Annotated in this window: 52 protein-coding genes and 3 pseudogenes (2 of these 55 running past the window's edge); 19 read left to right on the top strand and 36 right to left on the bottom strand. The window is 34.9% G+C overall.

The genetic code is table 11. From position 1 onward, the window contains the following. Both plsY and B5P37_RS10970 read left to right on the top strand, forming a co-directional pair. Positions 1-106, top strand: the end of a protein-coding gene (plsY, locus tag B5P37_RS10975; RefSeq protein WP_085238246.1) for a glycerol-3-phosphate 1-O-acyltransferase PlsY. The gene continues 476 nt to the left of window position 1, outside the view; 106 of the gene's 582 nt are visible here — the last part of the coding sequence; its start codon lies beyond the left edge, outside the window; it ends in the stop codon at positions 104-106. A gap of 81 nt (positions 107-187) precedes the next feature. Beyond that, positions 188-493, top strand: a complete 306-nt coding sequence (locus tag B5P37_RS10970) for a HesB/YadR/YfhF family protein (protein ID WP_085238245.1) — start codon at positions 188-190, stop codon at positions 491-493. A 309-nt stretch (positions 494-802) separates the two neighbouring features. Here the strand turns inward: B5P37_RS10970 and menI are convergent, their stop codons facing one another. From menI to B5P37_RS10955, 3 genes are all read right to left on the bottom strand, one after another. Beyond that, positions 803-1,252 carry a 1,4-dihydroxy-2-naphthoyl-CoA hydrolase MenI gene (menI, locus tag B5P37_RS10965; RefSeq protein ID WP_085238244.1) on the bottom strand — a complete coding sequence of 150 codons (450 nt, stop codon included), beginning with the start codon at positions 1,250-1,252 and terminating at the stop codon, positions 803-805. 377 nt (positions 1,253-1,629) lie between these two features. Continuing rightward, on the bottom strand, positions 1,630-4,335 hold the full coding sequence (gene acnA, locus B5P37_RS10960; RefSeq protein ID WP_085238243.1) for an aconitate hydratase AcnA: 2,706 nt from the start codon (positions 4,333-4,335) through the stop codon (positions 1,630-1,632). A 519-nt stretch (positions 4,336-4,854) separates the two neighbouring features. Beyond that, on the bottom strand, positions 4,855-6,489 hold the full coding sequence (locus B5P37_RS10955; protein WP_085238242.1) for a BCCT family transporter: 1,635 nt from the start codon (positions 6,487-6,489) through the stop codon (positions 4,855-4,857). A 237-nt stretch (positions 6,490-6,726) separates the two neighbouring features. On the opposite strand from B5P37_RS10955, the gene mscL reads away from it, so the two are divergent. Next, positions 6,727-7,086 (top strand): large conductance mechanosensitive channel protein MscL, encoded by a 360-nt coding sequence (gene mscL, locus B5P37_RS10950; protein WP_085238241.1) that lies wholly within the window; start codon positions 6,727-6,729, stop codon positions 7,084-7,086. 325 nt (positions 7,087-7,411) lie between these two features. On the opposite strand, the gene B5P37_RS10945 is transcribed toward mscL, so the two are convergent. The 4 genes from B5P37_RS10945 to B5P37_RS10930 form a co-directional block, all read right to left on the bottom strand. After that, positions 7,412-8,650 (bottom strand): IS256 family transposase, encoded by a 1,239-nt coding sequence (locus tag B5P37_RS10945; protein WP_420852987.1) that lies wholly within the window; start codon positions 8,648-8,650, stop codon positions 7,412-7,414. A 229-nt stretch (positions 8,651-8,879) separates the two neighbouring features. Further along, positions 8,880-11,912 (bottom strand): exonuclease subunit SbcC, encoded by a 3,033-nt coding sequence (gene sbcC, locus B5P37_RS10940; RefSeq protein ID WP_085238240.1) that lies wholly within the window; start codon positions 11,910-11,912, stop codon positions 8,880-8,882. Beyond that, complete coding sequence (gene sbcD, locus B5P37_RS10935) at positions 11,912-13,036, bottom strand: exonuclease subunit SbcD (protein ID WP_085238239.1); 1,125 nt, start codon at positions 13,034-13,036, stop codon at positions 11,912-11,914. Before sbcD ends, sbcC begins: the two co-directional genes overlap by 1 nt. Before the next feature lie 184 nt (positions 13,037-13,220). Then, positions 13,221-13,682: a CcdC family protein gene (locus tag B5P37_RS10930; RefSeq protein ID WP_085238238.1), complete on the bottom strand. Its 462-nt coding sequence runs from the start codon at positions 13,680-13,682 to the stop codon at positions 13,221-13,223. Positions 13,683-13,766: 84 nt separating this feature from the next. Here B5P37_RS10930 and B5P37_RS12005 point away from each other — a divergent pair, with 84 nt between their 5' ends. Beyond that, positions 13,767-13,955 carry a hypothetical protein gene (locus B5P37_RS12005; protein WP_085238237.1) on the top strand — a complete coding sequence of 63 codons (189 nt, stop codon included), beginning with the start codon at positions 13,767-13,769 and terminating at the stop codon, positions 13,953-13,955. A gap of 30 nt (positions 13,956-13,985) precedes the next feature. Here B5P37_RS12005 and B5P37_RS10920 read toward each other — a convergent pair whose 3' ends face one another. The 4 genes from B5P37_RS10920 to sosA form a co-directional block, all read right to left on the bottom strand. Continuing rightward, the gene (locus B5P37_RS10920; RefSeq protein WP_206168714.1) at positions 13,986-14,213 is read right to left on the bottom strand and encodes a YneF family protein; all 228 of its coding nucleotides are present in this window, start codon (positions 14,211-14,213) and stop codon (positions 13,986-13,988) included. A gap of 156 nt (positions 14,214-14,369) precedes the next feature. After that, positions 14,370-16,355 (bottom strand): transketolase, encoded by a 1,986-nt coding sequence (gene tkt / locus B5P37_RS10915; RefSeq protein WP_085238235.1) that lies wholly within the window; start codon positions 16,353-16,355, stop codon positions 14,370-14,372. Positions 16,356-16,457: 102 nt separating this feature from the next. Further along, positions 16,458-16,691: a DUF896 domain-containing protein gene (locus B5P37_RS10910; RefSeq protein WP_206168715.1), complete on the bottom strand. Its 234-nt coding sequence runs from the start codon at positions 16,689-16,691 to the stop codon at positions 16,458-16,460. A 420-nt stretch (positions 16,692-17,111) separates the two neighbouring features. Beyond that, the gene (gene sosA / locus B5P37_RS10905) at positions 17,112-17,345 is read right to left on the bottom strand and encodes a DNA damage-induced cell division inhibitor SosA (protein ID WP_085238233.1); all 234 of its coding nucleotides are present in this window, start codon (positions 17,343-17,345) and stop codon (positions 17,112-17,114) included. A gap of 144 nt (positions 17,346-17,489) precedes the next feature. Between sosA and lexA the strand changes: the two genes are divergently transcribed. Then, a complete protein-coding gene (gene lexA / locus B5P37_RS10900; protein ID WP_085238232.1) occupies positions 17,490-18,113 on the top strand; it encodes a transcriptional repressor LexA in 624 nt (207 codons plus the stop codon). A gap of 152 nt (positions 18,114-18,265) precedes the next feature. On the opposite strand, the gene B5P37_RS10895 is transcribed toward lexA, so the two are convergent. The 3 genes from B5P37_RS10895 to rpsN form a co-directional block, all read right to left on the bottom strand. Continuing rightward, the gene (locus tag B5P37_RS10895; RefSeq protein WP_240622395.1) at positions 18,266-19,240 is read right to left on the bottom strand and encodes a CAP domain-containing protein; all 975 of its coding nucleotides are present in this window, start codon (positions 19,238-19,240) and stop codon (positions 18,266-18,268) included. Between the two features lie 49 nt (positions 19,241-19,289). Beyond that, entirely contained in the window at positions 19,290-20,267 is a 978-nt protein-coding gene (gene guaC / locus B5P37_RS10890; RefSeq protein WP_085238231.1) for a GMP reductase, read from the bottom strand. A gap of 81 nt (positions 20,268-20,348) precedes the next feature. Then, positions 20,349-20,618 (bottom strand): 30S ribosomal protein S14, encoded by a 270-nt coding sequence (gene rpsN / locus B5P37_RS10885; protein ID WP_085238230.1) that lies wholly within the window; start codon positions 20,616-20,618, stop codon positions 20,349-20,351. A gap of 172 nt (positions 20,619-20,790) precedes the next feature. Between rpsN and rpmG the strand changes: the two genes are divergently transcribed. From rpmG to B5P37_RS10870, 3 genes are all read left to right on the top strand, one after another. Continuing rightward, on the top strand, positions 20,791-20,940 hold the full coding sequence (gene rpmG, locus B5P37_RS10880; protein WP_014613994.1) for a 50S ribosomal protein L33: 150 nt from the start codon (positions 20,791-20,793) through the stop codon (positions 20,938-20,940). 260 nt (positions 20,941-21,200) lie between these two features. Further along, positions 21,201-22,655, top strand: coding sequence for an amino acid permease (locus B5P37_RS10875; RefSeq protein WP_085238229.1), 1,455 nt, complete (start codon positions 21,201-21,203; stop codon positions 22,653-22,655). 171 nt (positions 22,656-22,826) lie between these two features. Beyond that, the gene (locus tag B5P37_RS10870; protein WP_085238228.1) at positions 22,827-23,141 is read left to right on the top strand and encodes a hypothetical protein; all 315 of its coding nucleotides are present in this window, start codon (positions 22,827-22,829) and stop codon (positions 23,139-23,141) included. 140 nt (positions 23,142-23,281) lie between these two features. Here the strand turns inward: B5P37_RS10870 and B5P37_RS10865 are convergent, their stop codons facing one another. The 4 genes from B5P37_RS10865 to B5P37_RS10850 form a co-directional block, all read right to left on the bottom strand. Continuing rightward, positions 23,282-24,085, bottom strand: coding sequence for a Cof-type HAD-IIB family hydrolase (locus B5P37_RS10865; RefSeq protein ID WP_085238227.1), 804 nt, complete (start codon positions 24,083-24,085; stop codon positions 23,282-23,284). A 125-nt stretch (positions 24,086-24,210) separates the two neighbouring features. Beyond that, positions 24,211-25,131: a homoserine kinase gene (gene thrB, locus B5P37_RS10860; RefSeq protein WP_085238473.1), complete on the bottom strand. Its 921-nt coding sequence runs from the start codon at positions 25,129-25,131 to the stop codon at positions 24,211-24,213. Then, a complete protein-coding gene (thrC, locus tag B5P37_RS10855) occupies positions 25,131-26,195 on the bottom strand; it encodes a threonine synthase (protein WP_085238226.1) in 1,065 nt (354 codons plus the stop codon). The genes thrB and thrC overlap by 1 nt, the downstream gene beginning before the upstream one ends. A gap of 2 nt (positions 26,196-26,197) precedes the next feature. After that, on the bottom strand, positions 26,198-27,484 hold the full coding sequence (locus tag B5P37_RS10850; protein ID WP_085238225.1) for a homoserine dehydrogenase: 1,287 nt from the start codon (positions 27,482-27,484) through the stop codon (positions 26,198-26,200). A gap of 192 nt (positions 27,485-27,676) precedes the next feature. Between B5P37_RS10850 and B5P37_RS10845 the strand changes: the two are divergent. Next, positions 27,677-29,028, top strand: a pseudogene (locus B5P37_RS10845) (aspartate kinase). 52 nt (positions 29,029-29,080) lie between these two features. Here B5P37_RS10845 and B5P37_RS10840 read toward each other — a convergent pair. Continuing rightward, positions 29,081-29,668: a hypothetical protein gene (locus B5P37_RS10840; RefSeq protein WP_085238224.1), complete on the bottom strand. Its 588-nt coding sequence runs from the start codon at positions 29,666-29,668 to the stop codon at positions 29,081-29,083. A 516-nt stretch (positions 29,669-30,184) separates the two neighbouring features. Here B5P37_RS10840 and B5P37_RS10835 point away from each other — a divergent pair. Both B5P37_RS10835 and B5P37_RS10830 read left to right on the top strand, forming a co-directional pair. Then, a complete protein-coding gene (locus tag B5P37_RS10835; protein ID WP_085238223.1) occupies positions 30,185-30,547 on the top strand; it encodes a transcriptional regulator, SarA/Rot family in 363 nt (120 codons plus the stop codon). Positions 30,548-30,991: 444 nt separating this feature from the next. Beyond that, positions 30,992-31,876 carry a hypothetical protein gene (locus tag B5P37_RS10830; protein WP_085238222.1) on the top strand — a complete coding sequence of 295 codons (885 nt, stop codon included), beginning with the start codon at positions 30,992-30,994 and terminating at the stop codon, positions 31,874-31,876. 71 nt (positions 31,877-31,947) lie between these two features. On the opposite strand, the gene nucI is transcribed toward B5P37_RS10830, so the two are convergent. Next, positions 31,948-32,454, bottom strand: a complete 507-nt coding sequence (gene nucI / locus B5P37_RS10825; protein ID WP_085238221.1) for a thermonuclease NucI — start codon at positions 32,452-32,454, stop codon at positions 31,948-31,950. A 130-nt stretch (positions 32,455-32,584) separates the two neighbouring features. Between nucI and B5P37_RS10820 the strand changes: the two genes are divergently transcribed. The 3 genes from B5P37_RS10820 to B5P37_RS10810 all read left to right on the top strand — a co-directional run bounded on the left by B5P37_RS10820 (position 32,585) and on the right by B5P37_RS10810 (position 34,490). After that, positions 32,585-32,785, top strand: coding sequence for a hypothetical protein (locus B5P37_RS10820; protein WP_085238220.1), 201 nt, complete (start codon positions 32,585-32,587; stop codon positions 32,783-32,785). Between the two features lie 318 nt (positions 32,786-33,103). Beyond that, positions 33,104-33,661 carry an organomercurial lyase gene (merB, locus tag B5P37_RS10815; RefSeq protein WP_085238219.1) on the top strand — a complete coding sequence of 186 codons (558 nt, stop codon included), beginning with the start codon at positions 33,104-33,106 and terminating at the stop codon, positions 33,659-33,661. A gap of 172 nt (positions 33,662-33,833) precedes the next feature. After that, on the top strand, positions 33,834-34,490 hold the full coding sequence (locus tag B5P37_RS10810; protein ID WP_085238218.1) for a CPBP family intramembrane glutamic endopeptidase: 657 nt from the start codon (positions 33,834-33,836) through the stop codon (positions 34,488-34,490). Between the two features lie 160 nt (positions 34,491-34,650). Here B5P37_RS10810 and B5P37_RS10805 read toward each other — a convergent pair whose 3' ends face one another. The 7 genes and pseudogenes from B5P37_RS10805 to B5P37_RS10770 all read right to left on the bottom strand — a co-directional run bounded on the left by B5P37_RS10805 (position 34,651) and on the right by B5P37_RS10770 (position 43,226). Further along, positions 34,651-35,967, bottom strand: a complete 1,317-nt coding sequence (locus B5P37_RS10805) for a hypothetical protein (RefSeq protein ID WP_085238217.1) — start codon at positions 35,965-35,967, stop codon at positions 34,651-34,653. Between the two features lie 501 nt (positions 35,968-36,468). Continuing rightward, the gene (locus B5P37_RS10800) at positions 36,469-37,755 is read right to left on the bottom strand and encodes an MFS transporter (protein ID WP_085238216.1); all 1,287 of its coding nucleotides are present in this window, start codon (positions 37,753-37,755) and stop codon (positions 36,469-36,471) included. Further along, the gene (locus tag B5P37_RS10795; RefSeq protein WP_085238472.1) at positions 37,743-38,531 is read right to left on the bottom strand and encodes a glycerophosphodiester phosphodiesterase family protein; all 789 of its coding nucleotides are present in this window, start codon (positions 38,529-38,531) and stop codon (positions 37,743-37,745) included. Before B5P37_RS10795 ends, B5P37_RS10800 begins: the two co-directional genes overlap by 13 nt. 620 nt (positions 38,532-39,151) lie before the next feature. Then, on the bottom strand, positions 39,152-39,691 hold the full coding sequence (locus B5P37_RS10790) for an ATP-binding cassette domain-containing protein (RefSeq protein ID WP_085238215.1): 540 nt from the start codon (positions 39,689-39,691) through the stop codon (positions 39,152-39,154). 166 nt (positions 39,692-39,857) lie between these two features. Further along, positions 39,858-40,999: pseudogene (locus B5P37_RS10785) on the bottom strand (IS3 family transposase). 79 nt (positions 41,000-41,078) lie between these two features. Further along, entirely contained in the window at positions 41,079-41,951 is an 873-nt protein-coding gene (locus B5P37_RS10775) for an ATP-binding cassette domain-containing protein (RefSeq protein WP_085238214.1), read from the bottom strand. 12 nt (positions 41,952-41,963) lie between these two features. Continuing rightward, positions 41,964-43,226, bottom strand: coding sequence for an MFS transporter (locus B5P37_RS10770; protein ID WP_085238213.1), 1,263 nt, complete (start codon positions 43,224-43,226; stop codon positions 41,964-41,966). A gap of 367 nt (positions 43,227-43,593) precedes the next feature. On the opposite strand from B5P37_RS10770, the gene B5P37_RS10765 reads away from it, so the two are divergent. Beyond that, complete coding sequence (locus B5P37_RS10765; RefSeq protein ID WP_085238212.1) at positions 43,594-44,826, top strand: MDR family MFS transporter; 1,233 nt, start codon at positions 43,594-43,596, stop codon at positions 44,824-44,826. Positions 44,827-45,418: 592 nt separating this feature from the next. Here the strand turns inward: B5P37_RS10765 and B5P37_RS10760 are convergent. Continuing rightward, complete coding sequence (locus tag B5P37_RS10760; protein WP_085238211.1) at positions 45,419-46,237, bottom strand: exotoxin; 819 nt, start codon at positions 46,235-46,237, stop codon at positions 45,419-45,421. A gap of 401 nt (positions 46,238-46,638) precedes the next feature. Between B5P37_RS10760 and B5P37_RS10755 the strand changes: the two genes are divergently transcribed. From B5P37_RS10755 to B5P37_RS10745, 3 genes are all read left to right on the top strand, one after another. Next, positions 46,639-47,430: an exotoxin beta-grasp domain-containing protein gene (locus B5P37_RS10755; protein WP_085238210.1), complete on the top strand. Its 792-nt coding sequence runs from the start codon at positions 46,639-46,641 to the stop codon at positions 47,428-47,430. Between the two features lie 23 nt (positions 47,431-47,453). Then, the gene (locus B5P37_RS10750) at positions 47,454-47,597 is read left to right on the top strand and encodes a hypothetical protein (RefSeq protein ID WP_085238209.1); all 144 of its coding nucleotides are present in this window, start codon (positions 47,454-47,456) and stop codon (positions 47,595-47,597) included. Between the two features lie 858 nt (positions 47,598-48,455). After that, complete coding sequence (locus B5P37_RS10745) at positions 48,456-48,938, top strand: hypothetical protein (protein WP_085238208.1); 483 nt, start codon at positions 48,456-48,458, stop codon at positions 48,936-48,938. Positions 48,939-49,250: 312 nt separating this feature from the next. On the opposite strand, the gene glnA is transcribed toward B5P37_RS10745, so the two are convergent. The 4 genes from glnA to hflX form a co-directional block, all read right to left on the bottom strand. After that, positions 49,251-50,591: a type I glutamate--ammonia ligase gene (glnA, locus tag B5P37_RS10740; RefSeq protein WP_085238207.1), complete on the bottom strand. Its 1,341-nt coding sequence runs from the start codon at positions 50,589-50,591 to the stop codon at positions 49,251-49,253. A 23-nt stretch (positions 50,592-50,614) separates the two neighbouring features. Beyond that, positions 50,615-50,983 (bottom strand): MerR family transcriptional regulator, encoded by a 369-nt coding sequence (locus tag B5P37_RS10735; RefSeq protein WP_085238206.1) that lies wholly within the window; start codon positions 50,981-50,983, stop codon positions 50,615-50,617. A gap of 175 nt (positions 50,984-51,158) precedes the next feature. Continuing rightward, complete coding sequence (locus B5P37_RS10730; RefSeq protein WP_085238205.1) at positions 51,159-52,406, bottom strand: methionine gamma-lyase family protein; 1,248 nt, start codon at positions 52,404-52,406, stop codon at positions 51,159-51,161. Between the two features lie 14 nt (positions 52,407-52,420). After that, positions 52,421-53,653, bottom strand: coding sequence for a GTPase HflX (hflX, locus tag B5P37_RS10725; RefSeq protein ID WP_085238471.1), 1,233 nt, complete (start codon positions 53,651-53,653; stop codon positions 52,421-52,423). Between the two features lie 104 nt (positions 53,654-53,757). Here hflX and B5P37_RS10720 point away from each other — a divergent pair, with 104 nt between their 5' ends. After that, positions 53,758-54,231 carry a glutathione peroxidase gene (locus tag B5P37_RS10720; protein WP_085238204.1) on the top strand — a complete coding sequence of 158 codons (474 nt, stop codon included), beginning with the start codon at positions 53,758-53,760 and terminating at the stop codon, positions 54,229-54,231. A gap of 320 nt (positions 54,232-54,551) precedes the next feature. On the opposite strand, the gene hfq is transcribed toward B5P37_RS10720, so the two are convergent. From hfq to B5P37_RS10700, 4 genes and pseudogenes are all read right to left on the bottom strand, one after another. Beyond that, positions 54,552-54,758, bottom strand: coding sequence for an RNA chaperone Hfq (gene hfq, locus B5P37_RS10715; protein WP_085238203.1), 207 nt, complete (start codon positions 54,756-54,758; stop codon positions 54,552-54,554). After that, positions 54,751-55,707, bottom strand: coding sequence for a tRNA (adenosine(37)-N6)-dimethylallyltransferase MiaA (miaA, locus tag B5P37_RS10710; RefSeq protein WP_085238202.1), 957 nt, complete (start codon positions 55,705-55,707; stop codon positions 54,751-54,753). The genes hfq and miaA overlap by 8 nt, the downstream gene beginning before the upstream one ends. Before the next feature lie 9 nt (positions 55,708-55,716). Next, positions 55,717-56,646, bottom strand: a pseudogene (locus B5P37_RS10705) (lysophospholipase). A 307-nt stretch (positions 56,647-56,953) separates the two neighbouring features. Continuing rightward, on the bottom strand, positions 56,954-57,671 hold the 3' end of the coding sequence (locus B5P37_RS10700; protein WP_085238201.1) for a glycerol-3-phosphate dehydrogenase/oxidase. It continues 953 nt past the right edge of the window; the window shows 718 of its 1,671 coding nt (coding positions 954-1,671); its start codon lies beyond the right edge, outside the window; it ends in the stop codon at positions 56,954-56,956.

The following is a 57,671-nucleotide window of genomic DNA, read 5'->3' as shown; positions in this document are numbered from 1 at the left end:
CATGTTATTCACGAGCTTGGTTGTTGCCATATTACTCATCTATCGTCATATCGGTAATATTAAACGTATTATCAAAGGAACTGAACCTAAAATTAAATGGATGTAATCAAAAAATTTTAAAATTTTTTTAAAACCCTTTACAATATAGACAAAAGATAAAGTTCTATTATTGGAAGGGGTTTTTATTATGAAAATCGAATTGACAAACAATGCTGTTCAATGGATTAAAGATGAGCTTGATCTTCCAGAAGACGGCAAAGTATTACAATTTTTTGTTCGCTATGGCGGAGAAATTCAATTAAAGCCAGGTTTTAGTCCTGCTTTCAATGTTGAGCCCGAGAGCGATATTGATGAAGTAGGATTTGAAGAAACATATGATGCTATTCGTATCGTTATTGCTGAAAAAGATCTTTGGTACTATGAAGATCATAACATTCAAATCGATGTCAATGATGATGAAATTATTTATCACGCTGATGCAATCAATCAGTAATTCAAAAAATTCAAGAGAAAACAAAAGTATGATTTTATAAAAAAATGATGTCCTTACTTTTAAAAAGTGGACTGGTGCAAGAAAGCGAACTGTATGATTTAACTTTTTTAATCATGTGATAGATGTTCGAAATTCAAGTTTGTTTTATGCCCTGAATCTATAAAGAAAGCCAATGAAAACTAAAAATTTTCACTGGCTTTCTTTATAGTTGAATATCTAAAAATCTGTCTCTCTTTATAGGCTAGATGTGAATACACACTTTACCCATAGCTTATCTTCAACACGATTTCTCTGTGAGTCAGTGAATGATTACTTCACTTCTTGTTCTTCGCCTGCCTGATTCCGTTGATCGACATCTTGATATATCGTATACCACTTTGGAAACACTTTGTCTAAGCGTACAGGTTTTCCCGTATCTTTTGTAATCAGCACATTGTCCGTGTAACCGCTTGTGACCAATTCTCCTTGCTCATTGTACACTTCATATTGATAGCGCGAACGTAAGCGTGAGAAACGTGACACCCACGTTTTAACTGTGACCGTTTCTGGATAAGTCACACTTTTTTTGTAATTAATATTCAATTCCGTCACAGGTGATACGACACCTGCTTGTTCCATCTCTACATAATCAAGCCCTAATTTATGAATATAGTCTGTACGTGCAACTTCAAACCATATCGCATAATTCCCATGATAGATGATCCCCATTTGATCTGTTTCTTGATATCTTGTAGCAATTTTCGTTAACGCATAAATCATGATTTGACCCTCTTTCTCTTCAATAAAATAAGGCAGTCAAAAGCTTCGTATTGCTTCGTCATCACTTTTAAACTCATGCCCACACTCAACTCTTTACATGGTCTGTCACCACATTTTAACGCTATCATTTACCTTCTTAAACTCACAGCCAATTCGATTGATAATTGGATTCACCGTGCATGCATTTTACAATTTTCAAAGGTAAAAGATCGATGTATACAGACATATATACACGATGCTTACTTATTATGATAGCTCAAAATAGCACAATTTCAAACTTTAAAAATCGAGTGCGTCATTTGATAAAGCAAGCTAAAAAAGGATTGGAAGCCTCTACCTCCAATCCCTTTTGCCTGTTAAGACAACGCGTTGATTGCTTATTGTGTTGCTAACTTTTTACGCAATACAAGTTGTAAAATACCACCATGACGATAGTAATCAATTTCCACATTTGAATCAAAACGTGCAATCGCGTCAAATTCAATGACTGTGCCATCTTCTTTTGTCGCTGAAACTTTCACCGTATCGCCCGGTTGCACAGAGGCATCAATTTGTACAACAATCGTTTCTTTCCCATCTAAACCTAATGTGTCAGCAGATTCACCTGCTTTAAATTGTAAAGGTAACACACCCATCATCACGAGGTTGGAGCGATGGATACGCTCATAACTTTGAGCAATGACTGTTTTGACACCTAATAAGTTTGTCCCTTTTGCTGCCCAGTCACGAGATGAACCCATACCATAGTCATTACCCGCTAACACAACTAAACCTGTTCCATCAGCTTTGTATTTCATTGCTGCATCGAAAATCGGCATCACTTCACCTGTTGGCCAATACGTTGTAAATCCACCTTCTGTCCCCGGTGCAAGTTGGTTTTTAATGCGAATATTAGCAAATGTACCACGAACCATCACTTCATGGTTACCACGACGTGATCCATAAGAGTTAAAGTCCCGTGGAGACACACCATTATCACTTAAATAGCGACCTGCTGGCGTATCTTTACCGATAGCCCCCGCTGGAGAAATATGATCCGTTGTCACTGAATCACCAAATTTACCCATAATGCGTAATCCTGATAAAGGTTGGATTTCACTTGGTTCTTTTGATAAACCTTGGAAGAACGTTGGATTTTGAATATATGTCGATTCAGGATTAAAATCATACAACGGTTGATCAGTCGTATCGATTTGATTCCATAATTCATTGTTATCGTACACGCTCTTATATTCTTCTTTAAATAACTCTGGTGTGACCACGCTGTCTACGGCATCAGCCACTTCTTGAATTGATGGCCAAATATCTTTTAAGAAGACATCTTGACCTTGTTTATCTTGACCTAATGCTTCAGCATGCAAATCGATATCTACAGTGCCTGCTAATGCATAAGCCACAACAAGTGGTGGTGATGCCAAGTAATTCGCTTTCACTAGTGGATGAATACGGCCTTCAAAGTTACGGTTACCGGATAACACAGAAGTCACCAATAAATCCTCTTCTGCAATTGCTTTTTCAATTTCTTCTAATAACGGCCCTGAGTTACCGATACAAGTTGTACAACCATATCCTACTAAGTTGAAACCTAATTGGTCTAAATAAGTTTGTAAACCAGAATCACGTAAGTAACCTGTTACCACTTTTGAACCAGGTGCAAGTGATGTTTTAACATATGATGGCACTGTCAAACCTTTTTCCACTGCTTTTTTCGCTAATAAGCCTGCACCTAACATCACATACGGATTGGATGTATTCGTACAAGACGTAATCGCTGCAATCGCAATATCACCCGTTGTCATTTCAGTTGTTGTGCCATCTTTAAAGTTTATCGTTGCTTTTTTATCAAATTCCGATTTATCTAAACCGTGACCTTGGTTGCCCGCTGGTGCAGTCACTGATTTTTGGAATGCTTTTTTCATATCGCTCAAGAAAATTAAATCTTGTGGTCGTTTCGGACCAGATAATGAAGCTTCTACAGTTGATAGATCGAGGTCAACCACATCTGTATAATTTGGCTCTTCATTCACATCAAAGAATAAGTGATTTTGTTTCAAATATGCTTCAACGATTTCAATATGCTCTGGTGAGCGACCTGTCAAACGTAAATATTTTAATGTTTCATCATCGACTGGGAAGAAACCACATGTTGCCCCATATTCAGGCGCCATATTTGCAATTGTTGCACGGTCTGCAAGCGGTAATTTATCCACGCCTGGACCAAAAAATTCAACAAATTTACCAACAACACCTTTTTTACGTAACAATTCTGTCACACGTAAAGCCAAGTCAGTGGCATTTGCACCTTGAGGCAACTCATTTGTTAAACGAACACCAATAACTTCTGGAATTGGGAAATATGAAGGTTGACCGAGCATACCTGCTTCAGCTTCAATACCACCCACACCCCAGCCTAATACACCGAGACCGTTAATCATTGTTGTATGAGAGTCCGTCCCCACTAATGTGTCTGGGAATGCAACTTGTTCACCATTTTCTTCACGAACATGGACAACATTCGCTAAATACTCTAAGTTCACTTGGTGCACAATTCCAGTTGCTGGTGGCACTGCGTTGTAATTATCAAACGCTTTCGTCGCCCAGTTTAAAAATTGATAACGCTCATAGTTACGTTCAAATTCCAATTTCATATTGCGCTCTAATGCTTCTGGATTCGCATAACTATCGACTTGTACAGAGTGGTCAATGACTAAATCAACCGGTACTTCAGGATTGATTTTTGATAAATCTCCACCTACATCATCCATCGCTTTACGTAGAGATGCAAGGTCAACAACTGCCGGCACACCTGTAAAGTCTTGTAAAATAACACGAGATGGTTTAAATGGCACTTCACCTTTTTCGTTTTCTTTACCAAAAGTAGAAAGTGCTTTAATATGATCGTCCGTAATCACAAAACCATCTTCTTGACGTAAAACCGATTCAAGTAATACACGGATTGAGTAGGGTAAGCGACTGATTGTTGTATAGCCTTGTTCTTCTAAAGTATTCAAATCATAGTATGTTAAATGCTTACCGTTAAGTTGGAATGACTTTTTTGCTTGTTCTTTTAAATTTGAAGCCATTGAATATCCCCCCTGATATTTTTATATACCGTTTTTTTAATTGTATAATTAACGCTTTATGAAAACAACTAAATGAAGAGCAAAACCCGATATTTGAAGTTTTGACTTTATAATCAGTAACTATAACAAAAAGTTATAACAAATATTAATAGTTATAAGTATACATTATTAATTGAGAACCATTTTCAATAACGAACACTTCAAAAATGGCTTGGTCTCAATCAAAATATCGCTGTCGACTTGCCTTAAAAGATTCATCATCACTTAACATAGAACCGTAATCCTTTCATGATATGGAAATCAATACTTCTTTTGAACATACTGTACGCCATCACTTTGATTCCAATATAAAAAGCAACCGAAAACAAACTCGGCTGCTTTTTATGTGAGGAGTAACATAACATTTTCGTCCATATCTCGTTGTTAAAAGTTGAACATTTTACTTACTATTCACGTTTTTTCTTGTTGCACTTTTTCACAATTTGTGACAATTGTGCGAAATCCCAAAGAAAAACCGTATTACTTCTCTTGTTCACGTAATCCTTTACGCTTAGCAATCAATTCTTCTTCATAATCTTGTTGTGAATTGGCTACGTATTCTTTTAACCGATGCTTGTTCGGTGTTAATGTTAATCCTAAAAACTTTCTTTCCTTATTAGCATCTTTATAAAAACTAATCATCATTAAAATCACAATCAATGAGAACGGTAAGGCACTGATAATCGCTGCACTTTGTAACGCATTTAAACCGGCTTCCCCGTCTCCACCACCAGAAAGTAACAGAACGAATGCAATTAATGATTGCGCAATTCCCCAAGTCACTTTAACAAAAGCACTTGGATAAAGTGAACCATATGTGGTTTGCATACCTAATACAAACGTAGCGGAGTCTGCAGATGTAATAAAGAATGACGCAATCAATAATAATGCAATAATCGATAATACCATCCCAAATGGAACATGGTGAAAAACACCAAACAATTGCGTTTCTGCTGACATATCGAAAATTTCCTTATGCTTTTTAGCTGTTTCAATACCTAAAACACCAAAAACGCTAAACCATATGAAGCTGACAATGACAGGGACTATAAGTACACCTGAAATAAATTCTCGAATTGAGCGCCCTTTTGAAACACGTGCAATAAACACGCCTACAAACGGACTCCAACTTAACCACCAACCCCAATAATAAAGCGTCCAGTCTGACATCCACTCTCTTTTTTGAGGATTGGTCGCTGCTGTATCAAAGCTATTAAACAAAAATGAGTTTAATAAATTTCCTGTTGAACTTGTAAACATGTTGAGAATTAATACAGTCGGTCCGATAATCAACCCTGCTATTAATAATAATGTCCCTAAACCAATATTTAAATTACTTAAATATTGAATGCCTTTACTTAAACCTGACCAAGCACTCATAATAAACAAAATTGTGACAACAACAATAATAATGGACTGAGTCACAATATTATTCGGTGTACCAAACAAATAATTCAACCCACCAGATATTTGTAACGCCCCCATACCTAGTGAAACTGCGACACCGATTACTGTTGCAAAAACAGCCAACACATCGATAATTGTCCCAACTAATCCATCGACATGATCTCCCAAAATTGGACGTAATGTCTTCGAAAGTAATCCCGGCTCGCCTTTTCTAAACTGGGCATAAGCAAGCGCAAGTGCAACAACACCATATACGGCCCATGCATGGAATCCCCAATGAAAGAATGTTGCTCGTAACGATTCAGTAAACGCTTCCGTCGTTTGCGAATCTGCATTAGGCGGCGAAGCAAAATGTGCAATGGGCTCTGCTGCACCATAGAACACTAAACCAATCCCCATACCTGCACTAAATAGCATCGCAAACCAAGAAATTGTATTAAATTCTGGCTTATCGTTTGGACGCCCCAATTTCAATTTGCCGATCGGACTAAAAATTAAAAAGATACAAAAGAATACGATGATCGTAGTTAAGATAAGATAATACCAACCCAGTTTATCAGTAATCCAAAGTTTAATTGTATTCGTAAATTCACCAAATTGTGTTGGAATCAATACACCAATTAATACGATAGCAAATACCACAATTGCACCGATTAAGAATACAGGAGAAAACTTTTTACCATTTGGTTCTGGAGTTGAAGCATTCATAAAATAACATCCTCCCTTTCTTACTATTAAATTTTAAATATCACACACTAATAATTAAAAAAACTCAATAATTTAATTAAAAGTGCAATAGACATATATACCATAACAAAACATTTTCATTTTATCAATGTACATAGAAGTGTATGGATTTTTCGATTAAATCTCTTATTGCAATAATCTTCCATTGGTGTATAATTAATTTTGTTATTCAATTTGATATAATTAGAGGTGAAAAATATGTTGAAAGAATTTAAAGACTTCGCCTTAAAAGGAAATGTCCTTGACTTAGCTGTTGCAGTTGTCATGGGGGCTGCTTTTAATAAAATCGTGACATCCTTAGTAGAAAACATCATTATGCCTTTAATCGGTTTATTATTTGGCGAAGTTGATTTTGCGAAAAATTGGTCATTGTATGGCATTAAATACGGTATTTTCATCCAATCGATTATCGACTTTATCATCATTGCATTTGCATTATTTATCTTCATTAAAATTGCAAATACATTAATGAAACCTAAAGAGGAAGAAGTTAAAATAGAAGAAAATATTGTCCTATTAACTGAAATTCGTGATTTGTTACGTCAAAACAGTAAATAGTCTTTAGACACAGTAAAATACGCTATGAAGAAACTTATCGTGATGAGAATCTTCATAGTTTTTTATTACAATAAGACAGCTATTTGGCCCTTGTGACATAGAATTGTACGACGTTTTGAAGTCGTATTTCGATTTTACAATCTCCGAGTAGATGTTTTGGAGAACCATCATGATTAAAGTGACGTGTTGGCAAAAGATGATTAACAAAAAAGCAGTCCAATGAAAATACACATCAGACTGCACGTATCAAACGGTCATTCAATTTAGGTTATTCAGATGGATACATTTTAGAAAAGATTGGGGTTTGTCAAATTAAGTGTGTAAGTTATTCAAGATACTTTATAACTCTATTCTTAATTTGATCATGTAAAAGGAGCTGATTCATAACCATAGACCAGTTTGGAATGAAGCCAGTTGACCATTTCTTTTCAAGTTCTTTAGTTCGAATAAACAGAAGTTTTAGGAGTGCATGCTCATTAGGGAATGCGCCTTTTTTTGTTACCTTGCGGTAACTAGAATGAATACTTTCTACAGCGTTTGTAGTGTACATAATTTTTCTAATATTACTTCCGTAATCGAATAATTGTTCTACATGTGCGAAATTTCGGATCCACACATCAACGGCTCCAGGGTATTGAGACCATTGTTGTTTAAATGCTTCAAAGGCGGTATGACATGCTTTTAAGGAAGTTGCTCCATAAACTTTTTTAAGGGAAGCAGTAAAAGCTTTATAATCTTTACTAGGTACATATTTAATTGAATTTCTGACTAGGTGTACGATACATCTTTGAACGATAGTTTGTGGGAAGATAGCTTTAACACCAGCTTCTAAACCTGATACACCATCCATTGATAAAAAGAAAATATCTTCTACACCTCTAGCTTTGATTTCATCAAAGATTTGCATCCATTTATGCTTACTTTCAGTTTCATTTAACCATAAACCTAGAATTTGTTTTCGGCCATCAATTGTATAACCTAGTATTGTGTAAACTGCGTATTCCTTTATTTCATAATCATTTCTAATCTTTGTGTACAGACAGTCTACAAAAACGAAAGTATAACACTTTTCTAAAGGTCTACTTTGCCATTCTTCCATCTCAGGTATAACGGCATCTGTAATATCAGAAATCATTTCATGTGATACGGAAAATCCATAAATGTCTTCTATAGTTGATGAAATATCACGTTGAGACATGCCTTTGGCATACATAGAAATTACTTTATCTTCAATTTCCGAAACATCTCGTTGGCGCTTCTTGATTAATTTTGGATCAAATGAAGCATCTCTATCTCTGGGTACATTAATTTCAACTTCTCCTTTAGAAGTTTTTAATGTCTTATTTCCATAGCCATTACGTCTATTTTCTGTAAATTTGTCAGATTTATCATTCGAAGAATAACCTAGATGATTATTCATTTCACCTTGTAACATAGCTTCAAACATGGGTCCGAAAATATCCTTTAACGCCTCTTCCATATCTTCAACAGTTTCGGGAGCATACTCAGAAATAATTCTATTAGCTAATTCAACAGATTTAGGATTACGTTTTTTACGAGCCATCATGTTACCTCCATAGTATCTTAAGTGTATTTTAACACTATGCATAGAGTTATGCTTAGAATCCGTAAAAAGTGATTGGTTTGTTTTTTAACCAACACTTTTTATGGATCTAGCAAGCGTTAGCGCGCTAGGAAAATAAAAAAATAAACTGCGAAGCAGAGCCGTACGCACTCTACTTACACAGTTTATTTTACATTCCCAAAGATTGCATTTGTACCACAATCACATCTCACCCATTGCTTTTCAACTGTGTCCTGCTCCGATAATTTTGGGACATCACTTCCAAAATGATTGGAATACGGTTTTTAAGTTCTGATACATGTGAAATAATCCCTACCAAACGCCCGCTAGATTGCAATTGAATTAAGGTATCTAATGCAGTCTCGAGGGTCTCTTGATCAAGTGTCCCAAAACCTTCATCTATAAACATTGCATCTAGTGCTATGCCGCCTTGCTCACTTTGAACCACTTCACTTAGCCCTAAAGCTAGCGCTAAAGAAGCTTGGAATGTTTCCCCGCCTGATAATGAAGTAATGTGCCTTGATTGATTAGAGTAGTAGTCATATACTTCTATCTCTAAACCACTAAAACCACGACCTTTTTTCTTATTTCTCACCAATTCGTATCGTTGACCCGTCATGCTGAGTAACCGTTGATTCGCCTTCAACAAAATTTGCTCTAAATAATGCATTAACACATAATTTTCCAGCGTAAGATGGTGTTCATTCTTTCCATTTAACACTTCAGCAAGTTGGAATAACTCCAATTGTTCACTTAAAGTTGTTTTTAAATGGGCAACTTCATCACGTAACTTCTGTGCAGTTTTTTGATTTTGCGTTGCTTGAAATGAAAATTCATTATAACGTTTTTGCAACAATTGATAAGTTTCTCGCTTAACGGACTGCTGTACCGTTAATTCATCTATACTTTCTACTGGAATTTCTGAAATTTGATGTAAAATATCATCTCGTTTTAATTGTAACATTTGCATTTGCTGATGAAATTGAGAGACTTTTTGACGATATGTTTCTTTATGCACACTCTCTTTCAAGATATCAAATAATCCCGCTCGATCTGGGATATCTAACGCTTTTAATGCCGCATCTATATCGCTGTTCAATGATTGGACTTTCTGCGTCATTTCATTGATTTGATGCGCCACCAAATCCACTTTGTAATGTTCTTCTTTGAGTAATTGTGCCGTTTGCTCACATTGTTCAATCCATTCTCTTTTACGATCAAAAAAGGTATCGACAGTTGCTTTCATACGCGTATATGCCTTTTGAAATACTTGTATATCTTGATAGCCTGTTTCTGACTCGAACGTTTGGAGATGTTCTTGTAAATATGCCTGCTCCTTTTTTAATACTTCGATATTTTGATTGTTATCATTAAGAATTTGTCGATTTCGTGTCACTTCTTGTTGAATACGTGCAAGACGTTCATTTTCTAAATCTATTTTTTCAATCATTGCGTTGATTTTTCTTTGTTCAGATTGGGCCGCCAATAGCTTCTCTTCTTCAAAGTCAGCGTCACCCATCTCTGTGATTCGTTGTTTCGTATGATTGAGATCCGATTCACACTTTATTTTTTGTTCCTTCAACGTGACCATTTGCTTCTCAATACGACGATTCTTTTGCTGAATAGCCTTAATATGCGCAATCTGTTCATCTGAATTAACATGTTGAACAATTTGACCGCAAACAGGACAAGGCGCATCCACATGTATCACGGCACGCAATGTCATCACCGCTTGCTCATGATCGATTAATTGTTGTTCACTTTGAGATAAGTCTTGAATCAAACAGGCTTGTTCTTTTAATGCTTGATCGATTTGCTGCCATTCTGTCGTTAGTGACTCAAGCTTTAATTGTTGTTGTTTTTTTAATGCGTCATTCTTTTGCTCAGCCAACAAACGTGTGACTTGTTCAGCAAGCACCAGTTGCTGAGACTGCCATTTTGATTTACTTTCATAATCTGGCTGGCGTTCCATATCGCGTTGATCTATCTTGTCCAAACGCTTTTGTACATCCGCATTTTGCACTTGTAATGATCGAATCTCGTCTTCCACTTTAAGCATTCGATTATTTTTTTCTTTCAATTGTTCGCATTCTTGATAAAAATATCGTGTATGTTCTAAAAATGCCGCGTTGCTCGTCATTTCATTTTCATTCAATACATGTTGTTCGAGGGCGTGTTGTTGCTTCAATTGTTGTTGTTTAAGCTGTGCTTGCCTATCATTCATTTCAGAATAATCTTGTTGTTTTAGTCGCAATGCGTTTTCAACCTCTTGCAAATCTTGACACATTTTAAGCGCAAATTTACTCTCATCCATCAACTTTAATTTTTTCTCAAGCTGTGCAATGGTAGATGCTTCTGTTTTTAACCGTGTCAATGCTTCTTCTAACTCTTGTAGTTGTACCGTCAATTGTTGTCGCAAATGTTGTCGGTTTAACGCTTCAGTCACCTGTTCTAAATCTTGTTCAGCACGTTGTTTTTCTGATTTGCATTGTGCGATTTGTACTTCTGCAATCCTTTCAAATTGCGGTAGCACATCTATCATCATGTCGTATTGTTCACGCTTTAAATTTTTTTCTGCGTTCAGTTCTGGGTAATCTAACGTATACAATTCATCCCACACACTTTGAATCTTTGTATAAATTTGATCAATTTTGTTTTTCATATTTTTTGTTTTATCAGACAGTTGATTTTTTAACTTGTCGTAGAGTTGTGTATTAAATAACGTCCTTAAAATCGTTTGTTTATCTGTACTGTTGGACACTAAAAACGCTTTAAATTCACCTTGAGGTAGGACGAATAACTGCCGAAACTGATTTTGTTTTAATTTGAGCAAATCTAAAATAAATTTCTCTCCTGCCTGTATCGTACTTTCTAACAAAACAAATTGATGCTTGTCATATCGATATACCTCTAGTTTAGGTTTCGTTTCGTTTTTATTTCCTGGTTTCAAAAAAGAGGCTTCACGAACGACTTTATAACGATGACCTTTGATTTCAAATTCAAATGATACCGCTAATGGCTCAGATGCTGTAGCAAAATGACTTCTCAAATATTTAACTTCTCGCTTTTCTGTTGAAGCTCGGCCATATAGTGCATAGACAATCCCATCAAAAATCATCGTTTTCCCCGAACCTGTTTTCCCACTAATTAAAAACAGCTGATTGGATTGTATGCTTGAAAAGTCAATTGTTTCATCTAAAAAAGGCCCAAAGTTTTTGAGTTGGAGTTTTAAAGGTCTCATTATTCATCCTCCTTTTCCATTGACTCTAATAACTGTATGACACTTTGTTTCTGGATCTTTGATAATGTTTCTGTGGTCATCTCATTATAAAATTGGTCAACAATATCTAACGGTTTTAACTTTTTGACCTCTTTCAATCCCTCCGATTGATACATTGAAGGAATGGTCTGTTGTGTTAAAGATAACGTGTTAGGATAGAGCTGTTTTAATTTTTGCATTGGATCTTTAATATGGCTTAACTGTTCAACATTAAAGTGAAAATAACTTTCATCACTTTTGCGCTCAAAACGACCATTCATAATATCATCAAATCGTGCATTGACGACTTCTAATTCTCGTCTTGGCTTTAGAGGAATGAATCGTTGTTGAATATTTTTCTCTTTTTCAAAATTAAACAATCGCACCCCTTTTGCTTGTTGCGCCTCTGAAAATGAATATTGTAACAATGAGCCACTATAAACCACATTTTGATATTGACTCGCAAATGGATGGTGAATGTGACCTAACAAGACGGCATCAAAATCCAATAAAAATTGAGGTGACACGGCTTCTATCGTACCAATTGTAATCTCACGTTCAGAGTCACTTTTAGGTGCACCTTTTAATGTAAAGTGACCCACTAAAATATTAGTCATATTGGCATCAAGTTGAGGCTGTACCAATGCGACTAACTTTTTAACGGCCTCCTCATAATATTTTGCCGAATCTTCTAAAAATTCATTTGCTTCTGCTAAAGTAAAAAATGGCAATGTGTAAATCGCTACATCTCCAAAAATGATAGGTTTAAAAAATTGCTCAATTTCAGTTGCTATAAATAATTGATTGTGTTGAAACCAAGAAGCCCCATAACGCAATCGCGCTTTCCCATCATGATTTCCATTAATCATCACAATCGGAATACCCAACTCTAAATTGATTTTTGAAATCGTACGCTCCATTAAATCAAGTACATATTTATTCGGGTAGGCTGTATCGTAAATATCCCCAGCAATCACCAACACATCAGGTCGCTCATTTGCTAGAACATCAATTAATTGTTGAAGCACATCGTACTGATCTTCAATAAAGGAATGACCGTTTAAAATTTTACCTAAGTGCCAATCAGCAGTATGTATTAATTTCATTTCATCACCTCAGAACAAATGTTCGTATTCATTTTAAAATAAGCATTTAATCATTTCAAGTCCTTTTATCATAATTGACGATATAAAAATGAGGTCGGGACATTGAATGGTCCTAACCCCTACATTGACTCAGCAATAACGACTTTACTCAAAAAGCTTTCTCCCTTATTCATCATGGATGATGCTACAAGTTGATCTTTAGTTTTTTATATCGATAAAGCATTGCAAGTCGCCATGGAACAAGCATACTAAATGCGAGTAAGAAAAACATCCCTGCAAGCGCTCCAGCATCGATTGTATTACCCAAAAAAACTTTGAGTACTGTTCGAATTAATAATAGAGAGACAAGTACAAATGGAAATGCTTTTGATTTTTTTAAATAAATTTGGCGGTCTTTTACCTCGAAATGTGAAGTCATAATTAATACACTCGAAAAAATAACGCCAAGTACGATGGATTCTATAATTTCAAACCCCGTTAATCTAAAGTAAGGGACGACATACATGAATGCACCCGTTGCCATAAAAAAAGGTGGTAAAATAATTTTCTTTTCATTTACTGGATATTTCTGCGCCTTCATTCTAATTACGATGACGCCAGCCCCCATTACGAACGCTATGAGAATGGACAAAATTAAATAAGTCAACGTCACTCCTCCTTACATGATTCAAAGATACCAATAAGTATATCACACGAACTTCAAATGACGTAACAGTAGCAACTATATGACATGCGTTTTTTAGTTGATTTTGCCATGCACGTGTCACAGCCATTACAAAATGCCATCTTGCAAATGACAGCGACGAAAATTCCTACCTTGGCTAAAACTACGATGATGACAATTGCGCATCTTACTTTAAAAGTCGAATTAAAAAGTACTACAAAAAACAAAGGATCCATGAAGTTCGGAGACTCATGAAACCTTTGTTATTATTATAATATTTTAATACTACAATTTTTTATCCATGTTTTTGTTCATCATTGTCATCATTTGATTAATCTTCTTTTGTGAAGGTTTTTGTCCCATTTGCATCATCATCATGCGTAACATTTCTTCATTGATTGGCGGGTTCTTTTTTAAATAATCCATCATATATTTACGTGCTAAGAAAAAACCGCCTACTAATCCACCGATAAGTGCAATAACAATTAATAAAATTGCTAACCATGTAGCCATCGTTTCACCCACTTTCTTTATCCTTTTGCATTTTACTAAAATTATGTATTCTTTTCAAGGTATCGCTAACAAATTTATTGGCGTCACAAGAAAACAGTCGAGCTGAAACTCACGCATCAAGCTCGACTATACATTTTATACTATTTTTGATGATTCTTATAGTTTTTCTATTTCAGTTAATATATTTTCTTTTGTAAATCCATATTTTTCAACGACTAATTCACCAGGCGCACTTGCACCGTAACGGTCAATACCAATCACTAAGCCATTCATACCTACATATTTGTGCCATCCTAATGAAGCCGCCATTTCAACAGCTACACGTTTCTCAACATGTGGTAACAAAATTTCATTTTGGTAGGCTTTCGGTTGATTTTCAAAAGCATTCCAGTTCGGCATTGAAACAACCCGAACACCTTTGCCTTGTTCTTCAAGTGCCTTAGCTACATCAACCGTTAGGCTTACTTCAGAACCAGAAGCGAAAAGCACATATTCAGGTGATTTTTCCGTTTCATAAACGACATATGCACCCTTTCTCACGCCTTCTTCAACTGTTACCGCATCAACATCCAACACAGGTAAGCCTTGACGTGTTAAGACTAAAGCCGTTGGTGTTTGATTTGATTCTACAGCAACTTTCCATGCAACACGTGTTTCGTTACCATCTGCAGGACGAATCACATTTAAATTTGGAATCGCTCTTAAACCAGCTAATTGTTCAATAGGTTCGTGTGTAGGTCCATCTTCACCTACAGCAATGGAGTCATGCGTAAATATAAATGTTGAACGTAAGCCCATAATTGCCGCTAAGCGTAATGCTGGTTTCAAATAGTCACTAAAAACAAAGAATGTCGCACCGTAAGGGTGTAAGCCACCATGTGCCGCCATACCATTCACAGCAGCTGCCATTGCAAATTCACGTACACCAAACCAAACGTTTTTACCTTCACCATAATCAGCAGAAAAATCTGATTCATTTTTCACTCTGGAATTATTAGATGAAGCTAAGTCGGCAGAACCACCAAATAATGTTGGAACAGCTTGACTTAACGCTTGGATCACTTCACCAGAATCTGCACGAGAAGCCGCTTTATGACCAAGTTCAAATTGAGGAAGGTCTTTTTCATAGCCTTCAGGTAATTTACCTGCGAGTGCATCCTCTAATTCTTTGTACAATTCAGGATATTGTTTACTGTAGGCCTCCACTTTGCTGTGCCACTCTTTTTCATTTTCATCTGCACGTTGAATCATTGTCGAATTGAAAATTTCATAAACGGCTTCATCAACATGAAAACGCTTTGAAGGATCAAGATTATAATTTTCAAATGTTAATTTACGTTCTTCTGCACCTAACGGAGAACCATGAGACGCGTTGCTGTTTGATTTATTTGGCGAACCATCACCAATAATTGTTTTCACTTCAATAATTGTTGGCCCACTTTGACCTTTCGCTTTAGCAATCGCCTTATCAATAGCTTCTACATCGTTACCATCTTTTACAAGCATATGATTCCAACCATATGCTTCAAATCGTTGTTTAATATCCTCAGAGAAGGATTTTGACGTTTCTCCGTCTAATGAAATATCGTTTGAATCATAAAGTGTAATTAATTTATCTAATTTTAAATGTCCTGCAAGTGAAGCCGCTTCATGTGAAATCCCTTCCATCAAGTCACCATCAGATGCTAAAACATACGTATAGTGATCGACAACTTCAATGTCTTTATTAAATTTAGCAGCTAAGTGTTTCTCTGCCATTGCCATACCCACTGACATCGCAAATCCTTGTCCAAGAGGCCCAGTTGTAATCTCTACACCTTTCGTGTGACGGTATTCTGGGTGACCCGGAGTTTTAGAGCCCCATTGTCTAAATTGTTTTAACTCATCAAGTTCTAATGCACCTGATACATGTAATAAACTATACAACAACGCCGAACCATGTCCCGCTGATAAAACGAATCGATCTCTGTTAAAGTACTCATGTGAATTAGGATTAAAGTTAAGGTGACGTGTCCACAATGTATAAGCCATTGGTGCAGCCCCCATTGGTAAACCTGGGTGCCCTGAATTTGCTTCTTCTATAGCGTCAATACTTAACCCTCGTATCGTATTAATCGCTAAACTGTCTTTTTGTTCAATCATTTATAATTCCTTCCTTTCTGATTCCGCATCATGCTTCCATTATACCTGAAACAGTACATTAAAGCCTAATAAATGACATCACTTCATCACGCTTATTCAAAATCATTTTCGAATATGGTTTTGCTTTTGCACCTCTTTAAGTTTTTCTGGCGTCACATCATTACCTTCTGGATCAATGACTTTTGTATGTTCAATTTGACTTTTAAAACTATTTCTAAAAACTTCCAAATACTCACTTCTCAACTTAGATTGCTCTTTTGCTTCAGTTTCAGTGAGACCCTCTGTCTTTTTCTTTTTGGCCAGTTCGTTAATTCGTTTTAACTTTTCTTTACTCAGCATAAATGTGCTCCTCCGTATTATTCTTTACAAAAATATAACAGAAAAACACTATAAAACCAAACACTTAAATTGGTTATAAAAGTCAGTCACCACTTCATTCAATGTGTGTTTTAAGTACAAACATCCTTTGATCTACAAGAAGTCTTTATGAATTTAAAGTTTTGGGGAGTCCTACAACAATAGAAACATTTAATGTTGAAATATCTGACGAGGTTCAAATACTTTTAGTCTATGTTATACACATAAAATGTATACGCAATTTGAGGGAGCGCGCTAAAATCTAAATATTATCTTGAATTCAATCATCTCAGTATCAGCCATATTCCATACGCTCCCACAACAAGCGTTTTGTACACACCATTGAATCATGAAAGGAAAACGTCACCTATCCGTAAAAGCACACATTCCTTTTGTGGATTAATGGCTTAAAGTCACAGCAATAACAGATTGCTCTTTTCCATTATTGTATTCCTGTTCGTATGTTTTAGTTTGATGTGTATGGTCTGTCCGAATTTGATGGTCCGTCATCTCGTACGTCTGTTCTGTTTTACTCGACTCACTAGCGAGTAGAAAAAACGACAAAAATAAGATTGAAGAGAGTATAAAAACAGATAGAAACAAGTAAATCTCTGAAATTTTAATATGAATCATCATTTTCACTCCTAGAACGTTTGTTTGTATAAAAACTTTAACAGAACGCGTGTTCTGTGTCAACACTTTAACGAACAAACGTTTGTGATTGTTCGTATAATATGATATAATATCAACAATCAGAATTAAGAAGGAGTGTGCGAAATGAGAGAATTAACAAAAAGACAAAGTGAGATTTTTGAATTCATTAAACATGTCGTCCAAATGAAAGGCTACCCGCCAAGTGTGCGTGAAATTGGAGAAGCAGTCGGATTGGCTTCGAGTTCTACAGTACACGGTCATTTATCTCGATTAGAAGAAAAAGGGTATATCCGTCGTGACCCTACAAAACCGCGCGCGATTGAAATTGTCAATGAATTGATGGGTGACCCAATCAATATGGAAGAAACGATTTATGTCCCGGTGATTGGTAAAGTAACAGCGGGAACACCTATTTCTGCAATAGAAAATGTTGAAGAATATTATCCGCTCCCAGAACATTTTACTTCCACTCATAATGGACAAATTTTCATTCTAAATGTTGTCGGTGATAGTATGATTGAGGCTGGAATTTTAGATGGGGATAAAGTTATAGTCAGAAGCCAATCCATCGCCGAAAATGGAGACATTATTGTAGCCATGACAGAAGAGGATGAGGCCACAGTGAAACGTTTCTTCAAAGAAAAAAATCGTTACCGTTTACAACCTGAAAATAGCAGTTTAGAACCTATTTATTTAGATCATGTGACCGTTTTAGGCAAAGTTATAGGTTTGTTTAGAGAAATGTAATCTTGTTCAATCACTCCTTCACTTTAAACCATTCGTTTTTTACGAGTGGCTTTTTTCTAATCATCTTCTGGGTACATGCTTCAACAAAAAAGCGTCGATCAAAGATTCAAGTAAAATCGCTTTGATCGACACATCATCGTTATTCATTTAAGTTACCCGATATAATTTTCAGTCCAATAAGGTTGACGCTGAGCATTAAAGTCAACACCAATACCAATTTGAGTCACATCTGTATTTAAAATATTTTTCCGATGGCCTAATGAGTTCATTAAACCATGATGTGCAAAAATCGCATCCGTTTGACCATATGCTAAATTTTCAGCAGCCGTTTGATATTGATGGCCATCCTTTTTCATGCGGTCAAATGGGGATTCACCTTGTTGATTAGTGTGGTCAAAATAATGGTGCTTGGCCATATCCGTACTATGCTTTCTCGCTGTTTTTGCCAATGATTCAGAGAATGCAAGCGGATGTAATCCTTTTTGAACCCTTTCAGCATTTAGTAAATAAAAATCCTGTTTTTCAAAGCTCTCTCTCAAGTAATTGGATGGCGCTGCATATTGATGCGTTAATTGATTTTCCATCAGATGACTGACTTGTAACATTCCCGTTAGTTGATTATTTTCATGCTTGTCATAAAACACCGTCGTATAGATGCCATCATCATCAAAAACATCATATTCCTCATTGTCAATTTCATAAATCGTACGTCCTTTATGAAAACCTTTTATGGGTGTTCCCAATTCAGCTCTCACAACATCTTTTGCTGTACCATATTTCACACCGCTTTTTGAGGTCATCATATTTTGATTTGTATACAGGCCATGAACTTTTTGATTGATATAACTCACCATGACAAAGTCATTAAAGTCTTGATGATAGACGAACCACTTTGTTCCATACTTATTACCGATTTCAGCTTTAGGCTGGCCTAGTTTCGCCTCAACTGCTTTGCGATTCATATTCATTTGAATATTTCTCATTGCAAATTCTTGTTCTTTAGGCGTCTTTAAAACGGTTTCATTAGATTTACCGTATACGATTTGATCAATCTGTTGATTTACTGGTTGCGCAAACTTAGAAATTGTTTCATTAGGCTGTAACGGTATCGCTAATAATAAGAGCATACCTCCAACAAAAAATAAGAGAAATTTTTTGATAATCACGCACTCCTTTTTAATCACGATCTCCATTAAAAATGGAATTACGTACAATGACATAATCCACTTTTCTTAGTGCACCCACATCTTTACCCCCGGCGTAGGATATTGCACTTTGTAAATCTTCTTGCATTTCAATCAACGTATCTTTAAGTGCGCCTTTATGTTCCACAAACATTTTTTTGCCTTCTACGTTTTTACGCTCACCTTTTTGATATTCTGATGCACTACCAAAATATTCTTTATATTTCTTACCTTCAATCTCTACCGTTTCACCTGGAGACTCTTCGTGCGCAGCAAACAATGAGCCAATCATGACCATAGAAGCACCAAAGCGAACCGATTTAGCAATGTCACCATGTGTACGAATACCACCATCAGCAATAATCGGCTTGCGCGCTGCTTTGCTACATTGATTGACGGCTGCTAATTGCCACCCTCCTGTGCCAAAACCTGTCTTAATTTTAGTAATACAGACCCTTCCTGGTCCAATACCGACCTTTGTTGCATCTGCACCGGCATTTTCAAGTTCTCTAACGCCTTCAGGTGTACCGACGTTGCCCGCAATGACAAAGACTTCTGGTAATTGTTTTTTGATATACTGAATCATTTCAATCACTTGATCCGAATGACCATGAGCAATATCGATTGTAATATATTCAGGTGACAAGCCTGCTTCTTTTAATGCATCAATAAATTTAAATTCACCCGTCTTCACACCAACTGAGATAGAAGCATACAAACCTTGATTCTGCATCTTTTGAACAAATGACAAACGTGTTGTCTCATCAAAACGATGCATAATATAAAAATAATCATTTTGAGCAAACCATTCTGCAACACTTTCATTCATTACCGTTTGCATATTCGCTGGTACAACGGGTAATTTAAATCGCTTTGGTCCAAATTGAATGGATGTATCAATTTCTGAACGACTTTTAACTATACTTTTGTTCGGTATTAATTGAATGTCTTCATAATCAAAAATTTTCATTAAAAAACTCCTTAATTTCATTTATTTCTTAGATAATATACTATCTTCATGAAATAAAGTAAATTAAAGAGGTCTTTTTGTTTACCAGCTTGATTTTTTCACGCCAGGAATTTGTCCTTTATGTGCATGTTCTCTAAACGCAATACGGGACATTTCAAATTTTCTCAAAACACCACGTGGGCGTCCTGTCACTTTACATCTACGTGTTAAACGTGTCGGTGACGCATCTCTAGGTAATTTTCTTAATCCTTCGTAATCACCTTTTGCTTTAAGTTCTCTTCTAATTTCAGCATATTTCGCTACCATTGCTTCTCTTTTTTGCTCTTTAGCAATTTTTGACTTTTTAGCCATTTATATGAACACTCCTTACAAATCGTAATAGTTACGTTTTATATATTAGCATACCTTACTTTACTTTGACAAGCCTTTAATTTAAATTAAAATAAAAAAGAGTTGGCAAAATGCTGTCACCATGCTAAAATATTAAATCGTAATAGTTTCAATTGAAAAGGAGGTCCTACCCATGCGCGTAAATGTAACATTAGCATGTACTGAATGTGGTGATCGTAACTATATCACAACTAAAAACAAACGAACTAATCCTGAGCGTATTGAAATGATGAAATATTGCCCAAGATTAAACAAGCACACTTTACACAGAGAAACAAAATAATTAAAATCATTTTCAATCCCAATTATTGAGACGCTTTTGATTTGTCTTAATAAGTGAATTTAAATGACTGTTACCTTAACAATAATTAAAATACGACAAAAGCCAAATGACGTCAGTGCATTTGGCTTTTTTGTGCGCAAATAAACACACAACTTCACTAATAAATAATTTATCGCTTTAAAGCCTTAAATTTTCTATTGAAAGTCTGTTACTTTACAAGTAAAATAAGTAGAAAGTTAATTTTTGAGGAGAAGATATATATGGAAGAAAAAAACTTAAGTAGAGGGCTCCAATCTAGGCATATCACCATGATCGCTATCGGAGGTGCAATCGGAACAGGTTTATTTGTAGCTACCGGCGGAGTTATCGCACAAGCAGGTCCTGGTGGTGCTATTTTAGCTTATTTAGTCATTGGGGTCATGTTATATTTTTTGATGTCATCCATTGGAGAAATGGCAACATTTTATCCTGTTTCTGGTGCGTTCAGTAGTTATGCAACACGTTTTGTAGATCCATCACTCGGCTTTACAATGGGATGGTTGTATTGGACAATCTGGTCGTTGGTTACAAGTGTTGATATTATCGTTGCCTCAAGCGTGATTAATTATTGGAGCACATTCCATTTCTTCTCACCGCTTGTTTGGAGTTTAATATTCTTAGTACTCCTTTTTACAATCAATGTTTTTACTGTAAAAGCATTTGGTGAAGCAGAGTTTTGGCTATCCCTTATCAAAGTCGTGACAATTATCATTTTCATCATATTAGGTATTTTAATGATTTTTGGCATTCTAGGCGGTCATTATTATGGATTTAGTCATTTTACGACTGGAGAAGCCCCATTTGTGGGTGGAATCTCAGGATTTTTAAGCGTACTATTAATAGCAGGATTTTCAGTGGGCGGTACCGAGGTCGTGGCCGTAACAGCTGGTGAATCCGATCATCCTAGAAAATCCATGCCACGTGCGATCAAACAAGTATTTTGGCGTATTTTACTGTTCTACGTGCTATCTATTGCAGTCATTTCTGCAATTTTATCCTACACGGATCCAACATTGTTAAACGAAGGCGGTTCAATCGCACAGAGTCCGTTCACTATCGTTTTTGATAGAGTGGGTATTGCTTTTGCTGCCTCTGTCATCAACACTGTTATTTTAACGTCATTATTATCAGCAGCCAATTCAGGCGTTTTCACTACGAGTCGAATGCTATTTTCTTTGAGCCAAGCAAAACAAGCACCTCGTTTTCTAGGCAAGGTTAGCCCACGCTCACAATTGCCGTTACGTGCTTTGTTTACAACGTTTATTTTTATTGCTGCTGTGATTACTTATGCCAATTTCAATCCACAAAGTGTGATGGGGTTACTGAATATTATTGGTGCACTTGTCACTTTCGTATGGGCATCTAGTATCATTGCTCAAATTAGATTACGTCGCGCGATAAAGAAACAACAAAAGGACATTCATCAACTGTTGCCATATCAGGCACCATTTTTCCCAGTTGGCCCTATTATTGTCATTGCAATATTACTATTTTTAGTTTTCGGTAGCTCGTCAGAAGCGTTAATCCATTTCGATTTACCTAAATTGGCACAAAACTTTTTACCTATTTTCATTCTTATCGGCGTTTATATTGTTCACAAAATCATTAATAAAACCCGTATTATTCCACTTGAGGACATTGATTTAAGTATACACGAATCCAATCGAGACGAATGATTAAAAAACAGCGATGAAGTGCGCTATATCAATAGTTGCCTTCATCGCTGTTTTTATCATTTCTTCCTAATGGATATGGATTTTTCTTAATTTAATCCCTAGATCTTCCATTTCCTAGTAGCATCATTTCATGTATAATTAAATTAACAAATTGTAAAGGTGGGGCATGCAATGATAGGACAAACAAACCTTTTCGATGATGTTTTAAAAACAGAGGAACGTTTTGTCATTGTCGTACAAGTTATCGAAGAAAAAAAGGGACAATTGTTGAAGCGTACATTGAGAGAATACAGTAGCTTAACTCATGAACAGATGGATCACCTCTTCAATCATTTAAAAGAATTATATTTAGAAACCGATTTTGAAGCATCTCAATCAGCATTTGCGATTACAGTGTACACCAATTTAGATTATGCTGCAGATCAAGTGTACGCACATGTTAAACGCCATCGTGGTAAACATGAGTGGACACATACTGCAAAATAACAAACAGTAGGGCTTAACGGGGCAGTGGCTAAACAATGGTACTCTATACCTTCCAATCGCCTGTCCCCGTCAAGCTTTTTATATTTTTTAATTTGATTAAAACGAATGATTTGAAAATCTGCTGTGTATACACTAAAGACTTACGATAAAATTTGGTCCAAAGCGTATGGAATTCCCTCTTCATCGTTACTTTTAGTGATCATATCCGCGTAACTTTTCACTTTTTCTGAAGCATTTTCCATTGCGACAGACTTTCCAACTACTTTGAACATTTCAATGTCATTCGCGCTATCCCCGAAAGCAACCATTTGATTTACATCTAAATCTAATCGTTTGGCCAATTTCGTAATTGCTGCCCCTTTTGACACACCTTTGCTCATAAATTCTAAGAAAAAGGGTTTACTCGTCGTCACATCAATCGCATGATCAAACGAAGACCCCATCGTTGCAATACATGCTTGAATATTTTTTTCATAATCGACACCCATTGCTTTAGGAACAGGGTTTTGGATATATGCTTTAATATCAGTCACTTTCTTCATTGGTAAGCCTGTCAATTCAGATTCGATGTTCATGTATTCATGTTCGCCCTCATGTATGATATGCCCCTCATGATAAGTCAGTATAAAGAACCCTTTTTCACGACAAAAGTCCACGATTTTATCAAATTCTTCTTTATCAATCATCTGTTTTTCAACAACTTCATCCTTGGATAAATCTAATGTTTGTGCCCCGTTGTAACTCATAATATAGCTACCAAATTGATCCATTTTTAATGCTTTGGCAGTGGGAATCATTCCCTCAGTAGGTCTCCCGGAAGCTAGTGCAATTTTCACACCTTTTTCCTGTAATTTTAATAAATACGCTTTTGTTTTGACAGAGACACGGTTGTCTGAAGTCATCAACGTGTCATCCATGTCCATCACGATTAAATCAGGTTTCATCATTCAATCTCCTTTCAATTTGATTTTATCTTACACTAAACGATTTAAATTTAAAATTAAAAGCTCAAAAACAGAGGTTGAATGTATACTTAAAATCCAACCCCTGTTCTTATCATCATTCATTGCTATTCTTCTATTCGACTTACTTTCATTTTTACACCTGTTGTGTTCACTGTCACTAATTCTGAATGGCAATTTGCTATTTTTTGATTTAATGCACGTACAAGTGGACCACTCTTTTCTTTTTTGATCATTGTTAAGATCGTTGGTCCAGCCCCTGAAATCACAGTCGCATACGCCTCATAATGATGCGCAATCGTTTTCACATGTTCAAAATCACGAATCAAAGGTTGACGATATGGCTCGTGCAACCCATCTTGTTCCATCATTTCACCTGCGAGCTCATACTGATGTTGCATCAGTGCACTAATCATCGTGTTACTTATCGCACTGTAACTCACTGCATCTTGATGTGTCAACGTAGCCGGGAGTGCTTGACGTGCTTCACTTGTTTCCAGTTCATAATCAGGCATTGTAATCACAAAATCAACATTCGGAACATCGATATGCGCAACACGTGTGACTTGTTTTTCAACTTGATGATAGCCTATAACCAGCCCCCCATAGATTGTGGGTGCCACATTGTCAGGGTGACCTTCAATCTGTGTGGCAAGCTGTAATAATTCATATTGTGATAATTGTATGTCACCAAAATAATTCGCAATATACAATGCACCAATTAAGGCAGAAGCTGACGAACCGAGTCCACGCGCTAATGGTATGTCACTATCCATTTTCACTTTTAACGCCGGTAAAGTCACTTGAAATTGTTGCGCGACTTGTTGAGCAACTTTATAAATATAGTGTGATTCATCATCTGGCAATCCTGTCAGGTGTGGACCTCGATGGATAAATTGCCATTCTGGTCCATCAATGACCTGCACATCGATAATCAAAAATTTGTTAAGTGCCATACCAATCGAATCAAATCCGCATCCTAAGTTCGCGGTGGAGGCTGGAATTTCTAGATGAAGTTGTGTTTGCATCATTTTAACGCTTCCTTAATATATTGAATGATACTTTCTTTATGATTAGGGAGCGGTTGAATAGGGTTTTCCAACAAGTTGATTGCTGTATCCGGATCTTTCAATCCATTACCCGTTAATACCGCGACAACTTTTTTACCTTTTGGGAGCTCCCCTTGACGATGCAATTTAATTAAACCTGCAATCGAAGCATTACTTGCTGGCTCACTGAAGATTCCTTCTTTTGAAGTCATGAGCTGATATGCTTCTAATATTTCATCATCTGTCACCGCTTCAATTCTACCATTGGATTCTTCAAGCGCTTGAACCGCTTGCTTCCAACTTGCAGGATTTCCAATTCGAATCGCAGTCGCAATTGTTTCTGGATTTTTAACAACTTTATTTTGAACAATTGGAGAAGCCCCGGCTGCCTGGAACCCAAACATCTGAGGAAGGCCAGTTTGATGATGATTTTCATACGTTTTAAACCCTTTCCAGTAAGCTGTAATATTACCGGCATTTCCGACTGGGATGGCTAAAATATCAGGCGCTTGTCCCTCTAACTGGTCGACAATTTCAAATGCACTTGTTTGTTGCCCTTCAATTCGATATGGATTGACAGAATTGACCAGTGCAATCTCGCCCTCCTCAGCCACTTCTTTAACAATTTCAAGCGCTTCATCAAAGTTGCCTTCAATGGATACGATTTCAGCACCATACATCACTGCTTGCGATAATTTTCCAAGCGCAATTTTACCTTCTGGAATCACTACAATGGCTTTCAAACCAGCACGTGCTGCATATGCCGCTGCTGATGCTGAAGTGTTTCCAGTAGAAGCGCAAATAACCATTTTTTTACCTTCTTCCTTTGCCTTCGCTACTGCCATAACCATTCCTCTATCTTTGAATGACCCAGTCGGATTAGCACCTTCATATTTGACATATAGTTCAATATCTAACATTTTCGAAATCGTATCACAGTAAATAAGCGGGGTATGCCCTTCATTTAATGTCACTTGCGGTGTGTTGTCGTTCACCGGTAAAAACTGCTTGTATTCTTCAATAAGGCCTTTCCACAATTTCATACTTATCGCACTCCTTCAACTGGATAAATTTTTACAACCTGATACGCTGTCTCTTCCTCGATATAAGGTGTAGGATCTTCATCAATACCAATCACCATCACAGCAAAGGTTGTTGGTGATAACGCAATTGTTTGTAGTGATTTGTGAAGCGGTAAATGTTTTTTGATTGTTGTTTCCACCTGATTTTCTGACACATCCGGCGTCTGAATAACCAAATAATAATTCTCTTTCTCTTTAATCATTATCGGTTCATTATTTTCCATCATTTCTTTCGTTCTCTCAGTTTTTAATTCAAAATGAGGAGGTAATGTGTGTAAATCAGATTCAAATTGTAACGCTACATTCAATAAATCACTGACTACAGCGGATCCTGTTGCTAAACTTCCTGCGCCTTTCCCATAAAACATTGTTTCTCCTACTGCATCACCAATGACATATATCGCATTATATTCATTTTCTACTGAGGCCAATTGATGTGAATGCGCAACTAATGTCGGTTGGACTGACGCTTGAATGTGCCCATGCGTATACGTTCCTTTACCAATGAGCTTAATTTTATATCCGAGCTTTCTTGCAGCATCGATATCTTGAGGTGTCACACCACTGATTCCTCTTGTCACCACATCGTTCAAATTAATCACTTGATTAAATGACAAATAAGATGTAATCACTACTTTGCGTGCTGCATCTATCCCTTCTACATCATCAGTAGGATCAGCTTCTGCAAATCCTAATGCTTGCGCTTCTTGTAATGCAGCTTCATAAGGCGCGCCCTCTTCAGTCATTTTTGTCAATATAAAATTAGAAGTCCCATTAAAAATCCCCATAAACTTACTAATATTATTGGCATTCAAGCCATTATTAATCGCATTAACGATAGGAATCCCACCTGCAACACTCGCTTCATATTTCAGTGCAACGCCATTTTCTTGTGCCAAATCTTCAAGTACACGTAGATGAACAGCCAGCAAATCTTTATTCGCTGTAATCACATGTTTCTTTTGGCTTAATGCTGCTTTTAACCAATCCACAGTCGGTTCTATACCGCCCATCACTTCAATGATAATATCCACTTCATCATCTTCTAAAATGTCGTTCACATCTTCAGTCAAATGATAACGCGTCAAATTTAACGGCCGCTTTTTAGATTTATCCCGTACGAGAATATGTTTGATATGAATGTCCTTTTGGATCGTGTCCTTAATTTGTGCATGATTTTCTTCAATGATTTTTACGACACCTGACCCAACAGTCCCCAATCCTAACAATGCAACATTAAGTTGTTTCATTAAAAATCCCTCCGATTTGATCTTGATGAAATTCACCTCGACCTGTTGAAATATATGTAAATATGGTTTAGTATAAATTCATTCACAAAGTTTGTAAAGTTCTAAAAATTTAGAAAAGATAATTCTATTTTAACATTAGTGCTGACCAAACTGAATCGTTATTTTATTTTTATAGAAAGGTTGTCAAAGTATATGAAAGTATCTAAATTTGGTGGAAGTTCAGTCGCGTCAGCTGAACAAATTAAAAAAGTTTTAAACATTGTAAATAGTGATCCCGAAAGACGTATTGTCATCGTTTCTGCACCTGGTAAACGTCACGATGACGATATCAAGACAACTGATCTATTAATTAGGTTGTATGAAAAAGTCATCAATCAACTCGATTATACAAATAAAAAACAAGAGATACTTTGTCGTTTTGAAGATATTATTAATGGGCTATCTTTAAAAACCGACTTATTAAGCGTGATTGATCACACACTCGAAACACATATCGCAACACTTAAAAACCAACCAGAACGCTTGCTTGATGCTCTTAAATCATCAGGTGAAAACTTCAATGCACAAATCATCGCAGACTACAATAATCAACAAGGAATCCCCACGGTATACCTCTCACCTCAAGATGCCGGCATCATTGTAACTGACGATCCTGGAAATGCACAAATATTAGAATCGAGCTACGACAAAATTAATAGAATTAAAAATTCAGATAAGAAAATGATTATCCCGGGATTTTTTGGCTATTCAGAAACTAATCATATTGTGACATTTCCGCGTGGTGGTTCTGACATTACAGGCGCTATCATTGCTCGGGGATAAAAGCAGACTTGTATGAAAATTTTACAGATGTCTCTGGAATTTTCCGTGCTAACCCTAATGTGATTCAACATCCAGAAGTCATTCATGAAATTACATATCGGGAAATGCGAGAACTTTCTTACGCAGGTTTTGGCGTTTTTCACGACGAAGCATTACAACCGCTTTATCGTTATCGAATTCCTGTTGTGATTAAAAATACAAATCGTCCTGATGATAAAGGGACTTATATCGTTCATGACCGTGAAATCAACCATCGCAATGTCATTACAGGTATAAGTTGTGATAAAGGCTTTACAAGTATCAATATTAAAAAGTACTTAATGAATAGACAAATCGGTTTCACTGTGAAAATTTTAGAAATATTAGCAAAGCATAATATATCCTTCGACCATATGCCGTCGGGTATCGATAATATTAGTATTATTATGCGCTCTTCTCAGTTAGCGGGTAAAGAACAAAAAGTGTTAGAAGAAATTCGTCATCAATGCGAAATTGATGAATTAAATGTTGAAAATGACTTAGCTATTTTGATGATTGTTGGTGAGGGAATGAGCGCTGCAGTAGGAACAGCGAATAAAATCACGAGTGCATTAGCTGAATCAAATATTAACTTAAAAATGATTAACCAAGGTTCATCAGAAATTTCAATGATGTTTGGTATCGCTACCAAAGATGCTGAATTGGCTGTTAAAGCTTGTTATCAAAACTGTTATGTAAAATAAATACAATTAAAATAAAGAAGTACTAAGCACTGAATCCTTCCACACATTCAGGCTAAGTACTTCTTTCCATGATGACTTTTTGCAATATCTCTTCTCCAACAGTTGCTTTTAAAGTTACAAATTGAAAGTAGCTCATTTTATCAATCAAATCACGATAATACGATACTTTTTTCTTATTGACTGGCTCGTGTAACAACTGCATTAAAACAAACTCAGGTTTAATATAATCTACATTCCATTTTAAAGAATGATAATAAATATATTTTTTTGGAATTTTAATATTGTTATTGAGTCGTACCATTCCATCAGAATCGTCAATATCATAAATCATCATCCTCATTAACAATTGTGTCTCGTCATACACACTCACTTTTGCTAACTGTTCACATTGATCTTCAGGGAAAGATATTATGTCTCCTTCTTGATTCTCCACTTTTATATTAAACGAATTGGGGATGACACGTAATACCTCAGATAAATTGTTTCGATTAACACAGATTTCAATCCGTTCATCTGCATATAATACATCATTTAAAAACAAGCGCATCGCTATCTCACCGTGGAATTTAAAAGCTTCTGGAACTTCATTAACCAGTACTTGCAACAGTTCATCTAATCGTTCCTTTTTCGTGTTATTCATCGTTACACCTCCTTTTTAGAAAACGCTTACAGGCATACGTCATTATACAAAATCAAAAGTATTTTATCAATAAAAATATTGGAATTATCTCCATTTTTTTAAGTTACAATCAAATAACATTAATATAATTATGAATTATATTAATTATAATTTAGGGGATTATGAAACCCTTTACAACTTTTTGCCATCTATACAAAAAATGTTTTTAGTTTTGACAAATTTAATTATTAAATCCGCTTATATTCATCCTTATACGTTGAATTATATCTTATTTCATTGTAAGCTATTAAAAATATCACTCCTACATTCGAAATGTAACTATTTTACTTTAAAAATAATTGAATTTCTATTAAATAACAGTTAAAATTTTACGTGGGTGGATGTGATATTTTATACACTTTTAAATGCCATATGCTGTTTTTTTAAATTACTTTAAGAATATACTTTTAAAACTATAATTTTTTTAATATAATGTATCTTAGAGTAATAGGAAAGTTGAGAAAAAGGAGTGAAATTATGAATAACCATTTTGAAATGGAAACAGAAGCTATCTTCTTTTATGAGTCAAATAGAAAAAAAATCATCAGTGAATTAAAGAAACAACATGGCCTTAAACTCAATGACATTTTGTTTTTATATCACCTTAAAACAACAAACAGTCGACGTATTTCATTACACAAGGTTAAACAGTCAATTGACTTTAGCTTAATGGAGATACATAAATCATTAACGGCCTTAACAGAAAAAAATATCATCGGTAAAGAACGTTCTACTGAGGACGAAAGAAAAGTATTTATTACTATTGATGATGCTCAAGCCGAAAATATGGAACAACTGCTTAATCAATTCAGTCAAATCCAAAAAGATATCCTTCAATAAACTGCAGATTTGATGTATTGAGACTTTGAATGATACAGATATCATTGTGGTGGTATCTGTTTTTTAAAACGTATGAGCACAATATTTATGATTCATGTATTTTTATTTTTTAATGTATATACGTATTTTTATAATTGACTCTTATTTAATGATGATAGCGCTATTCTGTATCGCAAAAGCATGCTTTAAGTCCAGTCTGTAGTTAATCCAATCCATTTTAATTGCAGACTGACTTGTCTTACAGTATTTCACATTTCATAGTACACATGTTCAAACTTTCCATTGTTACAGCTTCTTCTACATCCGCACTTTGCAACGAGATCCCCATCATGCATAAAATTAGACATTTATTCACAATTAACATAAGATAAAAAACAACATGCGATTTGTTTTCAATTGATGATTTGAAAACAATACAAGCCAAAGAGGAAGGAGGGTTATACGATGCTCATGGTCTTATGGATACTGGTATCAGGACTCATTATTTTAACGCTACTCTGTTTTTTACGCATAAAATTTTATCAAAGCCAGCTTGAAGTTGAAAGCTATACTAAAACACAATTACTTAATAAAATCTCTATTTTAAAACAAGAACGACATCAATCTAAAGAGAAACATCACCTTTCCACGGCTTCTACGACATATCACCTTAACTTAAGAAATACGAAACAAATTTTAACTCAATTATTAGACGAATTTAAATATACCGAAAAAATTACAGATTATCATATCATAACAACGAGTCAAATCGCACCGAAAAATCCATTATATGCGTTAGTGACTGCATTTGATTTTATTGTTGTAACAAATATCGGTTTAATGCTAATTAATATCAAATCATTAAAATCCAAAACGTTCTATCACTTTGCCGGTCAATCACAAGCCACTAATGAAAATGAACTCAATCAAATTGTCGGACATTATCTTGCACATCAGTATCATCAACAATTCCAATCGAATTTGAATACTTTTTACACATTTAATGAGGTAGTTCAGGAAAATCAAATCACCTATGTATTTCAACCTTATGATCCATATCAAATTGCTGAAAAAGCCACACACAACATTCAAGAAGCCATTGAATCACTTTTGGAAGTGCCAGTCTCTACTATGGGAATCATCTATTGTGTGGAACAACATGCTGAGCGAATCGATGGTGATGCAAAACCAACTGGTCCAGTTTACACGAGTGAAAATGAGCATGACTTGAGATCAGTAATTCAACATCTCATCGACACCTCACATACACAACTCTCGAATACAAAACGCCAACAGTTGGTTACTGCATTAGAAAATCATCATGAACCTAACCTACCGCAGTCACTTTAATCGATTATTTTTACTAACGCCCCCCTTCACATGTTCAAGGAAGAGGGGCGTTTTTAGTCGTTAAATCGCATTTAATTTGACCATATATTCAGTTGTTTTTTTTGTGCTTCTTTTTGAGCTTGTTCAATCAAAATTCTATACTTATCATTCGGTGCATAAAATTTCGCACGTGCTAGCCCTTCTCGCGCTAATTTTGCATTAAACATTTCATCATCTAACCATACATAAGCCAATGTTCGACCATATTTATCTTTAGGTTCGCGATCATATTCTAACCTCACCCGTTGATGCGTAAGATGTTTTTTGGTGAATTCAGATGCTGCTTTGCCATATGGTTGTACAGGCGTATTCGGTTTGACAGTTTCTGGCGTGTCTACGCCAATAAGTCGAACGCGCTCATCTTGCCCCTTTTTGTCAACAATAATTGTATCGCCATCAATGACACGTTTCACAACATATAATTCACCTTTTACATCATCATTTTGGCCTTGAAACGGTCCTTTACCGTTAAAATATTGAAACGCTAATACAACAATTGCAATCGCAATAATAATGAAACCTGCTGTGAATTTTTTCATAATTTCTCCTTCATTTCATATTAATATAATCATAAGTGATTGCAAATGCATCAGTCAATTTCACATTGAACTGTTACTGTTTTTTTGCCATAAAAATGATATAATCATTTTTAAATAGGAGTGAATTAAAATGCGCACTTTTAAAGAAAACCGCCTTTCAATCATCATTATCGTTATTGCGATTGTCATTGGTTTCTCATTGCAATATATGTTCCATCTACCACTTATCGTTGGAGCATTTATCGGTGTATTACTTGGCATTGCTGGTGGCTTTATCGCACAGGTGATTAAATCAAAAAAGCAACCTAGTGACTCAAATGATAAGCATTAACTCAATCCTACACGAGTGGCATTGAGGCAACCTTTAAAAATACGGCGAATAAATATGGTTCGCCGTATTTTTTATTTTCACACTTAACATCAGCTCATATTTGCAAGATACAAACATGAATATATAAAATCACCTTATTATCCCTATCATTCTTCCGAGACGGCTGTGCACCTCTCAAATAAGCTGTACTCATATTTACTGTGCACCCTCCCACTTTATTAACCCATCATCCACTCTCACCTATCAGACAGCGTCGTTGACATAGAATCCTCATCTTCTATATAATAAATCGTAATTATTCTTATTTGAGGTGAAGAAATGAATTTCCAATCCAATTTAACTGTGGAAGAAAGAGAATTAAGATCTAGATTAATGGATAAACTCATCACACAAACGAATCAACCTGTGCCTTTCGAGTCAGAATATCAATGTCTACTCGATAAAAATGTGATCGTTTTAGAAAATAACCAGGTAATCTCTGTCTATCCAATTTCTGCCATCCCCACAAATAAAAAAGTATACGTTAAAGGACGACAACAGCCTATTTTTGCGATGTGCGCGATAGATGCTATCGGCATTCATTATACATTGGATTGTCCGATAAGTATTGAAAGCGAAGATGAGCTCACCGGTGTCCCCCTACATCTAGAAGTCAATCACCATCAAGTCATTAATCGGACAAATCATGATATTTATGTATTATACAAAGAAGTATGTACGCTTGAAAAATGTCACGAAAACTGTTGTCCATATATACATTTTTTTGTTAGTCAGGACAACATTGTACAATATTTAAAAAATAATAAAGAGTGTCAAACCTATCAAATTTTAAACCTTGATGAAGCCAATCAGATTGCCTATCAACTTTTTCATTAAAGTTCTATATTATCATTAATTACTTATTAACAATTTATTAAATGTATTAAAACCTCTCTTTTATTGTGTTAAAATATATTTTGATAATTGGAATAAATTTTTATCATTTAAACTACATATACTAATTGTTATGTAGTTTAATATATTCTAATCACCTAAGGAGATTTATGCTATGAATACACTTAAATTATTATTTAAGGACGATTTATCTGTTTCTAAAGCGCCCTACATTGAGACGCTAATAAAAGGAACAATTATTGGTTTCATCCTCTATATGGCTTTAGAAATTAGTAATTTTGTGACAAAAAGTGCATGGTACGGTCTATTATCTTTGCTTGTTATCATTTTTGGTATTTGGCTTTGTCAAAAACTAGGACTCACTTTTTTTAAATCCAGAAAATACACGGTTAAAGACTTTTTATTTGTTTTCGGTGGTTATATTTTACTTAAAGTACTCGACTTATTATTTGCCATGTTTTTATCAAGTGCTGTTCCTGTGAATGACCAAAATATTAAAGATGCTTTTACTGGAACACCCACTTGGTTACTAGTCATTAGTCTTGCCATCGTACCTGCCCTTGTAGAAGAATTACTTTTTAGAGGTCTGATTTTACGTGTCTTATTTAGAAATCATCTTTTTATTGGTCTTATCGTTTCCAGTATTTTGTTTGCTTCTCTACACGCATCAGAAAATTTTATCGGCTATCTACCTTATTTTTATTTTGGAATGATTTTAGGGCTTGTCTACCTTAAAACAAGAAAAATTGAATTAGCTATTGCCATTCACCTTTTAAACAATGGATTAATTGCTTTATTTTTGTATATGTAACGATAAAGGTGGCACCCCCTTTAAACAGGTTGCCACCTTTATACTCTTCTTCTATTGACATTTTTATTTACTTTCTAAATATCACAACATACTGCATTATTAACATAACGTTTTTATAACTATCAAAAATATATTATATATATTAAATGTTAATAATCTTTTATTTCACACAATCATTGATTAATTTTCTAATTTCTTCATTGATTTTAGCCTTTGATTGAAGATCCACTGATGTCTCAGTTTCTTCAGAAGTGACAATATTTCCACCAATATGGAAATCAGACAATACTCCCTCATCTTCAATCGATAACGCAAGAATATTCTTGCCGTGTGTTTGAATATTTCCGCCAACAGACAAGTTTTTTATTTCTCCCTGTGGTTTAATAGAAAGTGCTGTTGCATCTAACAGTTGAATTTGCCCTTTTACAAGTGATTCTCCTGTTGTCCCGTAAGTCATTAAGTGGTTGTTGATTTTAATGTTGCCTACTGGTTTTGAAAACTGCATACCAATTGAACCATCTCCATAAGTTACAATTGAATCAAATTCTGCGTTATCGATTGTACCATCATATTGATTAAAGCCTCTAGCTCCTGAGCCATATGTTTCAACAGGCTTTTTAGCAACGAACTGGTGCACAACACCGAAGTTCACAAAACCTATTCCTGATGTCCCATATGATTTAATAGTATCGTAACATATCCACTCGTCAACTTCGCCCCATACGTCAATAACCATATCGTTTACACCATATGTTGTCAGTGGGCCTGCCGACTCAATTTTTTTAGCATGTGCGCCAGACACAATAAATACACCTGCCGTAATCAATGTTGGTTGACCGAATGGTATCATCCCATTTGAATAAATCGCCTGCGTTTTTAAGTACTCTACCTCAACCTTACCGCCGTCATAACCAAAACCAGCAATAAAAATTCCCGTACCGATAACAGGCGCTTTTTCACGACCAATGCTTACATTTTGAATGTGAGCTTTAATTTGAGAATTTTCATCTTGGTTATAGTTATAAACTGTCAATGCGCCTTGATACACTGAGACACCATAGGCAAGTGGTTTTTCTGGTGCTAAACGTGTATCTGCCGAAATGATATCTAAATGATTAATCACTAAATTCAATTTTTTTTGAGGTGCTCTCGTTAAGATTTGTACTTGTCCAGTTACTGTCAATGTATCTAGTTCGATTTCCCCTAAATCTTCATATTGAGATTTAATAAAAATTGCTCGTTGCCCTTGATTCACCTGAATAGATAACTGCTTAATTTTATTGTCTCCTTCTAGACTAAACCCTTCCCCTCTACTGAAGCTAATAAGAACATCTTTTTCATCAACACCTGAAAGTGATACACCTTTCTTCAGATGAATAGAGTAGGGAACTAAAAATGATTGTGTAACTTGAATTTCTTTTTCACCTGCGTTTAAAGCACTTTCCAATGATTTTAAATCAGCAACTTGAATTGTCATAATATCAAACTCCTTTTAGGAATGGTATGATATAGCAGTTTGCAAATCGAAAATAAGCTATATTCAAATAACATTCTATACCAAATAACAACCGGTTTCCATTTTTCAGCATTTTACTTTTATTTGAAATCAAGATAATGACACCAACTCTAAAATCAAGTAACCTATATGTAGACGCCATTTTTAGATTTACGAAGACGCTTTTACATTTCACTCTAATATGGATTCAAGAAATAAATTAAGTCAAAGCAGAAATAGGAAGGACCTCAGCCTCCTAGCATAAAAAACGGAGACCCTCTAGTGTGAACCATCAAAATATAGAAAAATCTGAGACCTTTCTGTCATTGATGACGAAAGACTCAGATTTTGTCATTTGCTGATATATTTTATCTCATTGGTAAGTCCGACATAACAAAAGCATTTCAATCTATTAATGCGATATGATACCCTAGTCGCCTGTTAAAAGAACACAGAAAAACTGATTAATTGATTTCATTTCTTTTATGCTTGTCGCGCTGACTTACGGTTTAAAAAGAGAAGTAACAATGTACATAAACTTCCTAAAAAGGATACTACAATACCAATTTCAAAGATAATACGGTAAGCCGTTACAACATTGTCTTGATGCGTATCTAGCAATTTCCCGTTCATTGTATACACCCAAAATATCGGCGCATATGCTGCGAAAGAGCCAACACTCATTGCAGCACCCGCATATTTCTTGGGAATACTAAACTCAGCAATGGGGGCTAATATCACACTCTTAGCTAAGAAAGTTGTCACCGAAAAAGCGATTAATAGGGCCATACTGATAAAAAGATTTCCTTCAATGAAAACCACGCCGAGCAAAATCAGCGATGAGATGATCAACGCAGAAAAAATCATTTTTGAAGATGATTTAAACACGTAATCGGATATCACACCTGCTGAAATCCCCATAAGGACACCCATTAGACCAGTGTTAAATATACCGAAAAGTGCCGTTTGTGTTGTAGATAAATCATACAATTTTTGAAGATAAGGAACACTATAAATTAATATGATATATCCCCAATAAATGGACATTGCACTAATGGAAGCTAACCAAATCTTAGGCTGTGCTAAGACATAAATTAATCCCTTCAATGCCTCAAAAGATTTATTTGTTGGTGTTTCCTCACTTTTATCTTCAGACATCGCTGCAATGCCATTTTTCGGAACATATTTGATTATCAATATAATTAACGGGATAATTAATAAATTATAAGCAAACATCCCACCTTTAAATATCACAACACCGCTCACTAACGACATGACAGCAACAAGAAGTAAATTCATAAGCATTTCTTCCGCACGGCGAATAGACTCTAGAAGACCAAAACCCATTCCACGTTTGCTTTGATCAGTAAATAAAATGACGCCATTTAAAACAGCCGGCCAAAAAAATGCATCCACAATCCCCCAAATGATAGCAATAATTTTCAGCATTTGGAAAGTAGGTGTAAAGAAAATGATGATAGAAATCGTTAAAAAACGAATGACTAACCCCACAATTAAAATCGATTTGATTGAAAAACGATTATTAATCCATCCTCCAGGAATATAAAAGAATATTGAAATTCCAATCAAACTAAAAATAACGCCTAATTCAGCATTGCTAATTTGTAGAACATCCAGCAACAGGTTATAGAATGTTCCTTTAAAAGCTTCAAAACTCGAATAAATAATTTGACCAGCTGTCACAACAGATAAAAATCCAATGAGTGTCTTACTATCTTTAAAATTTAATTTCTTAATCAATCTTTGCATTTCGGTGCTCCCTTCTCTCGTTGTTTCCTTGATTCATGTTGAAAGTGAGTGAGTTGATCTGCATTATCTGTAAATAGACCGTCAACTCCCCAGTTAATTAACATATTCGCACGATCCTTGTCATTCACAGTCCACATGTTAAGCGTATAACCAGATGTTTTAATTTCAGTGACAAGTTCACGTGTGATATCAATATCTTCTAAATGGACAATTGATGAACCACAGTAATCTACAATCGTTCTCCAGTCATTATAGAACGCACAACGTTCAAATAAGACTGCCCGTTTATACTGAGGAAGATATTGCTCAGCCAATTTGAGCAATGCAAAATTAAAGCTCGATATCAATACTTCGATATCTGGGTTTAACTGTTTAATCTGCTTTTGTAATAATTGAAGCATTCGTTCACTCAACAAACTCCCATTCGGTCCTGTCACGCCCTTTAGTTCAATGTTTAAATTCATTTGAAAACGATTGGCAAAAACAACAAGTTCTTCAAAAGTTAAAATACGTTCATTTTCATATTTTGGATGATACCAAGCACCTGCAGAAGCCTCTTGAATCACAGCGTATCGTGTCTGACTCACTTCTCCATATGTATTCGTCGTGCGCTCTAAATCATCGTCGTGAATCACAATTAAAACTTCATCTTCAGTAATTGCTAAATCAAATTCAATCCATTTGACGCCCTCAATTTTTCTAGCTAAGTCAAATGATGCAAGTGTATTCTCTGGCGCCTGACTCGGCAATCCTCTATGTGCAAATATTGTTGTCATAAATATACCTTTACCACTAAAATACATATATTTTTAGATATACGTTTCTCTTAATTACGCGTATATCAAATCATATACCCCCGTTTTAGTTGCTTCCTTTCATAATTTCTAATTCAAACTTTGTAATGCTTGTTGCTGCCTACAATAATTATCTGCACCTCCTGCTTCCAAAGCTTTCCCATGATATCGCTTTAATCTTCATTTTGATTTCAGATAAATGACACACTCATATCTTTTAAAATTTAGTTTACAAAAAAAGCAATATCATGTGCATTATCCTGTAGACAGTTCACCATTATAAAGCGTTTACATTGCTATGACAACATCAGTTACCTAAATTTTTAATTAAGTTTATTTTATTATTCCGCCATAAAAACCACTTCTCCTACTACAAATCACTTTCGATACTCAAATAAAGATTGTTCCATTGAAAAAATAAAATCGCCTACTGTCTTAATTGAACAACAATGCTTCACATCCTATGCGTTCAACCAAGTATAGACGATTCAAGTTTTAGATTTACTTTTTAAACGTTTTTCAGTTTTATGGACGAATTAAATCATGCTTTAATCTCAAAATGGCTGTGTGATGTCCCTATTAAAATATTTTTGTATTATATTTTAAATGGGTTCCAGATGTATCGTTTGAGTCGCTAATGCATTTTTGAAGTACTCATTATAATCGATACAAATCATCGTTGGACGTGCGTTTGCCAACGTTTCTATCAATTGATCAACAACGTAATAATCTAAGTAATTCGTTATTTCATCCCAAATAAACAAGCTATTTTGCTGCATTAGAGATTGCGCGATTAATACTTTCTTTTTTTCTCCATCACTCCATTCGCGATCCTTATTGTTGTGAAAATGTTTTTTATCCATCCCCAATTTATATAACAAGTATAGAAATTTTTCTTTTTCTGATTTTGTTAATGATTTAAATAACTGATCATTGTCCTTACTGTAAAAGGACTGTTGTGCTATAAATGACATATCATCTGGTAAGTTAATCGTATAATCTCCAACAGTATCATATTGTACAGGGTTTAGAATAAAATTGATCAACGTGGATTTTCCTACACCATTTTTACCGGTAATAAATAAGATATCTGATGGAAGTAAATCAACTGTAATCGGTTTAAATAACGGTTTTCCATTCATTAATATAGAAAAATCACGGAAGGACAACACTTGTTTTTTGACTGACCTTGGATTTGTGTCAAGAAATCGGACACAGTGAATTTATAATTTTACCTCGCTCTGCTCGGTTTCCTGTTCAAAAATAAACTTATTAAAATCATATAAGTTCATTTTTAAACAGGTCATTTTATGAAAACATTTTTTCAAATTCAAGTGGACTTAGATAATTTAGTGTTGAATGAATTCTTTTGGAATTATAGAATGTCACAATATATTCTATAATACTAAACATTGCCTCATTACGCGTTTGAAAATTACAATGATGAATGAGTTCTTTCTTTATTATACTGTGAAATGACTCTATACACGCATTGTCATAACAATTTCCCTTCCGACTCATACTCGTTATTATTTCGTTTTCTCTTAATATATTTTGATATTCTATTGAGGCATATTGACTTCCTCTATCAGAGTGGTGTATTAAACCTGCTGTTGGCTTCTGTGCAGTAAATGCTCTTTCTAGTGCTGAAATCACTAAATCTTTCGTCATTCTGTTCGACATCGACCAACCTATTATTCTTCTTGAGAATAATTCCATCACTGTTGCGAGATACACCCATCCTTCCCGTGTATAAATATAGGTAATATCTGATACCCATACCACACCTGGCTTTTCAACTTTAAATTGTTGGTTTAGTAAATTCGGATATATTGGTAGATTGTGTTTAGAATCTGTTGTTGCTTTATATTTCTTCTTTGTGATTGATCTGATACCCATTTCTTTCATCAATCTTGTTACTGTACGCTGTGAAATCTTTATTCCTTCTTTCATCAGTTCCTTTGTGATTTTTGGACTGCCGTACCTTTTTTGACTTCCAATATAAACTTTATAGATTTCCTTTTTTAATCTATCACGTCTCTTTTGTTGTGATGAAGCTGGACGTTTTTTCCAATCATAATATCCACTTTTTGAAACACCTAATACTTTGCACATCTTAGTCACACGAAATTCGTGCCGGTGTTGATATATAAATTCATAAATTATTTCTGGTCTTTGGCAAAGATGTGCATAGCCTTTTTTAATATTCGATTCTCTTCTTCAAGTTCCTTAAGTCGCTTTTGTAATTCGACTTCTGTTTGTTTTACTGGTGTTAATTTACCGCTACCAACAAAAGATGCTTCGCCACCTTCACGATACTTACTCAGCCATTTTGTAAGTGTTTGTATCGGTATATCAAGGTCTCTTGAGACCTCAGTCGCTTTTCTACCTGATTCAACCAGTTTTATTGCTTCCATCTTAAAGTTATGCTCATATCTTCTCTTAGTCATGACAGACACTCCCGTAAATTAATAATATTATTATAAACTATTTATTATCAATTCGCTGTGTCCGTTAATGAGTCTAACATCACCTTGCTTCAATTTTTATAGACTCCACTTTTTCTACGTTATCAATTAACGATTGTTTTTCTTCTATTTTTCTTTCGTTTCTTTTAACTACAGCTTTAGACCTTTTCATAAGTTTAGCCGCTTTTGCTTTATCAAATGAGGATTTAGAACTGTTTTCACGCGATTGTCCCCAATTATTTATTTTTTTTGACATTTGATCAAGACGTTTAATTTCTTTCTTTAGTGCTGAATTCTTTTCTTGCGTAGACTTGTCAGCGTTATTTTTCTCATGCTCCCATGTCTCAAGATTACCTTTGATCAGATCAATGCTATTTTTATTTATAGCTAAAACATAATCAATCGTTTTATTCAAAAAATGACGATCATGACTGACAATAATGTATCCCTTTTTCTGTTGTAAGTATTTGTACACTATCGCTCGACCTTCAACGTCTAAATTATTTGTCGGTTCATCGATAAGAGAAAATGTGTGATCATCTAAAAATAACTCTACTAATAGAATTCTCACCTGTTCTCCTCCACTGAGTGTATAAAACTCCCGATACAAAATCTCTGTATCGAGCCCTATTAAAGATAACTCCCGATATATCATCCAGGGTTCTATTTGAGGATTTCGATCTAATAACATCGCTTCAACGGTTAAATACTGATTCTTGTCAGGATATCTTGGAAAGTAGTTAAAATGAATCGATGCATCAAGATGGCCCTCATATTCCAATTCATTTAAAAGTATTTTCAAAAATGTCGTCTTCCCCCTACCATTTCTTCCTATAAGGCCCAGCTTCCACTCATCGTTAATATTCAAATTGAGATTTTTAAAAATATAATCAGTATATTTGAAAGACAAGTTTTTAATGATAATTTGCCCCATATTTATCCCTCCTTACAATGATTCGGGTTTTGTATGATACTTTCGTGATAACAGTATGGAATAGAACAATACGGATAAGCCCATCATTGATAATATCAGCCACGCCAATTTGACAGTAAAAAGATTTGAAATCGTTAAAAACACAAATGTTCCAAGCGGCAGCGTCAACTGGACTAATGTGTAAAAAATACTTGTAACCGATGAGATGACCTTATCAGGTAACGTTTGCATAATAAATGCATCAATTCTAGGGTTGGAAACGCCCATAAAATAACCCGAAAAAAACATGAGCACGATAAGAGAAAAACGTTCTTCAAATATTAATAGGTTAAGCATCAATAATACGGTAATCGCAACCTCAAATATCAGGTTGATTTCAATTGATGTTCTTCTAAATATCGTTAAAGGAAGGATAGAGCCCATAATGATTCCTATTGCTTCAGAAGTCGTGTATATCATTAATGTAAAGGCAAAATTATAAAATAATAAGTTAGGATTTTCTGAATAAGAAATGAGTAACAACCCATCCTGAGCTGAACTGATTAAATTCATCAATGCAAAAATCAAAGCAAAATGAAATATTCTTTGATATTGAAATAAGGTTTTAAAGTTCTTAATCGTGTCAGAAATAATGGATTTAAAATGAAACTTTTCTCCCTCATAATGATTTTCAACTTTTATAATCGATTTAAAATTTTTTCTATTTAACCATAATAAATAAAAAGATAGTAAAAATAGAATCGCATTAATGATTCCTGCTAAATAATATTGATAGTTTAACAGTACGATTAAGCTTGCCCCAAAAACTTGGCCTAATAAATCAATCGTTTTATGTATACCATTCGATAGTGCCCTCGCATCGGTGATATATTGAGATTCAACCATCTTTTTAATCATTGGAATTTCTAAATAAAGGTTATAAGAAGATAAACCGTCTGATATGAAGTTTAAAAGTAAAAGAAATCCTAAAACTGTCCAGCTAGGATGAAATGACATGAACAATGCAAACAGAATATAGACTATGGCTTGGATTATTTTAATAAACAAAAATGCGCGATATTTGTTAATCGTTCTATCAGAAAAATAGCCAAAAATGAAGTCACCTACAACTGGTATTGTTGATACAATCACAACCGCACTAATTGCTAATTTAGGATTTTCCATTTGTTCGGCATAAACGATAAAAATAAGGTTAAAAAGTACTGATCCAATAGCAGTGAGCGTGTTAGACCCCAAGAAAAAACGGAAATTTTTATTCATTCTTAGTAGCTTCATCTTATATGACCTCTAATATTTTCTATTTCTCTTGTGATTCAAACATTTAAAATAGACATGAAAACCCTCCTCAAACGACTATGACATTACAACAATTTATAATACTTTAAATTTTCAGATAAGTCAATCGCATTTTTATATTTTTAAATTAAAATGACTAGATTTAAAGTGAGACGTTTTCATTATGTGGTATAAATTTCGGTTCTATACTTTTAACGGTTGGTGAGTTTTTCACTGGCCGTTAAAAGTATAGAACCAAAATAATTTAAAAGTAAGCCTTGTACATCAAATTCGAATTGTCAGTCTTTTTAGAAATATGCTATTATAGTTGAAAGAGTTACAACGAAGGGCTTTAAGGAGATTAATTATGGTTTGGGGAAAATTAAGTATTACATTAAAAGTAAGATTAATCAGCAACTTTTTTCAAGAGTTAATTACAACAGCTTTTTTGCCTTTTATCGCGCTTTATCTGACTGATATGTCAAATGCTAAAATCGCAGGTACATTTCTTACAATTTTAGTATTAGTGAATTTTCCAATTTCATTACTAGGGGGTTATTTTGTAGAAATACTACCAAAGAAAAAACTTGTACTCATCTATCAACTGATCATGGGGGTCATGCTATTATTCATCTCATTATCATTGATTGATAATAGTAACGTCGTCTTTTTTTGTTGCTGTTACACGGTTTATAACATTGTTTGGGGCCTACAATACCCAGCTATGGATACGATCATTATGGACGCTATAACGCCGGATGTCGAAAATTACATTTATAAAATTGATTATTGGCTAACCAATTTAGCAATGGCATTTGGCGCGCTGTTAGGCGGCTTGCTTTATAGTAATAATAAATCACTACTTTTCTTCATCGCATTTTTTGTTTTTATTTTGGTGTTTTTGGCATTATTAAAATGGATACCTAAAGATGAAGTACAACATATCAACATCAAAAAATCACCTAAAAATTTATCCTCTATTTTTAAAAGCTATGAAGTAGTTTTTAAAGATTTACGTTTTATTGTAATGATTTTAGGATTTAGCCTTATTATGATGGGAGAATTATCTGCTTCATCTTACATATCGGTGCGATTAAAAGAAGAGTTTAACCCTATTTTTTCCTTAAACATAGATGGTGTGAAAATGTATTCATTATTAATGGTCATTAATACATTCATCGTCATTACATTCACTTATTTTATTTCTAAAGTCATTTTAAGCATGCATCAAAAATATGCACTCATCATAGGATTATCCATGTATATTATAGGCTACTCAAATTTAACTTACCTAAACAACTTTTACTTATTGGTATTATTTATGATTATCGCTACTATCGGAGAAATCATTTATGCACCAATATTTGATGAGAGTCGCTTTAAAATCATACCAGATGATAAAAGAGGAACATACTCCGCTTTTAATTCGTTAGGATTTAATTTGTCAGAATTAATTGCTCGCTTTGGTATTGTTCTTGGTGTATTTCTATCGTCCGAACTTATGGGTGTCTATATGTTCGTCCTTCTTAGTTTAGGTGCAATCTTTATATATTATTCAATTTACGGCAATTTTAAAGCGAGAAAAGGACTGAAATATTAATCAAGAGATATCAAAATTGATAACCACCTACAATATAAATCATCTTCTCAATCGTAAACGTATTGCAACGTTATTACCGTAAAAAAGCGAGTAGATCGTCGCTATTCAACGACATCTATTGGCTTTTTCGAATGTTTGTCACTTTTTCTTCACGTAAAACAATACTTCATTTAATATGTCATTTCACTTTCGAGGTTTTTATTTAAGCGACATTCAATTTTTTCCTTTTGATATTTCCTATCCTTTCATGTTCAAACGCAATTTTATAGAATGATACAATTTTGAACTTCGGTTTTAGTCATATTAGCTTTTCACCATTTACTTTGAATCATAGGACAGTGACGTATCAAGTATTATGCTTATTTTCTCTACTAAGGATACACTTGATAAATTTAATTACTGCTGAAGGTGTGGCTCATGCAATGACACCATTACTGATATCATTTCCAATACGCACATTAAGTAAATCATTATCATGTGAATTTTTTTCATAAGTTAAAAATCCATTTTCCTTCAGAAAAAGAATAAAACTGTACATACTTATTAAAGCAAAATTGTACATATTTATCTTGACATTTATATAATGTTCATTTTACTTTTTAGTAAGGTACACTTCTATGGTAATTTTTGATGCGTTCACTGTCTTGTTATCATTATATATCATTAAATATTTTGATTGATCTAAATTACTGCCTGCAGGAGGCATCATATCATACCAAAAAGCATTTTTATTATCTTCAATAAATTTAATATATCCCGTTTCATATGGAGAACTATTAAATTCGTATATATTTTTGTTTTTTATCAAAAAATCTCTTACCTTTATATCAAGTTCTTGTGCTGTGACTTGATTTTTATTCGTTTTTATGCTAAAAGATAGAGTATTCCGTTTATCTTCAAAAACTTTTACTAAAATATTTATAGGACTATCTGTTCGATTACCTTCTTGTTCTGTTATCCCTCCATACATACATGTTTTTCCCGAACCACTGTTTGGATGATTACTGTCTTTTTTATCATCTTCGGAAAAATAGCAATTACTATAATAATTTGTCCCAAAAACATCTACGTTTTTATTCTTATATTTATCAGCCAACCTCTTATTCTCAAATTCTACTTTAACCTTATCGTAATTCCCAAATTTAGTATCTTCGATGGAATAAATAAGATCAGAAAACAAAAATTGATCGTATGATCTAACATTAATGCCCTGAACATAATGATTATCATATAAATATTTCATGTTCTCCATAAGCCCAGTAAATTGACTAGACTTATTTAATTGTTCTGGAGTAGGGTCTGGTTGCCTTTCCGCTTTTATCACATTAGAACCTGTTAGTGCACTCTGGAATACGCCACTAAACAATAACAATAGTGTCATCACCAAAATTTTGTTGAACTTTTTACTCATTTTAAAAATCTCCTTATAATATACTTATTGTAATTAAATTATAACACTTTTGTTTAAATACCATTAAATTTTATCAATTAATATTAACAAAATATTTAAAATACTATTTTATAAAGAGAATTTCTATATTTCATTATAATTAAGATGATGTAAACCTCCTAAAAATATTGAATCACTATTGAAGATATTTTAGATGCCGAACATGTAAAAACGCTTTAAAAATATGCACACGCCTTATTTAATTGCTTCTCACCACTATAAATATAAAAACACTTCATCTTTTAAAATGTTATTATACAAATAAACATTATATATTAATAACTTATAATATATCTTATTAATAAAAATATATTGATTTTTATCTTAATAAGACATATTATAAATTAAAGGGAGGCGTTGACATGTTTAAAAAATCTTTTTTTTCAATAGTTATCACTATTTTTATACTAATACTTTGTTATATACCCATTACTAACGCACAACCAGACCCCAAACCCGAAGAATTAAATAAAGTAAGTGAGTACAAAAAAAATAAAGGAACTATGGGAAATATTGAAGTTCTATATATGAATACACCGATAATGGCAGAAAACATTAAAAATACTAGACAGTTTTTGCAACATGATTTAATTTTTCCTATTTCTTATTCTGGCTATAAAGAAGTGAGAACCGAACTTGCAAATAAGGCACTTGCAGATAAATATAAAAATAATCAGGTTGATGTTTTTGGAGTACCTTATTATTATACTTGTTTAGTACCTAAGAACGAAACTGACGAAAAAATCATTTTTAATGGGGTTTGTATGTATGGAGGATTAACTTTGCATTCTTCCGACAATACTAATAGTAACGGCATTGTTGTCTCAGCTACTGTTGACAATAGACAAAAATTTTCTTTCATAATTAATACAAATAAAGTAAATGTTACAGTCCAAGAACTTGATTATAAAGTTAGAAATTGGTTGACTAGAGAGAAAAAGTTATATGAGCGTGACGGCTCTGCATTTGAAACAGGTTATATCAAATTTATTGAAAAAGACCATGAGAGTTTTTGGTATGATCTGTTCCCAAACAAAGATTTAGTTCCATTTATACCGTATAAATTTATAAATATATATGGAGATAATAAAACGGTAGATTCTTCCGCTATTCGTATAGAAGTGCACTTAACCACAATAAAAGGATCAATGTAAGCACAGGATTAATTGAAATTGATATGAAGACTTCAAAAAATTATTCTTTTGATATTTATGATTGGAAAGGAGAAAATGCCTACCAAATAGATAAAATTTATGAAGATAATAAAAATTTAAAATCTGATGATATAAACCATATTGGTGTGAATTTGTATACAAAATAAAATAATGATTATACTAATTTTACCTATTGTTGTAATGTCGATAACTACACTTTTTGAAATTAGTATTGGCAATAATGAAGTAATAAATAAAAAAGATTTGCATAAAAATAGAACTCAGCAGTATTACATGAGCTGAACAGAGTCATGCAAAGAATAGCTGGCATTTTTGGGGTTAGAAAAAGTGATATAGATGCTATTTATAAAGATGACAACGCTATCGCATACATATCCTACAATTCACGCCTCCTCATCAAGAATGCGTACTTGATTGCGCCAATAATCAACTAGAAGTGCAAAACAATCAATTTGGACAATATCGTTTCGTCAGAAGTAACTACTTATGGCTATGTTACGGCAAGTATAGGAGAAACGTTAATAGATCTACAACACAATACAACGGACACACACTTAATCACAACTTTTCATTACAGGTCAATGGTGATTCGATAGAGCCGCTTATTTGAAGATAAAGATATTATACTAATTGATAAAATAAAGCAAGTCAATGGTGATCAAGTTAACATCTTCGTTATTTACATGAAAAAGCAGAAATTATTTATGCCGTTTTTGGCGCTAATGAAACAAAATCATTAGGAAATGATGCAACTAAAAATGAAGTTTTAGCAGCACTGAAAAGTGGTAAAAGAGTTATTAGATATGGACGCTATAACTCAAGAAGCATTCGATATCAAAAAAACAATTACTAAAATTATAGTAATTATTTTTATCATTAAAACGTCACTTATTGCGCTTTATATACAACACTTTTTAATAAGTTTGAATAATGAATCATAAAAGCAATGGTTGTTTGGGATGTGACAAGGTTATCCACATTATTATTTTAAAGGAGATTGTAAAATGAAAAGAATATTCTTTTTATTATTCGCTAGTATTCTAGTTTTATCGGCATGTGGCAATGATGGTTCAAAAAATGATGATAAGCGTTTAACAGACGAACAAAAATTAGAAAAGTCAATCAAAAATGAAGTTGGAGAAAAAAATTTTTCAAAAATAATCTATAATGAAAACGACAAAATAGTTGCTATCACTTTGAAAGATTTTAGCGGATTTAATAAAGACTCTGTTGTTCGTGAAATGCAAGATGGTGCAGGTAAAGCGGTGTTGGGTGTTAAAAAAACAAAATTAAACATCGATAATGTTGTTATTAGTGTAGAAAAGAAAACAGAAGATAATAAGCTGAATAAACATAACAATATTATTTTAAAAATGAGTTTTGATAAAGATCTAATTAAAAATTTAAATAAAGATAACATTTATAAGATAAGAGAAAATGCAAGAAGTTATGCAAACAATTATTGGTTAGATCCTAATTTTAAATAAATCACGAGTGGGTTTGTGCCCAAATCGGACACAAATCCACGTAAAGTGACACATAACAGGAAATTTGTTAGGTCAAGGTCACTAATTGAGCATCCGTAAATTAAAACAGCAATAAGGACGCATTTACTATGTTTTAATTATTTCTGCTCCCTTTTTCTAGGTTTGTCAAATTAAGTGTGTCAGTTATTCAAGATACTTTATCCCGCTATCCTTAATTTGATCTCCCCCATTTTGCACCCAATTAACATAAAAAGAAAAAACTATGTGCAAAACAAAAACCCTCAAAGCGCATAGCTTCAAGGGTTCAACCTATTAATACTGTTTCATATACTGCTCAACTTCCCATTCAGACACTTGCGTGCGGTAATAATCCCATTCAATAGACTTAGAGTTGATAAATTGGTGATAGATGTGGTCACCCAGTGCTTCTTTAACGATTGGATTCTCACGCATTGCTTTTAAAGCTGTGTAAAGTGTGGATGGTAAGTCTTCAATGCCGACTGCTTCACGTTCTTCACGGTTCATTTCATAAATGTTTTGATTTACTGGTTTTGGCACTTCTAATTTATTTTTAATGCCATCTAAACCAGCTTGTAATATTGTCGCTAATGCCATATATGGATTCGCTGCAGGATCAACTGAACGGATTTCAACACGTGTCGATAAACCGCGCGAACTTGGGACACGAACTAATGGCGAGCGGTTTTTACCACTCCAAGCGATGTAACTTGGTGCCTCATATCCAGGCACAAGACGTTTGTATGAATTGACAAGTGGGTTACACACTGCTGTATAACCTCGAGCATTTTTCATAATACCTGCAATAAAGTGATATGCATCTTCTGTTAATTGCATTTCGCTATTTTCATCATAGAATGCATTTTCTTTCCCTTTGAATAGTGAAACATTAAAGTGCATCCCACTTCCGTTAACGCCAAACAATGGTTTCGGCATAAACGTCGCATGTAAGTTGTGTTTACGTGCAATTGTCTTTACGACCAATTTAAAAGTTTGAATGTTGTCACAAGCTGTTACAGCATCTGCATATTTGAAATCAATTTCATGTTGACCTGGCGCCACTTCATGATGTGAAGCTTCAATATCAAAGCCCATGTCTTCTAATTCAAGGACGATATCACGACGACAATTTTCACCTAAGTCCGTTGGTGCTAAATCGAAATACCCACCGTGATCATTTAATTCCATTGTTGGTTCGCCTTTTTCATCTAACTTAAATAAGAAAAATTCAGGTTCAGGCCCTAAGTTAAAATCCGTGTAACCTAAAGCTTCCATTTCTTTTAATACACGTTTTAAATTGCTGCGTGGGTCTCCAGAAAATGGTTCGTGATCTGTCGTGTAAATATCACAGATTAAACGTGCTACTTTTCCTTGTCCCGCTGTCCAAGGGAAAATAACCCACGTATCCAAATCAGGGTATAAATACATATCTGATTCCTCAATACGAACGAAGCCTTCAATGGAAGAGCCATCAAACATCATTTCATTGTCCAATACTTTTTCTAATTGGCTTACTGGTACTTCAACGTTTTTAATTGTCCCTAAAATATCAGTAAATTGTAAGCGTAAATAGCGTACGTTTTCTTCTTTGGCAAAGCGTCTGATATCATCTTTAGTAAAGTGTTGTTTTGGCATTAAAAAATGTCCTCCAGTATAAGTTATTTAAAAAAGCGCGATAAATCTCCACGATTCAAAGGTATCGAATCACGTTGTGGTTTCTGTGTCGTATCCACGAGCATCTGCTTTCTCAATTGCGCCTCTTCATCATTCAATGGATTAACGTCATCCGTTAACATGATTTGTTTAATTCCTTTCATATTAAACCCTTTTTCCAATAAATGTTTAATTGAAAGTAATGTTTCTAAATCATTCAGTGAAAAGAGACGTTTGTTTCCCACTGTACGCGAAGGGGTAACAAGTTCATGTGTTTCGTAATAACGAATTTGTCGTGGTGACAATTCCGTTAATCGACTGACAACACTCATCGGAAATACAGGCATGTTTCGGCGAATTTTATCGTTGTCCATCTCCCACATCTCCTTGACTTTTTGAACTTGCTTTTACAATAGCATACCTATTTCAACATTTCAAAAATGTGTCAGGAAACCTAACATATACCTAAAAACACCTGCCACTACAACATTTCTGATTATTCCGACCTTTCATATGAGTGTGTTTTTATACTATAAGAGTAAAAATATTTTATTTTATTGAAATTAGGCCATCTTCTATTAAAGTTCCGACTGCACGTATGACTGCGATTTTGACATGTTCATAGGTGAGGCCTCCTTGTACGTATACTTCATAAGGTGGGCGAATCGGTCCGTCGGCAGTCAGTTCAATTGATGCGCCTTGTATGAATGTTCCTGCAGCCATAATAACAGCATCTTCGTAACCCGGCATCGCACTTGGTTCAGGGTTAAAATGGGCGTTAATTGGAGAAGCATGTTGAATACTTTGACAGAAACGAATCATTTGTTCTTGGTTACCGAATGACACGGTTTGAATTAAATCTGTACGTGGTTCATCATAACGTGGGGACGTACGCATATTTAAACGCTCTAACAATAAACTTGTAAAAAGGGCGCCTTTTAAACTCTGACTAACGATATGAGGGCTCATAAAAAAACCTTGATACATGGCCTGTAACGCATCCAATGACGCACCTGCCTCTTTGCCTATACCAGGTGCTGTTAAACGATAACCACACCGAGCGACTAATTCTTGTCGTCCAACAATATAGCCTCCAATTTTCGCTAATCCACCCCCTGGATTTTTAATGAGCGATCCTGCCATTAAATCAGCCCCAACTTCGACCGGCTCTTTTGTCTCCACAAATTCACCATAACAATTGTCAACGAAAATAATGACATCTGGATGCTGTGCTTTAATGCTCTGAATTGCTTTCTCAATTTCATCTATAGAAATAGATGGACGTTGATCATACCCTTTGGAACGTTGAATTGCGACGACTTTTGTTGTCTCATCAATGGTATGTAATACTTTTTCGATATCTATATGTCCTGCTTTAAGTTCAACTTCTTGATAATGTATCCCATATTCTTTTAGGCTTTCAATGCCCGTTCCACTCACGCCGATCACTTCTAACAAAGTATCATAAGGACTTCCAGTAATGTACATCAAGCTTTCACCTGGCTTTAACATACTTTGTAGTGCCACTGTAATCGCGTGTGTACCTGAAATGAGTTGCGGTCTCACTAGCGCATCTTCTGCTTTAAATGTTGCCGCATAAACCGCTTCGAGATGATCTCTTCCAGCATCATCATATCCGTAACCCGTTGATCCTACTAAATCCGCTTCAGTAATCTTCACTTGATGAAACGCATCTAAAACACGTTGTTGATTTTTAAGCGCACGCGCCTCAATTTCTCTAAAATATGGTACGAGTATCGTTTCTATTTCTTCAATAAGTTGTGATAATTGTGTCATGTTCCCGCTTCTTTCTATTGTTTTTGATAGCCTTCTATCATGTATTGATCTGTCTCTTCATCATATTCAAGACGAGTCACTAAGGTCTGTTGTTTAAGTTGATATAACTTTTCAGCACATTGACTCTCTAATTGTATTTGATAAAATCGGAATTGTTTTTGAATCGCTTCAATAATTAATGTTTTTACTTTTTCGATATCATCTGGATTTTTAGACGATACAAATACGGACACTTGATCTGCAATGGGTCGCGCTCCCGTATGTAAATCACGCTTGTTAAAAATGACCACTTGAGGGATGTAATCCATGTCAAGTTCACGAATAATTTCCTTAACGGTATCATATTGAATTTTGTAATCGGCATGACTGGCATCGACCACATGGATGAGCAAGTCTGCTTGTCGTGCTTCTTCTAATGTAGATTTAAACGCTTCGATGAGCGATGTCGGCAATTTTTGAATAAAGCCTACTGTATCCGAAATGACCATTTCAAATCCATTATTAATGTTAAGTTGCCGCGCCTTAGGATCCAACGTTGCAAAAAGTAAATCTTGTTCGTAAGTGGCTGCATCGGTTAATGTATTAAACCATGAAGACTTGCCAGCGTTTGTATAGCCGATGAGTGCTGCTTGAAACACATGGTTTTGTCCTCTTTTATTTCGATAACGTTCTCGATGCGCTTCCACTTCGCTGAGTTTACGTTTAATTTCATTCATACGTGTTCGGATATGACGTCGGTCGGTTTCGAGTTTCGTTTCACCAGGACCCCTCGTACCGATACCTCCGCCTAAACGGGATAAACTTTTACCATGCCCCATGAGTCGAGGCAATAAATAGTCTAGCTGTGCATATTCGACTTGAAGTTTCCCTTCCTTGCTTCTTGCTCTCAACGCAAAAATCTCTAGGATTAATTGGGTCCGGTCGATAATCTTGACACCCAATTGCGTGTTTAAATTTTTTGATTGTGTCGTCGTTAATTCATCGTTGGTTACAACCACATCAATATCATGAAACGCAATAAAGTCTTTAATCTCCGCCAATTTCCCTTTACCGATATAAAATTTATAGTCAACATGATTTCTATGTTGGCTCCACTGCCCTTTAACTTCTAAATCACATGTATAGGCTAAAGCGTTTAATTCAGCCATTGTACTGTCAAAATCATAATCTGACTGATAAACGTCTACACCGACTAATACTGCCGTTTCTTTTGCGCTTTGAGTTAAATGGAGTTCTGTTTTACCCATCTTATCACCATTTTCTTTTAACATATCAATCCGTATTCTAACACAGTGTATCACTTAAGACTATATAGGCTGATTGTGTTATATTTGTTTTAGAGGTGAAAACAATGCATTTATATGATATTGAAGTCCCAAAAACGGATGGTACAACTTATCCACTGTCGCAATACAAAGGAGACGTCCTACTCATCGTGAACACAGCCAGTGAATGTGGTTTAACACCGCAATTTCAAGGTTTGCAAAAACTTTATGAAACCTATAGTGACCGAGGATTTACGGTATTAGGTTTTCCAAGCAATCAATTTGGCAAGCAAGAACCTGGTAGCGGGGCTGAAGCTGCAACCAACTGCCAACTCAATTATGGTGTGACTTTTCCAATGCATGAAAAAATTGAAGTCAATGGTGAACATGCACACCCACTCTATCAATACCTAAAATCGCAAAAGTCTGGTGTTTTTGGTGATAAGATTAAGTGGAATTTTACTAAATTTTTAATTGATCGTGAAGGTCACGTCGTTAAACGTTTTTCACCACAAAAAACACCTGAACATTTGATAGATGATATTGAAAAATTATTATAAACGCCATAAGAAAACATCACCCTTTCAATCGTCGTGAATACGAAAAAGGTGATGTTTCTTTATTTCAACTGATCAGCAGTTCTGGATTGATTTGTTTTTGTGACTCATAACATCGTCATGCCCTGTCACATGAAATGAGCGACGGGTGCCACAACACCCTTGTTGCCCTTTAATTATTCGGTGATTTCCCTAATGAACAGTAGATTGATAATTAAAAGTGGAGAGACACCGCTAACTCCTTTCGGAAAATAGAGGTTGGCGCTGTCTCCGCATTGATGAAGTGACACGATATGAGGTCACTCCACTCCATTAACATCAATTTAGTTCGTACCTTCTAAAAATGTGCTTATTGCGTGTTTGTAAATTAAATGGTGACGCCCTTGGGAGAGTATATCAATTACATATTGGTCAAAATCAACAATTGTACCGCGTAATTGGAAACCATTCGTTAAAAATACCGTTAGTTCTTTACCCTCTTCTTTAAATTTCTCTAGGTACTCATCTTGAATGTTACGTTTCTCAATCATGTTCATTTCTCCTTTTATTTATTAGGGGTTTCAGCTCAGATAACATTGAAGTAAGTGACATCTTCTCTCTATCTAACCAATGAACATTAAGTTTATTTGTAAACCAAGTCATTTGCCTTTTCGCATAATTACGTGAATGCTGTTTGAGTCGTTCAATCGCCTCATCCAGTGGAACTTCATTTTTAATCACCGGTATAATTTCTTTATAACCGATGGCTTGCATACTTTGACACGATTCATAACCTAATTCAATAAGTTCTTGCACTTCATCCAATAAACCATGAGACAACATGACATCAACACGATTATTTATCCTTGAATATAAGGTATCGCGCGACATTTTCATCCCTAGTAATAATGTATCATAATTTTCAGTCAATTGGGTACTTTTCTTGCGATTACTTAAAACTTTTTTTGTCTGTAAATAATACGCAATCGCCCGTTCCACCCTTTTACGATTATTAGGATGAATCACACGTTGAGATTCCGGATCGAATGTCCCTAAATATTCATGTAATTCATGATTTGAATAACTAGATAACATCGCCATTTGTTGTTTCACTCGTTCAGCAACAGCTGGGGAAACCGCTTCGTCATCAAACTGATAATTGTAAATCACTGACTGTATATAAAGCCCTGTCCCACCGACGATAATTGGAACTTTTCCTCGATTCGTAATTTCTTCAATCAACCGTTGTGCTTGTTGTTGAAAGTCGTACACTGAATATGTTTCATCAGGTTTTAAAATATTGATGAGATGATGCGGAATTCCTTCCATTTCTTTTGCCGTTACTTTTGCAGTACCAATATCCATCCCTTGATAGATTTGCATAGCGTCTCCACTAATAATCTCTCCATTAATTTCTTTTGCTAGCGCTACACCGAACTCAGTTTTTCCACTGGCTGTCGGTCCAACAATCGCTATGACAAAGGGTTTATTTTGTGACACCCCGTTCACCTACTTTTTACTTTTGATAATTTGTCGACTCATCCAGTCTAACATATGACGCCACACCGTTGTTTTATCTTTTTCAAATAAAATTTCATGTCTTTTATTTTTATAAATTTGAACAGTAACATGATCCATGCCACCTTTTTTATAAACTTTACCAAGTTGTCGAATTCCTTTGCCATTCCCACCAAATGGATCATCTTTGCCAGATACGAGGAGAATAGGGAGCGTGTGATCCATTTTCAAAATGTTTTTCTGGCGTGTGGTCAACATCATTGCATAGAGCACACTATAAATCAGTTGATTCGATACTAAAAATCCAGTATACGGATCTTGGATAAATCCATCCACTTCTGTTCGATCCGAACTTAACCAGTCACTCGTTGTACGGACAGGTTTGAAGTTTTTGTTGAAACGCCCAGTTGTTAAATGATTCAACCATTTCAGACGTCGCTTTTTCCCAAATATCAATGTCACACTTTTCAATATCGGTAAAACAAGGCGATAATACCATGATGGATAATAACCCGTTCCGCTTAGAACTAACCCTTGTACAGCCTTAGGAAACGTTTGAACAAATTGTCTTGCAATGATGGACCCCATTGAGTGCCCTAGCAAAATCACTGGTAACTGTGAATCAAATTGAGCGCGCAAAGTACTTTGAATTTCGTATGCATCTTGTACAACTTGCGCTATTGAATCAAAATGCCCCCGTACGCCGTCCACTTCAACGCCATGTCCACGATGATTATGCCGGATGACATGTTATCCTTGTTGATTGAGTTTTTCAACCAATTGTGCATAACGATCCATATGTTCCGACATGCCATGAAAAATATGTACAATGCCTACTGCTTCAAAGTCTGCCTGATCCACTCTAGCTTCTAACATCGTTCCATCCATGACAGCAATTTTCATGGCTTCTGATTTTACCATATTCGCTCACCTCTCCGATTTTATGTCATTAATTCAACTTTACCATATTCACGCATTTTGAACACTTTAATGGTGCATCACATATAACGATCACATGTATTTTGTTGTCTTTTGATTTTTCAACAGACATTTGAGTGCTCAACTCACATCTTTTGACTGCCTCTTATAAAAAGTCAATTCCATCCCGTACATCCTCAGTTGCAGACTTAAAAATATGAAACCTCGATTTATAGCGCAATTTTGATAACGAATTAAAGGGATTGGAACAAGATGATGTTCCAATCCCAGTGATAATACGATTTTAAAATTATTTTTCAGCTGGTTGATGTTGACCGTGTCGTGCTTCTTGAATGGCTTCTTCTAATTCTGCTTTGTAAATCGCTTTTGTATTTGCATCGTACCCCACTAAATCAGCTAAGACATCGATAACAGTATCTTTATAACGGAGAACGGAATCAATATCAAAATATAAAGCACCTGTACGACGCACTAAGAAGTCCGTTGGTTTAATCACTAACTCGTTCTGTACACCATAGACTAATTCAACGTAAAGTTCTAACGGCAAGCCTGTATTTTGATGTTGTGCTGCTTGCGCAATCTCGAATAAATCGTCGACATTCGAACCAAATTTTGTTGCAAATCGACGTGCTAAGTTTTGGTCCAGATTATACGCGTCTGCTAACGCCACTTTCTCTTCAACAAATTGTTCAAAGTTTGCACTACCTCCAACATCTCCACCAGAAATAGGAATATGTTTTGTGTCAACTTGATTAAATTTTAATTTGTATTCTTGTTTAAGTCGTTTCTCAACTAAATCTACAATTTCTAATGCCATATGACGATAGCCTGTTAATTTTCCTCCTGCAATGGTAAGTAGGCCTGATTTACCTTCCCAAACTTCATCTTTTCGTGAAATTTCTGAAGGGTCTTTTCCTTCTTCATATATAAGCGGACGAACGCCTGCCCATGTCGATTCAATATCTGCATCTGTCACATGTACAGTTGGGAACATGTAGTTAATCGCT

Source organism: Staphylococcus lutrae (assembly GCF_002101335.1).
Taxonomy (GTDB): domain Bacteria; phylum Bacillota; class Bacilli; order Staphylococcales; family Staphylococcaceae; genus Staphylococcus; species Staphylococcus lutrae.
Note: the sequence above shows the minus strand (reverse complement) of the source record. Positions and strands in the feature narration are given on the sequence as shown.

Bases quoted from the DNA above. Each gene is read 5' to 3' on its own strand.
- B5P37_RS10750 (WP_085238209.1), top strand. From the start codon at position 47,454: ATGAAGACTTCAAAAAATTATTCTTTTGATATTTATGATTGGAAAGGA.
- B5P37_RS10835 (WP_085238223.1), top strand. From the start codon at position 30,185: ATGAATAACCATTTTGAAATGGAAACAGAAGCTATCTTCTTTTATGAG.
- B5P37_RS10745 (WP_085238208.1), top strand. From the start codon at position 48,456: ATGAAAAGAATATTCTTTTTATTATTCGCTAGTATTCTAGTTTTATCG.
- B5P37_RS10735 (WP_085238206.1), bottom strand. From the start codon at position 50,983: ATGGACAACGATAAAATTCGCCGAAACATGCCTGTATTTCCGATGAGT.
- rpsN (WP_085238230.1), bottom strand. From the start codon at position 20,618: ATGGCTAAAAAGTCAAAAATTGCTAAAGAGCAAAAAAGAGAAGCAATG.
- B5P37_RS10865 (WP_085238227.1), bottom strand. From the start codon at position 24,085: ATGAAACCTGATTTAATCGTGATGGACATGGATGACACGTTGATGACT.
- acnA (WP_085238243.1), bottom strand. From the start codon at position 4,335: ATGGCTTCAAATTTAAAAGAACAAGCAAAAAAGTCATTCCAACTTAAC.
- B5P37_RS10790 (WP_085238215.1), bottom strand. From the start codon at position 39,691: ATGAATGGAAAACCGTTATTTAAACCGATTACAGTTGATTTACTTCCA.
- sbcD (WP_085238239.1), bottom strand. From the start codon at position 13,036: ATGAAATTAATACATACTGCTGATTGGCACTTAGGTAAAATTTTAAAC.
- nucI (WP_085238221.1), bottom strand. From the start codon at position 32,454: ATGAAAAAATTCACAGCAGGTTTCATTATTATTGCGATTGCAATTGTT.
- B5P37_RS10775 (WP_085238214.1), bottom strand. From the start codon at position 41,951: ATGGGGCAAATTATCATTAAAAACTTGTCTTTCAAATATACTGATTAT.
- hflX (WP_085238471.1), bottom strand. From the start codon at position 53,653: ATGGGTAAAACAGAACTCCATTTAACTCAAAGCGCAAAAGAAACGGCA.
- mscL (WP_085238241.1), top strand. From the start codon at position 6,727: ATGTTGAAAGAATTTAAAGACTTCGCCTTAAAAGGAAATGTCCTTGAC.
- glnA (WP_085238207.1), bottom strand. From the start codon at position 50,591: ATGCCAAAACAACACTTTACTAAAGATGATATCAGACGCTTTGCCAAA.
- B5P37_RS10795 (WP_085238472.1), bottom strand. From the start codon at position 38,531: ATGACAACAATATTTGCACATAGAGGATTGCCGAGTCAGGCGCCAGAG.
- lexA (WP_085238232.1), top strand. From the start codon at position 17,490: ATGAGAGAATTAACAAAAAGACAAAGTGAGATTTTTGAATTCATTAAA.
- B5P37_RS10875 (WP_085238229.1), top strand. From the start codon at position 21,201: ATGGAAGAAAAAAACTTAAGTAGAGGGCTCCAATCTAGGCATATCACC.
- B5P37_RS10810 (WP_085238218.1), top strand. From the start codon at position 33,834: ATGAATACACTTAAATTATTATTTAAGGACGATTTATCTGTTTCTAAA.
- thrB (WP_085238473.1), bottom strand. From the start codon at position 25,131: ATGCAAACACAACTTCATCTAGAAATTCCAGCCTCCACCGCGAACTTA.
- B5P37_RS10945 (WP_420852987.1), bottom strand. From the start codon at position 8,650: ATGGCTCGTAAAAAACGTAATCCTAAATCTGTTGAATTAGCTAATAGA.
- B5P37_RS10820 (WP_085238220.1), top strand. From the start codon at position 32,585: ATGCGCACTTTTAAAGAAAACCGCCTTTCAATCATCATTATCGTTATT.
- B5P37_RS10800 (WP_085238216.1), bottom strand. From the start codon at position 37,755: ATGCAAAGATTGATTAAGAAATTAAATTTTAAAGATAGTAAGACACTC.
- B5P37_RS10730 (WP_085238205.1), bottom strand. From the start codon at position 52,406: ATGACACAATTATCACAACTTATTGAAGAAATAGAAACGATACTCGTA.
- B5P37_RS10760 (WP_085238211.1), bottom strand. From the start codon at position 46,237: ATGAGTAAAAAGTTCAACAAAATTTTGGTGATGACACTATTGTTATTG.
- B5P37_RS10755 (WP_085238210.1), top strand. From the start codon at position 46,639: ATGTTTAAAAAATCTTTTTTTTCAATAGTTATCACTATTTTTATACTA.
- B5P37_RS10895 (WP_240622395.1), bottom strand. From the start codon at position 19,240: ATGCTCTTATTATTAGCGATACCGTTACAGCCTAATGAAACAATTTCT.
- menI (WP_085238244.1), bottom strand. From the start codon at position 1,252: ATGATTTATGCGTTAACGAAAATTGCTACAAGATATCAAGAAACAGAT.
- B5P37_RS10805 (WP_085238217.1), bottom strand. From the start codon at position 35,967: ATGACAATTCAAGTTGCTGATTTAAAATCATTGGAAAGTGCTTTAAAC.
- guaC (WP_085238231.1), bottom strand. From the start codon at position 20,267: ATGAAAATTTTTGATTATGAAGACATTCAATTAATACCGAACAAAAGT.
- B5P37_RS10720 (WP_085238204.1), top strand. From the start codon at position 53,758: ATGCATTTATATGATATTGAAGTCCCAAAAACGGATGGTACAACTTAT.
- tkt (WP_085238235.1), bottom strand. From the start codon at position 16,355: ATGATTGAACAAAAAGACAGTTTAGCGATTAATACGATACGAGGGTTA.
- B5P37_RS10765 (WP_085238212.1), top strand. From the start codon at position 43,594: ATGGTTTGGGGAAAATTAAGTATTACATTAAAAGTAAGATTAATCAGC.
- hfq (WP_085238203.1), bottom strand. From the start codon at position 54,758: ATGATTGAGAAACGTAACATTCAAGATGAGTACCTAGAGAAATTTAAA.
- B5P37_RS10770 (WP_085238213.1), bottom strand. From the start codon at position 43,226: ATGAAGCTACTAAGAATGAATAAAAATTTCCGTTTTTTCTTGGGGTCT.
- B5P37_RS10830 (WP_085238222.1), top strand. From the start codon at position 30,992: ATGCTCATGGTCTTATGGATACTGGTATCAGGACTCATTATTTTAACG.
- sbcC (WP_085238240.1), bottom strand. From the start codon at position 11,912: ATGAGACCTTTAAAACTCCAACTCAAAAACTTTGGGCCTTTTTTAGAT.
- B5P37_RS10920 (WP_206168714.1), bottom strand. From the start codon at position 14,213: ATGGCTACATGGTTAGCAATTTTATTAATTGTTATTGCACTTATCGGT.
- B5P37_RS10840 (WP_085238224.1), bottom strand. From the start codon at position 29,668: ATGAATAACACGAAAAAGGAACGATTAGATGAACTGTTGCAAGTACTG.
- B5P37_RS10970 (WP_085238245.1), top strand. From the start codon at position 188: ATGAAAATCGAATTGACAAACAATGCTGTTCAATGGATTAAAGATGAG.
- sosA (WP_085238233.1), bottom strand. From the start codon at position 17,345: ATGATTCATATTAAAATTTCAGAGATTTACTTGTTTCTATCTGTTTTT.
- B5P37_RS10850 (WP_085238225.1), bottom strand. From the start codon at position 27,484: ATGAAACAACTTAATGTTGCATTGTTAGGATTGGGGACTGTTGGGTCA.
- B5P37_RS12005 (WP_085238237.1), top strand. From the start codon at position 13,767: ATGCGTTTTTTAGTTGATTTTGCCATGCACGTGTCACAGCCATTACAA.
- B5P37_RS10870 (WP_085238228.1), top strand. From the start codon at position 22,827: ATGATAGGACAAACAAACCTTTTCGATGATGTTTTAAAAACAGAGGAA.
- B5P37_RS10955 (WP_085238242.1), bottom strand. From the start codon at position 6,489: ATGAATGCTTCAACTCCAGAACCAAATGGTAAAAAGTTTTCTCCTGTA.
- rpmG (WP_014613994.1), top strand. From the start codon at position 20,791: ATGCGCGTAAATGTAACATTAGCATGTACTGAATGTGGTGATCGTAAC.
- thrC (WP_085238226.1), bottom strand. From the start codon at position 26,195: ATGAAATTGTGGAAAGGCCTTATTGAAGAATACAAGCAGTTTTTACCG.
- merB (WP_085238219.1), top strand. From the start codon at position 33,104: ATGAATTTCCAATCCAATTTAACTGTGGAAGAAAGAGAATTAAGATCT.